The 56531-nt window shown below is 70.8% G+C and carries 49 protein-coding genes, 2 tRNA genes and 1 pseudogene (2 of these 52 running past the window's edge); 28 read left to right on the top strand and 24 right to left on the bottom strand.

Features of this window, described 5'->3' with window-relative positions; genetic code table 11:
* A protein-coding gene (locus tag ABZ192_RS10320; protein ID WP_356924082.1) for a valine--tRNA ligase crosses the window boundary here: on the bottom strand, window positions 1-593 show its start. The gene continues 2032 nt to the left of window position 1, outside the view; 593 of the gene's 2625 nt are visible here — the first part of the coding sequence; it begins with the start codon at window positions 591-593; its stop codon lies beyond the left edge, outside the window.
* Window positions 594-731: 138 nt separating this feature from the next.
* Between ABZ192_RS10320 and ABZ192_RS10315 the strand changes: the two genes are divergently transcribed.
* Window positions 732-1682, top strand: coding sequence for a hypothetical protein (locus tag ABZ192_RS10315; protein WP_356924081.1), 951 nt, complete (start codon window positions 732-734; stop codon window positions 1680-1682).
* Between the two features lie 61 nt (window positions 1683-1743).
* Here ABZ192_RS10315 and clpX read toward each other — a convergent pair whose 3' ends face one another.
* From clpX to ABZ192_RS10290, 5 genes are all read right to left on the bottom strand, one after another.
* The gene (clpX, locus tag ABZ192_RS10310; RefSeq protein ID WP_356924080.1) at window positions 1744-3030 is read right to left on the bottom strand and encodes an ATP-dependent Clp protease ATP-binding subunit ClpX; all 1287 of its coding nucleotides are present in this window, start codon (window positions 3028-3030) and stop codon (window positions 1744-1746) included.
* Window positions 3031-3212: 182 nt separating this feature from the next.
* Window positions 3213-3920, bottom strand: coding sequence for an ATP-dependent Clp protease proteolytic subunit (locus ABZ192_RS10305; RefSeq protein WP_356924079.1), 708 nt, complete (start codon window positions 3918-3920; stop codon window positions 3213-3215).
* Window positions 3921-4029: 109 nt separating this feature from the next.
* Entirely contained in the window at window positions 4030-4635 is a 606-nt protein-coding gene (locus ABZ192_RS10300) for an ATP-dependent Clp protease proteolytic subunit (RefSeq protein WP_030240055.1), read from the bottom strand.
* Between the two features lie 357 nt (window positions 4636-4992).
* Window positions 4993-6381 carry a trigger factor gene (gene tig, locus ABZ192_RS10295; protein ID WP_356924078.1) on the bottom strand — a complete coding sequence of 463 codons (1389 nt, stop codon included), beginning with the start codon at window positions 6379-6381 and terminating at the stop codon, window positions 4993-4995.
* A 193-nt stretch (window positions 6382-6574) separates the two neighbouring features.
* Window positions 6575-6651 (bottom strand) — tRNA-Pro (locus ABZ192_RS10290).
* 165 nt (window positions 6652-6816) lie between these two features.
* Here ABZ192_RS10290 and ABZ192_RS10285 point away from each other — a divergent pair.
* Window positions 6817-6887 (top strand) — tRNA-Gly (locus ABZ192_RS10285).
* Between the two features lie 101 nt (window positions 6888-6988).
* Window positions 6989-7456: an ASCH domain-containing protein gene (locus ABZ192_RS10280; protein ID WP_356924077.1), complete on the top strand. Its 468-nt coding sequence runs from the start codon at window positions 6989-6991 to the stop codon at window positions 7454-7456.
* Here the strand turns inward: ABZ192_RS10280 and ABZ192_RS10275 are convergent.
* From ABZ192_RS10275 to ABZ192_RS10265, 3 genes and pseudogenes are all read right to left on the bottom strand, one after another.
* The gene (locus ABZ192_RS10275) at window positions 7444-7842 is read right to left on the bottom strand and encodes a squamosa promoter-binding protein 15 (RefSeq protein WP_356924076.1); all 399 of its coding nucleotides are present in this window, start codon (window positions 7840-7842) and stop codon (window positions 7444-7446) included. The two genes, ABZ192_RS10280 and ABZ192_RS10275, sit on opposite strands and share 13 nt — an antisense overlap.
* 283 nt (window positions 7843-8125) lie before the next feature.
* Window positions 8126-8589 (bottom strand): annotated as a pseudogene (locus ABZ192_RS10270) (protein kinase); the annotation flags it as partial.
* 21 nt (window positions 8590-8610) lie between these two features.
* Window positions 8611-8805: a hypothetical protein gene (locus ABZ192_RS10265; RefSeq protein WP_003990237.1), complete on the bottom strand. Its 195-nt coding sequence runs from the start codon at window positions 8803-8805 to the stop codon at window positions 8611-8613.
* A 694-nt stretch (window positions 8806-9499) separates the two neighbouring features.
* On the opposite strand from ABZ192_RS10265, the gene ABZ192_RS10260 reads away from it, so the two are divergent.
* Window positions 9500-10612, top strand: a complete 1113-nt coding sequence (locus ABZ192_RS10260) for an acyltransferase family protein (RefSeq protein WP_356924075.1) — start codon at window positions 9500-9502, stop codon at window positions 10610-10612.
* Window positions 10613-10627: 15 nt separating this feature from the next.
* Here the strand turns inward: ABZ192_RS10260 and ABZ192_RS10255 are convergent, their stop codons facing one another.
* Together ABZ192_RS10255 and ABZ192_RS10250 are read right to left on the bottom strand one after the other, a co-directional pair.
* Entirely contained in the window at window positions 10628-11089 is a 462-nt protein-coding gene (locus ABZ192_RS10255; protein ID WP_356924074.1) for an HD domain-containing protein, read from the bottom strand.
* Window positions 11090-11119: 30 nt separating this feature from the next.
* Window positions 11120-12298 (bottom strand): PP2C family protein-serine/threonine phosphatase, encoded by a 1179-nt coding sequence (locus ABZ192_RS10250; RefSeq protein WP_356924073.1) that lies wholly within the window; start codon window positions 12296-12298, stop codon window positions 11120-11122.
* A 161-nt stretch (window positions 12299-12459) separates the two neighbouring features.
* Here ABZ192_RS10250 and ABZ192_RS10245 point away from each other — a divergent pair, with 161 nt between their 5' ends.
* Entirely contained in the window at window positions 12460-13719 is a 1260-nt protein-coding gene (locus ABZ192_RS10245; RefSeq protein WP_356924072.1) for a GNAT family N-acetyltransferase, read from the top strand.
* Between the two features lie 31 nt (window positions 13720-13750).
* Here ABZ192_RS10245 and ABZ192_RS10240 read toward each other — a convergent pair whose 3' ends face one another.
* Together ABZ192_RS10240 and ABZ192_RS10235 are read right to left on the bottom strand one after the other, a co-directional pair.
* Window positions 13751-14566, bottom strand: coding sequence for a DNA-formamidopyrimidine glycosylase family protein (locus ABZ192_RS10240; protein ID WP_356924071.1), 816 nt, complete (start codon window positions 14564-14566; stop codon window positions 13751-13753).
* 700 nt (window positions 14567-15266) lie between these two features.
* The gene (locus ABZ192_RS10235; protein ID WP_356924070.1) at window positions 15267-15752 is read right to left on the bottom strand and encodes a ribose-5-phosphate isomerase; all 486 of its coding nucleotides are present in this window, start codon (window positions 15750-15752) and stop codon (window positions 15267-15269) included.
* Window positions 15753-15968: 216 nt separating this feature from the next.
* Between ABZ192_RS10235 and ABZ192_RS10230 the strand changes: the two genes are divergently transcribed.
* A complete protein-coding gene (locus tag ABZ192_RS10230) occupies window positions 15969-17465 on the top strand; it encodes an amino acid permease (RefSeq protein ID WP_356924069.1) in 1497 nt (498 codons plus the stop codon).
* Between the two features lie 56 nt (window positions 17466-17521).
* Here the strand turns inward: ABZ192_RS10230 and ABZ192_RS10225 are convergent, their stop codons facing one another.
* Complete coding sequence (locus ABZ192_RS10225; protein WP_356924068.1) at window positions 17522-19348, bottom strand: protein kinase; 1827 nt, start codon at window positions 19346-19348, stop codon at window positions 17522-17524.
* A 205-nt stretch (window positions 19349-19553) separates the two neighbouring features.
* Here ABZ192_RS10225 and ABZ192_RS10220 point away from each other — a divergent pair, with 205 nt between their 5' ends.
* The gene (locus ABZ192_RS10220; protein ID WP_356924067.1) at window positions 19554-20297 is read left to right on the top strand and encodes a hypothetical protein; all 744 of its coding nucleotides are present in this window, start codon (window positions 19554-19556) and stop codon (window positions 20295-20297) included.
* A gap of 89 nt (window positions 20298-20386) precedes the next feature.
* Here ABZ192_RS10220 and ABZ192_RS10215 read toward each other — a convergent pair whose 3' ends face one another.
* Complete coding sequence (locus ABZ192_RS10215; RefSeq protein WP_356924066.1) at window positions 20387-20968, bottom strand: biotin transporter BioY; 582 nt, start codon at window positions 20966-20968, stop codon at window positions 20387-20389.
* A 450-nt stretch (window positions 20969-21418) separates the two neighbouring features.
* Between ABZ192_RS10215 and ABZ192_RS10210 the strand changes: the two genes are divergently transcribed.
* The 8 genes from ABZ192_RS10210 (at window position 21419) to ABZ192_RS10175 (ending at window position 30085) form a co-directional block, all read left to right on the top strand.
* Window positions 21419-22618, top strand: coding sequence for an ROK family protein (locus ABZ192_RS10210; protein WP_356924065.1), 1200 nt, complete (start codon window positions 21419-21421; stop codon window positions 22616-22618).
* A 231-nt stretch (window positions 22619-22849) separates the two neighbouring features.
* Window positions 22850-23905, top strand: coding sequence for an ABC transporter substrate-binding protein (locus ABZ192_RS10205; protein ID WP_356924064.1), 1056 nt, complete (start codon window positions 22850-22852; stop codon window positions 23903-23905).
* Window positions 23902-24813: an ABC transporter permease gene (locus tag ABZ192_RS10200; protein WP_356924063.1), complete on the top strand. Its 912-nt coding sequence runs from the start codon at window positions 23902-23904 to the stop codon at window positions 24811-24813. The genes ABZ192_RS10205 and ABZ192_RS10200 overlap by 4 nt, the downstream gene beginning before the upstream one ends.
* Window positions 24789-25523 (top strand): ABC transporter ATP-binding protein, encoded by a 735-nt coding sequence (locus tag ABZ192_RS10195; RefSeq protein WP_356924062.1) that lies wholly within the window; start codon window positions 24789-24791, stop codon window positions 25521-25523. The genes ABZ192_RS10200 and ABZ192_RS10195 overlap by 25 nt, the downstream gene beginning before the upstream one ends.
* On the top strand, window positions 25520-26863 hold the full coding sequence (locus ABZ192_RS10190; protein ID WP_356924061.1) for an LLM class flavin-dependent oxidoreductase: 1344 nt from the start codon (window positions 25520-25522) through the stop codon (window positions 26861-26863). Before ABZ192_RS10195 ends, ABZ192_RS10190 begins: the two co-directional genes overlap by 4 nt.
* 22 nt (window positions 26864-26885) lie before the next feature.
* Window positions 26886-27779, top strand: coding sequence for a TauD/TfdA family dioxygenase (locus ABZ192_RS10185; RefSeq protein ID WP_356924060.1), 894 nt, complete (start codon window positions 26886-26888; stop codon window positions 27777-27779).
* 121 nt (window positions 27780-27900) lie between these two features.
* Window positions 27901-29304 carry an amino acid permease gene (locus ABZ192_RS10180; protein ID WP_356924059.1) on the top strand — a complete coding sequence of 468 codons (1404 nt, stop codon included), beginning with the start codon at window positions 27901-27903 and terminating at the stop codon, window positions 29302-29304.
* A gap of 133 nt (window positions 29305-29437) precedes the next feature.
* Window positions 29438-30085 carry a superoxide dismutase gene (locus tag ABZ192_RS10175; protein WP_356924058.1) on the top strand — a complete coding sequence of 216 codons (648 nt, stop codon included), beginning with the start codon at window positions 29438-29440 and terminating at the stop codon, window positions 30083-30085.
* A 136-nt stretch (window positions 30086-30221) separates the two neighbouring features.
* On the opposite strand, the gene ABZ192_RS10170 is transcribed toward ABZ192_RS10175, so the two are convergent.
* From ABZ192_RS10170 to ABZ192_RS10160, 3 genes are read right to left on the bottom strand one after another with little or no spacing between them, the layout of a single operon-like run.
* Window positions 30222-30998, bottom strand: coding sequence for an SAM-dependent methyltransferase (locus tag ABZ192_RS10170; RefSeq protein ID WP_356924057.1), 777 nt, complete (start codon window positions 30996-30998; stop codon window positions 30222-30224).
* Window positions 30999-31010: 12 nt separating this feature from the next.
* The gene (locus ABZ192_RS10165) at window positions 31011-31634 is read right to left on the bottom strand and encodes a histidine phosphatase family protein (protein WP_356924056.1); all 624 of its coding nucleotides are present in this window, start codon (window positions 31632-31634) and stop codon (window positions 31011-31013) included.
* Window positions 31631-33148: an FGGY family carbohydrate kinase gene (locus ABZ192_RS10160; protein WP_356924055.1), complete on the bottom strand. Its 1518-nt coding sequence runs from the start codon at window positions 33146-33148 to the stop codon at window positions 31631-31633. The genes ABZ192_RS10165 and ABZ192_RS10160 overlap by 4 nt, the downstream gene beginning before the upstream one ends.
* Window positions 33149-33310: 162 nt before the next feature.
* On the opposite strand from ABZ192_RS10160, the gene ABZ192_RS10155 reads away from it, so the two are divergent.
* From ABZ192_RS10155 to ABZ192_RS10110, 10 genes are read left to right on the top strand one after another with little or no spacing between them, the layout of a single operon-like run.
* Window positions 33311-34732 carry a sugar ABC transporter substrate-binding protein gene (locus tag ABZ192_RS10155; RefSeq protein WP_356924054.1) on the top strand — a complete coding sequence of 474 codons (1422 nt, stop codon included), beginning with the start codon at window positions 33311-33313 and terminating at the stop codon, window positions 34730-34732.
* A 2-nt stretch (window positions 34733-34734) separates the two neighbouring features.
* The gene (locus ABZ192_RS10150; RefSeq protein WP_356924053.1) at window positions 34735-35610 is read left to right on the top strand and encodes a sugar ABC transporter permease; all 876 of its coding nucleotides are present in this window, start codon (window positions 34735-34737) and stop codon (window positions 35608-35610) included.
* Entirely contained in the window at window positions 35611-36435 is an 825-nt protein-coding gene (locus tag ABZ192_RS10145) for a carbohydrate ABC transporter permease (RefSeq protein WP_356924052.1), read from the top strand. It begins immediately after the preceding gene.
* Entirely contained in the window at window positions 36432-37520 is a 1089-nt protein-coding gene (locus ABZ192_RS10140; protein WP_356924051.1) for an ABC transporter ATP-binding protein, read from the top strand. Before ABZ192_RS10145 ends, ABZ192_RS10140 begins: the two co-directional genes overlap by 4 nt.
* Window positions 37517-38341, top strand: coding sequence for a DeoR/GlpR family DNA-binding transcription regulator (locus ABZ192_RS10135; protein WP_356924050.1), 825 nt, complete (start codon window positions 37517-37519; stop codon window positions 38339-38341). Before ABZ192_RS10140 ends, ABZ192_RS10135 begins: the two co-directional genes overlap by 4 nt.
* On the top strand, window positions 38319-39398 hold the full coding sequence (locus tag ABZ192_RS10130; protein WP_356924049.1) for an ABC transporter ATP-binding protein: 1080 nt from the start codon (window positions 38319-38321) through the stop codon (window positions 39396-39398). The genes ABZ192_RS10135 and ABZ192_RS10130 overlap by 23 nt, the downstream gene beginning before the upstream one ends.
* Window positions 39395-40426 carry a 2-hydroxyacid dehydrogenase gene (locus ABZ192_RS10125; protein WP_356924048.1) on the top strand — a complete coding sequence of 344 codons (1032 nt, stop codon included), beginning with the start codon at window positions 39395-39397 and terminating at the stop codon, window positions 40424-40426. The genes ABZ192_RS10130 and ABZ192_RS10125 overlap by 4 nt, the downstream gene beginning before the upstream one ends.
* Before the next feature lie 18 nt (window positions 40427-40444).
* Entirely contained in the window at window positions 40445-41869 is a 1425-nt protein-coding gene (locus ABZ192_RS10120; RefSeq protein ID WP_356924047.1) for an FGGY-family carbohydrate kinase, read from the top strand.
* Window positions 41870-41895: 26 nt separating this feature from the next.
* Window positions 41896-42930, top strand: coding sequence for a glycerophosphodiester phosphodiesterase family protein (locus tag ABZ192_RS10115; RefSeq protein ID WP_356924046.1), 1035 nt, complete (start codon window positions 41896-41898; stop codon window positions 42928-42930).
* Window positions 42930-43151: a hypothetical protein gene (locus tag ABZ192_RS10110; RefSeq protein WP_356924045.1), complete on the top strand. Its 222-nt coding sequence runs from the start codon at window positions 42930-42932 to the stop codon at window positions 43149-43151. The genes ABZ192_RS10115 and ABZ192_RS10110 overlap by 1 nt, the downstream gene beginning before the upstream one ends.
* A gap of 3 nt (window positions 43152-43154) precedes the next feature.
* On the opposite strand, the gene ABZ192_RS10105 is transcribed toward ABZ192_RS10110, so the two are convergent.
* Window positions 43155-43793, bottom strand: coding sequence for a DsbA family protein (locus ABZ192_RS10105; protein ID WP_356924044.1), 639 nt, complete (start codon window positions 43791-43793; stop codon window positions 43155-43157).
* A gap of 137 nt (window positions 43794-43930) precedes the next feature.
* Here ABZ192_RS10105 and pepN point away from each other — a divergent pair, with 137 nt between their 5' ends.
* Together pepN and ABZ192_RS10095 are read left to right on the top strand one after the other, a co-directional pair.
* Entirely contained in the window at window positions 43931-46510 is a 2580-nt protein-coding gene (gene pepN / locus ABZ192_RS10100) for an aminopeptidase N (RefSeq protein WP_356924043.1), read from the top strand.
* Between the two features lie 196 nt (window positions 46511-46706).
* Window positions 46707-47747 carry a hypothetical protein gene (locus ABZ192_RS10095; protein WP_356924042.1) on the top strand — a complete coding sequence of 347 codons (1041 nt, stop codon included), beginning with the start codon at window positions 46707-46709 and terminating at the stop codon, window positions 47745-47747.
* Here ABZ192_RS10095 and ABZ192_RS10090 read toward each other — a convergent pair.
* The 4 genes from ABZ192_RS10090 to ABZ192_RS10075 form a co-directional block, all read right to left on the bottom strand.
* Window positions 47655-48179, bottom strand: coding sequence for an acyl carrier protein (locus ABZ192_RS10090; protein ID WP_356924041.1), 525 nt, complete (start codon window positions 48177-48179; stop codon window positions 47655-47657). The two genes, ABZ192_RS10095 and ABZ192_RS10090, sit on opposite strands and share 93 nt — an antisense overlap.
* A 280-nt stretch (window positions 48180-48459) precedes the next feature.
* A complete protein-coding gene (locus tag ABZ192_RS10085) occupies window positions 48460-49602 on the bottom strand; it encodes a serine hydrolase domain-containing protein (protein ID WP_356924040.1) in 1143 nt (380 codons plus the stop codon).
* Window positions 49603-49695: 93 nt separating this feature from the next.
* On the bottom strand, window positions 49696-51453 hold the full coding sequence (locus ABZ192_RS10080; protein ID WP_356924039.1) for a TIGR03767 family metallophosphoesterase: 1758 nt from the start codon (window positions 51451-51453) through the stop codon (window positions 49696-49698).
* 267 nt (window positions 51454-51720) lie between these two features.
* Window positions 51721-52188 carry an NUDIX hydrolase gene (locus tag ABZ192_RS10075; protein WP_356924038.1) on the bottom strand — a complete coding sequence of 156 codons (468 nt, stop codon included), beginning with the start codon at window positions 52186-52188 and terminating at the stop codon, window positions 51721-51723.
* 220 nt (window positions 52189-52408) lie between these two features.
* Here ABZ192_RS10075 and ABZ192_RS10070 point away from each other — a divergent pair, with 220 nt between their 5' ends.
* Window positions 52409-55705, top strand: a complete 3297-nt coding sequence (locus ABZ192_RS10070; protein WP_356924037.1) for a S8 family serine peptidase — start codon at window positions 52409-52411, stop codon at window positions 55703-55705.
* 67 nt (window positions 55706-55772) lie between these two features.
* On the opposite strand, the gene ABZ192_RS10065 is transcribed toward ABZ192_RS10070, so the two are convergent.
* A protein-coding gene (locus tag ABZ192_RS10065) for a hypothetical protein (RefSeq protein ID WP_356924036.1) crosses the window boundary here: on the bottom strand, window positions 55773-56531 show its 3' portion. Its footprint extends 261 nt past the window's final position; the window shows 759 of its 1020 coding nt (coding positions 262-1020); its start codon lies beyond the right edge, outside the window; the stop codon is at window positions 55773-55775.

The raw sequence follows: 56531 nt of genomic DNA, 5'->3' as shown, positions 1-56531 counted from the left end.
GAGATGGCGGTCAGACAGCGCGGACACCAGTTGATGATGCGCTCGGCGCGGTAGATCAGCTCGTCGTCGTAGAGCCGCTTGAAGATGGTCTGGACGGCCTGGGAGAGACCCTCGTCCATGGTGAACCGCTCACGCGACCAGGCGACGCCATCTCCCAGGCGCCGCATCTGTCCGCTGATCTGCCCGCCGGACTCGCCCTTCCACTGCCAGACCCGCTCGACGAAGGCCTCACGGCCCAGGTCGTGCCGGGACTTGTTCTCCTTGGCGAGCTCCCGCTCGACGACGTTCTGCGTGGCGATACCGGCGTGGTCCATGCCGGGCTGCCACAGCGTCTCGTACCCCTGCATCCGCTTACGGCGGGTCAGGGCGTCGATGAGCGTGTGCTCGAAGGCGTGCCCGAGGTGCAGGCTGCCCGTGACGTTCGGTGGCGGGATGACGATCGTGTACGGCGGCTTGTCGCTCTTCTCGTCCGCCTCGAAGTAACCCCGCTCTACCCAGCGCTCGTACAGCGGCCCCTCTACGTCGGCCGGCGCGTACTGGGTCGGCAGGTCGGTGCTGGGCGCTGGTGGCTGCTGCTGAGCGTTCTCGGTCACGGGGGTCAGTTTAGGGGTGTCACCACCCCGTCCCGAAACGCGTTTGCTGTGTAACGGTGGGGGCCCCGATGCCATGCACACGACGGGTCTGCGCCAGGATGTCCGGAACACATAAGCATCTGGAGGGGAACCCAGAACATGAGCTACAACCAGCCGGGCCCGTACGGCGGGCAGCCCCAGCAGCCCGGACCGTACGGCCAGCCCGGTCCGTACGGCCAGCAGCCGCAGGCGCCCCAGCCCGGCTACGGCTACCCCCAGCAGGCCCCTCCGCCCCAGCCCGGTTACGGCTACCCGCAGCAGCCCCCGCAGGGCGTCCCGCCCCAGCCGGGTTACGGCCAGCAGCCCCCGTACGGCCAGCAGCCGCCCTACGGCCAGGCCCCGTACGGCGTCCCCCAGCCCCCGGCCCCGGGCGGCGGCAAGAAGAAGACGGGCATCATCATCGGCGCGGTCGCGGTGGTCGCGGCGATCGCCGTGGGCGCGTACTTCGTGATCGGCGGGGGTGGCGGCGGCCTGGAGGACGACGGGCCGCACAAGCTCACGACGCCGGCGACGGTGCTCAGCGACTACAAGCGCACCACGAAGGACGGGTCGACCATCGGCAACGACTCGACGTCGGAGCTGGAGAAGAGCGGCGTCAAGAACGCCAAGTCCGCGGCGGGCCTCTACAACACGGTCGACCTGAGCGACTTCGACCCCGACGATCCGGCGTCCGCGGCGAAGATGGCGACGGCCAAGACGCTGTCGGTGGCCGGTGCCTACGGTGAGATCTCCGACCCGGAGGCGACTCTGGACCTGTTCTTCGCCAACTTCAAGAAGTCGGCCGCGAAGGAGTCCTCCACCGGGTCCGGCAAGCCCGAACTGATCGGCGAGCCCGAGGCGGCCGACCTCGACGGCGCGGTCATGAAGTGCCAGTCGGTCAAGGGGCAGAACCGGGCGACCCAAAAGGAGCAGACCAACTGGTTCTGCGCATGGGCCGACTACAGCACGATCGCCATCGTGTCGCCGGGTGACGCGGCGCAGGACGTCACCAAGGACGTCGCGATCGACCTCACCACCAAGGTCCGCGGCGAAGTCCGCGTCAAAGCCTGACGCCGGCAACGACGAAGGCGCCCAGCAGAAGTGCTGGGCGCCTTCGCGTGCAGGTGGATGACTAGGCCGTCTTCTGCTCCCCCGGACCGCGTCCGCGCGCATCCCGCGGAATCAGCGTCGGGTTGACGTTCGACTGGACGACGTCCGCCGTGATGACGACCCGGGCCACGTCCTTGCGGGACGGGACCTCGTACATCACGCCCTGGAGGACTTCCTCCATGATGGCGCGCAGGCCTCGCGCGCCGGTCTGGCGGAGGATGGCCTGGTCCGCGATCGCTTCGAGGGCTTCGCGCTCGAAGTCCAGCTCCACGCCGTCGAGTTCGAAGAGGCGCTGGTACTGCTTCACGAGCGCGTTGCGCGGCTCGACGAGGATCTGGAGCAGGGCCTCGCGGTCGAGGTTGTGGACCGAGGTGATGACCGGCAGGCGGCCGATGAACTCGGGGATCATGCCGAACTTGACCAGGTCCTCCGGCATGACCTCCTGGAACTGGTCCTTGGACTCCGTCTCGCGCTTGGAGCGGATCTGCGCGCCGAAGCCGATGCCCTTGGCGCCGGCGCGGGACTCGATGATCTTCTCCAGGCCGGCGAAGGCACCGCCCACGATGAACAGCACGTTCGTCGTGTCGATCTGGATGAACTCCTGGTGCGGGTGCTTGCGGCCGCCCTGCGGCGGGACGGAGGCCGTGGTGCCCTCGAGGATCTTGAGCAGGGCCTGCTGTACGCCTTCCCCGCTCACGTCGCGCGTGATCGAGGGGTTTTCACTCTTCCTCGCGACCTTGTCGATCTCGTCGATGTAGATGATCCCGGTCTCGGCCTTCTTGACGTCGTAGTCGGCGGCCTGGATCAGCTTGAGCAGGATGTTCTCGACGTCCTCGCCGACGTAGCCGGCCTCCGTGAGGGCCGTGGCGTCGGCGATCGCGAAGGGGACGTTCAGCATCCGCGCGAGGGTCTGTGCGAGGAGGGTCTTGCCGGAGCCCGTGGGGCCGAGGAGGAGGATGTTGGACTTCGCCAGCTCGATGGCGTCGTCGCGGCCGCTCCCCCCGCCGTTCTCACCGGCCTGGACCCGCTTGTAGTGGTTGTAGACCGCGACGGAGAGGGCCTTCTTGGCGGCCTCCTGGCCCACCACGTACCCCTCGAGGAACTCGTAGATCTCGCGGGGCTTCGGGAGCTCCTCCCAGCGGACCTCGCTGGTCTCCGCCAGCTCTTCCTCGATGATCTCGTTGCAGAGGTCGATGCACTCGTCGCAGATGTACACACCGGGCCCTGCGATGAGCTTCTTGACCTGCTTCTGGCTCTTGCCGCAGAACGAGCACTTGAGCAGATCGCCGCCGTCACCGATGCGTGCCACGGTGTGCTTCCCCTTCGCCTGGGAGACTCCTGGACGCCTACGTCCAAGCGGACTCCTGGTGCTGCCTTATGTCCGACGGTACCTTGCCGGGCCCCTCGTTCGGGCCCCCCTTGGCGCGGTTCACTTTGACGTGGACCGTCCGAAACCGTGCCAAGGGGCGGCAGACGATACAGCCTCTCGCCTCAGCGCAGGCTCGAGTTGTCCATCTTCCGGGTGGAGATGACCTGATCGATCAGGCCGTAGCTCAGCGCGTCCTCGGCCGTGAGGATCTTGTCGCGCTCGATGTCCTCGCGGATCTTCTCGATGTTCTGGGTCGAGTGCTTGGCCAGCATCTCCTCCAGCTGCGTACGCATCCGGAGGATCTCGTTGGCGGCGATCTCCAGGTCGGACACCTGGCCGCGGCCCGTCTCGCTGTAGGGCTGGTGGATCAGCACGCGCGCGTTCGGCAGGGCCATGCGCTTGCCCGGCGTACCGGCGGCCAGCAGGACGGCGGCGGCGGAGGCCGCCTGGCCCATGCAGACCGTCTGGATGTCCGGCTTCACGTACTGCATCGTGTCGTAGATCGCCGTGAGCGCCGTGAAGGAGCCACCGGGGCTGTTGATGTAGACCGAGATGTCACGGTCGGGGTCCATCGACTCCAGGCACAGCAGCTGTGCCATGACGTCGTTGGCGGAGGCGTCGTCGATCTGGACGCCGAGGAAGATCACGCGCTCCTCGAAGAGCTTCGCGTACGGGTCGTACTCGCGGATGCCCTGGGAGGTGCGCTCGACGAAGCGCGGGATGATGTAGCGGGACTCGGCCTGCGGGCCGGTGTACTCGCCCTGAGCGGCGCGCATGTCCTGCACGGCGTGCATACGGTCGTAGATCCCGCTGCCGGGGAACTGGTTCACGGTGTCTCCTGAAAGGGGCTGAGGCGGTCGGCTGGGGCTGTCTGGGGTCTCGGGGGCCCGGGAGGGCTCCGTGGGCCTCACGGGGCGCCACAGGCCCCGTGGGGACCTCTCAGGCCCCGGTGCCGCCGCCGCCCGGCATACCGGCTGCCGTGGGGATCACGTCGTCGATGAGGCCGTACTCCTTGGCCTCGAAAGCGTCGAACCAGCGGTCGCGGTCCGAGTCGCGGGTGATCTGCTCGACCGTCTGGCCGGTGTGCTGGGCGGTGAGCTCGGCCATGCGCTTCTTGGTGTGCAGCAGCCGCTCGGCGTGGATCTTGATGTCCGAGGCCGAGCCCGCCAGGCCGGCGGAGGGCTGGTGGATGAGGATCTCGGCGTTCGGCAGCGCGAAGCGCTTGCCGGGGGTGCCGGCGCTGAGCAGGAACTGTCCCATCGAGGCCGCGAGGCCCATGGCGATCGTCACCACGTCGTTCTTGATGAACTGCATGGTGTCGTAGATCGCCATGCCGGCCGTGATCGAACCGCCGGGGCTGTTGATGTACAGGTAGATGTCCTTGTCCGGATCGGCGGCAAGGAGCAGCAGCTGTGCGGTGATCTTGTTCGCGATGTCGTCGTCGACCGGCTGGCCGAGGAAGATGATCCGCTCGTTGAGCAGCCGGTTGTAGACCTGGTCACCGAGGCCACCACCGATGGAAGGCTCGCCGGCGGCTGAAGGCATCAGATTCGTCACGTATCCACCTGCTCGTCTTACGACGGCGCCGGGCCGTCTCACGTGTTCCCTGCGGGGCGGGAGCCGTATCGGAGACTCCACTGCCCTGGTATTCATGGACCCTAACGCGCGGGTCCCTTCGGGGAATCCCGGAGATGGGAGTGTTCGCCGGGGGCGTAGCGCGGCGGGCTGGGCCGGTGGGGCCGTGCCGTCTCGCCGGGGGTGGTCCCGCCGTCGCCGGACCGCGGGTGCGTCGTGGTTGCTCGCGCAGTTCCCCGCGCCCCTTGAGGACGCTGCCCGCCGGCAGACCAAGAAGGCCCTGGGGCGTGCCCCAGGGCCTTCTCACGGACTCACGGCAACCGGGGGTCAGCCCTCGGTCTTCTCCTCGGCGGACTCGGCCGGGGTCTCCTCGGCGGCGGCCTCGGCGGACTCGGTCTCGTCCTCTTCGTCGTCGAGGTCGACGATCTCGCCGTTGGTGTCCTTGACCGTGGCCTTCTCGACCACGACGGCCAGGGCCTTGCCGCGGGCGACCTCGCCGACCAGGAGCGGAACCTGGCCGCCCTCGACGACCGCCTGGGCGAACTGGTCGGGGGACATGCCGGAGGAAGCGGCACGCCGCATGAGGTGCTCGGTGAGCTCCTCCTGGTTGACGTTGAGCTTCTCCTGCTTGACGAGCTCGTCGAGGACGAACTGGGTCTTGATGCCCTTGACCGCGGCCTCGCGGGTCTCGGTCTCGAACTCCTCCTCGCTCTTGCCCTGGATCTCCAGGTACTTCGCGAGGTCGAGACCCATCTGGCCGAGCTGGTGGTGCTCGAGGTTGTGCTTGCGCGTGTTGACCTCGTCCTCGAGCAGCTTCTCGGGGACGGGGACCTCGACCAGCTCGAGCAGCTTCTCCAGGACGCGCTCCTGGGCCTGCGTGGCCTGGTCGTACTGCTTCATGTTCTCCAGGCGCTTGCGGCTGTCGGCGCGCAGCTCCTCGATGGTGTCGAACTCGGAGGCGAGCTGCGCGAACTCGTCGTCCAGCTCGGGCAGTTCACGCTTGGCCACCTGGGTGACCTTGACGGTGACCTCGGCCTCCTTGCCGGCGGCGGAACCTCCCTTGAGCTCGGAGGTGAAGGTGGCCTCGCCACCGGCCTCCAGGCCCTTCACGGCGTCGTCGATGCCGTCCAGCAGCTCGCCGGAGCCGATGGTGTAGGAGACGCCGCTCGCGACGCCGTCCTCGAGGACCTCGCCCTCGACCTTGGCCTCCAGGTCGATCGTCACGACGTCGCCGTCCTCGGCGGCACGCTCGACCGGGGCGGTGGTGGCGAAGCGCTCACGGAGCTCCTCGACCGCCTTGTCGACGTCCTCCTCGGTGACCTCGACGGCGTCGACCTCGACCTCGATGCCGGAGTAGTCCGGGATCTCGATCGCGGGGCGGATGTCGACCTCGGCGGTGAAGTTCAGCGTCTCGCCGTCCTTCAGCTCCGTGATGTCGACCTCCGGCTGGCCCAGGGGGCTCAGCTCGGCCTCGTTGACCGCGTCGGTGTAGAACTTCGGCAGCGCGTCGTTGACGGCCTCCTCCAGTACCGCACCGCGGCCGAACCGCTGGTCGATGACCCGGGCCGGGACCTTGCCCTTACGGAAGCCCTTCACCGTGACCTGCTGGTTGATCTTCTTGTACGCCGCGTCGAGGCTGTCCTTGAGCTCCTCGAAGGGCACCTCGACAGTGAGCCGAACCCGAGTCGGGTTCAGGGTCTCCACGGCGCTCTTCACGGTTCGGTCTCCTTGTGGCTGACTTCTTGGGTTCTGCCGGTGCCAGAGCGGCCCGGCGGATTTCGCCGCCCGGAGGACTTCAGACGATGAGACACACGGGCGTGCAGCTTGCATAGTAACGGCAGCGACTACACCGCCCAAAAGGCGATCACGCCAGTGATCGGGAGACGATCACGCGAGGTGACCGGGTGGCTGGTCGGGGTGGCGGGATTTGAACCCACGGCCTTCCGCTCCCAAAGCGGACGCGCTACCAAGCTGCGCCACACCCCGTCTGGTGCGACACGTAGGGTACATGCCGCCAGGCGGTGTGGCCGCCGCATTTCCACAGGGCCCTGTGCCGCGTCGGCCACGGCGGGCATGCGGTGTGCGACGGACGGGGCCGACCCGCTACGATGCCTTCAGTGCCGCGGTCGCCCGACCTGCGGCGCGCGCTGTGCGGGCGTAGCTCAATGGTAGAGCCCTAGTCTTCCAAACTAGCTACGCGGGTTCGATTCCCGTCGCCCGCTCTGTACGGCTCAGGGCCAGGTCAGAGGATCTATCCTCCGCCTGGCCCTGATCGTTTCCCGGCCCTGATCGTTTGCAGGGGGCGTTTCGTTACGGTGATCGCATGACGCCCGACTCCCTCGCGCCCGCGGACATCGCGTCGATGCCCAGGATCAAGTTCGCTTTCCCCGGCCCGCTGCGCGACCGGCTCGTGGCAGCGATCCTCAGCGGTTCGAAGACCTCCACGACCGGACTCGTCGTCGACTACGAGCATGAGGGAGAGCCACTGCCGCAAGTCGGGAACCGTTCGGTGGTCGTCGACTCGGACCAGCGTCCGGTCGCGGTCGTCGAGGTGACCGGCGTGCGTGTCGTCCCGCTGGCGCAGGTGGATCTCGCGCACGTGACAGATGAGGGGGAAGGGCACGCCGGCGTGGCCGAGTGGCGGGAAGGCCACGAGCGGTTCTGGCACAGCGAGGAGATGCGGACGGCCCTGGGGGACCCCGGCTTCACCGTCGACGACACGACGCAGGTGGTGCTGGAGCGCTTCCGCCTGGTCGCCGACCTTCGCCCCTGCGACGATCAGGACAGGTAGAAGCCGGCGTCCTCTTCGGACGGGGTCAGGGGCGCGTACTGCCTCAGTTCGCCGCCCCGGATCATCCACAGGCGGAAGAACGATTCCTCCTGGTCCATCACGAAGAGCTGCACCACGTTCGGCTCCCGCCAGGGCGTCTCGGCGACCCGTTTCCTGAGCGCGTCGAGGTCGCAGTGGTTGAGGGCTCCCGCCCACACCCGGCACTCGGGCCACTTCCAGCCACCCCATCCGGGGTGCTGGTCGGTGAGGAGGTTGAGGTCGCCGACGCCGGAGGCGTCCGGCTGTCCGCGGTGCGGAGCCTCTTCCCTCAGCCAGGCGCTCAGCGCCTCGACGTTTGCCCGATCCGCGTCGTCGGCCGAGATCATCACGTTGGCAACCCAGCTCATGGCGGTCGTTCTATCCCGCCGGCGCTCGACCGGTCGAGCCATTTCGGCCTGATCCGGCGGACGGGGTGCCTTCGACCTCGCCGGTGACGCCGCCGCTGGTGCGGGTGAAGTGGAGGGTTCCGCGGACCAGGTACGCGCCGGACGCGTCGGACTGCTCGGCCGGGACCCGTACGGCGGTGAGCGCGTGGTGGTGACGTCGACCGGGGTGGGGCCGCTGCCCGGCGCGATCGCGTCCGCGAGCACCAGGCGGTCGCCGTCCTGGCCGAGCACGTCCGGGGCGCGCCGGGCCGGCGTCCTGGGGGGACGCGAATTGTTCCGGGGACATGAAGGGCGGTGTCCCCCATGACCCGGCCGGTCTGGGTGAGGACGTCGGAGGCGGCGAACTCGGCGGCGCGGGGGATGCCGAAGCCGATGACGCGGGGGCCGTCGTCGGCGAGCATCACGTTGGCCGGCTTCAGATCGCGGTGGACGCCTCCGGCGCGGTGCATGCCGTGGCGCCTCGGCCAGGTCGGCGGCGAGTTCGCGCAGGCGGGGCAGGGGAAGCGGGCCGTGCTCGCGGACGTGGGTGCCGAGGTCGGCGCGCCCGGGATGCAGAGCGTGACCTCCAGGGGCGCGGCGCGTCCGCGACCGCGTCCGCGACGGGGGCCGTGAAGGCTCCGCCGACCTGGCGGGCGGCGGTCACCTCGCGGTGGAAGCGGGCGCGGACTCGTCGTCGGCGAACTGGCCGTGCACGACCTTGATCGCGAGGGGCGGGCGGCAGCGGCCCGGTCAGAAGCTGATGGAGTTGATGGTCTCCGCTATCGAGTTGAGGAATCTCTGGATGTCGTCGGCCATGCCGGTCGAGGCGAGGAAGAAGCCGAAGAGGACCGCCACGATCGCGGGGCCTGCCTTGATGGAGCCGCCTCTCAGCAACACCACAAGGATGATCGCCAACAGCAGCACCACAGACAGTGAAATGGCCACAACTGATCACACCCTCGGTCGGTCCGCTCTCCCGGCCCGGGACGCGACCACGCGCACCCCGCCAGAACCATCGTGCCACCAACCCGGCCGGGCTATGCGGATCGTGACACATCGACCACCTCACTCGTGTCCGAGCCGGTGCGCGGCGCCTGCGGCCGGGGACCGAACGGCAGGGCCTCGTACGGGAATTCGAGGCACCACCCGCACAGGGAATTCGACCGAATCGTTTCCATGCCCACACAACGCGTTCGCAGCTAATTCGAATTGCCCCCGCAAGTTCCTCAACCACCCTGCGGGCAAGCTCCGGAAGGCACGGAAGGGGACATTCCACCGGAGTCGCCTGCTGGTCTTATGCACTGCTTAGTCCGGAAGTATCACGACAAGCGGGGCGGGGCGTGAGGGGCACCGCCCGTCGCCCGACGATGTGTTGGCCATCACTCCCGCAAGGACGTCAACTACCCGAAATCCGGGGTACCCACAGCGAATAGCCAGGATTCACATCCGGCGTTTTACGAATAGCCGCAGGGAACGCTAGGGTGCCTCAGATGTTCCACGCTGCCTCGTCCCCCGCAAGCGCAGCGAGGTCCCGGATCGTCTCCCCGAGCTCCTGGTGGGAGGGTCTGTGACGAACTCGCTGCGACCGAACGGCGACCGCAGGGCGCCACTTCCCCCGGCACAGTCCTCTGCCGACGGAGTGCCGAGCCCGCGCTCGCCGCAGAGCACCCAGAAGAAGCAGAACGGCAAGCAGCGCGACGCCTTCTTCGACAACGCCAAGTACCTCGCGATCGTGCTGGTCGCCATGGGCCACGCCTGGGAACCGCTCAAGGGCGACAGCCGGATACTCGAGGCCGCGTACCAGGTCGTCTACGCGTTCCACATGCCGGCGTTCATCATCATCTCCGGCTACTTCTCGCGCAGTTTCGACATGCGGCCCGACCGGCTCAAGCGCCTGATCACCGGTGTGGCCGTGCCGTACATCGTCTTCGAGACGGCCTACCCGCTCTTCAAGCGGTTCATCGACAACGATCCGCACCAGGACATCAGCCTCCTCGACCCCTGGTACCTGACCTGGTTCCTGGTCGCGCTGTTCATCTGGCGGCTGACCACGCCCATCTGGAAGATGGCGCGCTGGCCGCTGCCGCTCGCGCTCGGCCTCGCGATGCTCGCGTCCGTCTCCCCGGAGATCGGTGACGACCTCGACCTCCAGCGGGTCCTGCAGTTCCTGCCGTTCTTCGTGCTGGGCCTGGTGATGAAGCCCGAGCACTTCCACATGGTGCGCCGCCGTTCCGTGCGGATCGCCTCGGTGCCCGTCTTCGCCGCCGCGCTGGCCTTCAGCTGGTGGGCCGTGCCGCGCATGAACACCGCCTGGTTCTACCACCGGGACGCCGCGCAGGAGCTGGGCGCGCCGTGGTGGACCGGCCCGGTCATGGTGCTCGCCATGTTCGGCTGCTCCCTGGTGCTGACCGCCTGCTTCTTCGCCTGGGTGCCGCGCCGCCACATGTGGTTCACCGCGCTCGGCGCCGGCACGCTCTACGGCTACCTCCTGCACGGCTTCCTGGTGAAGGCCGGCGACTACCAGGGCTGGTTCGAGTCGGCGTGGATGCACCGGCCGCTCGGTGAGATCGCCGTGACCGTCGCCGCGGCCGCCGTGGTGACGGTGCTGTGCACCAAGCCGGTGCGGCGGGTCTTCCGGTTCGCGATGGAGCCGAAGATGGAGTGGGCCTTCAAGCGGGACGCGGCCGAGGTCGCCCGTGAGCGCCAGAGCGCCGAGCGGCGCGAGCGCGAGCGCGAGAAGGTCAACGCCTGACGCCCCTGCCCCGGTTCATCCGACGAGACCGAGAAGTGCGCGCATCCGCGTGTACTTCTCGGTCAGTCGTGTGCGGGTGGCCTCGTCGAGGACCGCGAGGCGTGCCGGGTCCGCGTTGTGCGCCAGGTCCGACTCCTTCACCAGCAGCGCGCCGGGCGTGGCGAGGATGCGCGCGGCGTACGCCTCGGGCGGCTCCCCGGCCCGCTTGGTGACCGCGAGGACAATGTCCTTGGTACGGCTGCTCAGCGCGGCCTCGCGCAGCCACTCGGGCGAGAGCGCGTCGTCCTCGACGGCGTCGTGCAGCCAGGCCGCCGCGATCTGCTCCTCGTCGCCGCCCCGCGCCCGTACGCCCTCCGCGACGGCCTGGAGATGCTCTGCGTAGGGCCGTCCGGCCTTGTCGGTCTGGCCTGCGTGCGCGGCGCGGGCGGTGGCCTCGACCTCGGCCAGGGTCAGCGGGGTGCGGGGTGTCTCGGTCACGGCTCCAGTGTGCACCCGGAGAAGCGCACGTCAGCGGGGAGCGGCGGCCGTCGGGCCCTCCCGGCAGATCAGCAGCAGCGCCCGGTCGTCGTTGACGTCCTTGGCCACCGCCTCGATGAGGTGCCAGGCGGCGCCGTGGAAGCCGCCCGCCACGTACCGGTCGGCCTCGCCGGTGAGGCGGTCGATGCCCTCGACGATGTCGCGGTCGGAGGTCTCCACCAGGCCGTCCGTGAACAGCATCAGTACGTCACCGGGGCGGAGCGAGCCCTTCACCGGGTCGAACTGGGCGCCGTCGTACACGCCGAGGAGCGGGCCCTCGGCCGTCTTCTCCTCCCAACGGCCGCTGCCGGCGCTGAGCTGGAGGCCCGGCGGGTGGCCGGCGGAGTAGAGCTCGTAGTCGCCGGAGTCCAGGTCGAGGACCAGGTGGATGGAGGTCGCGAAGCCCTCGTCCCAGTCCTGGCGGAGCAGGTAGCCGTTCGCGGCGGGCAGGAAGGCGTGCGGGGGCAGCGAGCCCAGGAGGCCGCCGAACGCGCCGGACAGGAGCAGGGCGCGGGAGCCCGCGTCCATGCCCTTGCCGGAGACGTCGGTGAGGACGACCTCGAGCGTACGGCCGCCGTTGGTGCGGGCCGCCACCACGAAGTCGCCCGAGAAGGACTGGCCGCCCGCCGGGCGCAGCGCCATCTCCCGGTGCCAGCCGTCCGGCAGGCCGGGCAGCTTGCTCTGCACCCGGATGCGTTCGCGCAGGTCGAACAGCATGGTGCCGCCGCGCCGCCAGGGCACACCGACCCGGCTGCGGAACTGCGCCAGCAGCAGCCCGAAGAAACCGCAGGCCGCGACCACCAGCACCACGCCCGGGGTGACCCTGGACGGGCCCTCCGTGTAGGGGCCGAGCCGCACCGATTCCACGATCAGCGCCGTGGCCGCCGCCGCGTACAGACCGAGCAGGCTCGCCGGGCGCAGCACCAGTCCGCCGACGACGACCGGCAGGACCAGCGCGGCCGGCGAGAACCACACCGAGTTCGCGAGCGTCGCCGCCGCGATCAGCGGGACCATCAGGAGCAGGCCGGCCAGGGCGATCCAGTCCGAGCCGTCGCCGCGGAAGTAGTCCACGGCGGCTCGGCGCACGCCGACGCGGGCCCGGTGCCACTGCTTCTTCAACCGGGCCGTGAACGTCTCGGCTTCCGCGCGCCGCTCTCGTCCTGCTGCCATTAGTTCGGGACCCTATCCATCGGACCGGCCACTTGGCACGGGAGGTCCTACTTGTCCCCCGTCCGAGGGCCGACTTCCCAGTGAACTTCACGGTGCGCCGCCTGTCGTCGGCCGGGAGAAATTCCCTCGCCCGTCCCGCAGTGCCCTGGTAGGCATGGGCCATGGTGACTGACACGACCGGCCCTGCGGCGACCCTGCGGGTGCTTCGGCGGGACGACTGGGACAAGTGGTACGACACCCTCATCCGCGCCTTCGGCGGAGTGCCCGAGTCCGCCGAGGAGCGGGAGTTGTGGAACTCGCTGACCGAGTGCGACCGCTCGCTCGGCGTCTGGGACGGGGAGGCCTGTGTGGGGACGGCGGGGGCGTTCTCCTTCCGGCTCACCGTGCCCGGCGGGGCCTCGGTGCCGGCCGCGGGCGTCACGATGGTGAGCGTGGCCGCCACACACCGCCGGCGCGGTGTCCTGACGTCGATGATGCGGCGGCAGTTGGACGACGTCCGTGCGTGGGGTGAGCCGCTGGCCGTGCTCACGGCCTCCGAGCCGGCGATCTACGGCCGGTTCGGATACGGCGCGGCCACCTTCCAGTTGAACGCCGAGATCGACACGAGCCGGGTGCGGCTGGCCTCGCTGCCGGCGGGTACGGACGACGTGCGTCTGCGCTACGCCGATCCCGCCGAGGTCGTCGACGTGTGCGAGGCCGTGTACGCGCAACTGGTGCCGTCGCGGCCGGGGATGCTGGCGCGGCAGCCCGGCTGGGAGCGGCTCGGGGTGCTCGATCCGGAGAGCGGGCGGGGCGGGGCGTCGCCGCTGCAGTGTGTCCTCGCCGAGCGGGACGGGGAGACGGTCGGGTACGCGCGGTACCGCGTCAAGCCGGGCTGGGAGTACACCGGCGCCAACGGCACGGTGACGCTGGAGAACTCGGCCGCGCTGGATCCCGCGGCGGACGCGGCGCTGCTGCGGTTCCTGTTCGGTATCGACCTGACGTCGACGCTGGTGCTGCGGGGGCGGCCGGTCGACGACGCGTGGCAGTACCTGGTGTCCGACATACGGCGGTGTCAGCCGCGGTTGCGGGATTCGCTGTACGTACGGCCGGTGGAGATCGGGGCCGCGCTGGAGGCACGGACGTATCAGACGCCGGTGGACGTGGTGTTCGAGGTGGAGGACGCGTTCTGTCCCTGGAACGCCGGGCGTTGGCGGCTCAGCGGGGATGCGAAGGGGGCGTCCTGCGAGCGTACGGCGGATGCGGCGGATGTCGCGCTGTCCGTGCGGGAGTTGGGGGCGGCGTATCTCGGTGGGGTGAGCCTCGGGGCGTTGGGGGCGGCGGGGCGTGTGCGGGAGGTACGGCCGGGGGCCTTGGCGGAGGCGTCGCTGGCGTTCGGGAGCGGCGGGGTGGCGGCGCCGTGGTTGCCGCACGGGTTCTGAGACCGGGGGGTTTTCAGGGGCGTTGGGTTTTTCAGGGGCGTTGGCAGGTCGGGCACCAGAAGAGGTTGCGGGCGGCGAGATCGGCGGTGCGGATCTCGCCGCCGCAGATGTGGCAGGGCTGGTTGGCCCTGCGGTAGACGTACACCTCGCCGCCGTGGTCGTCCACGCGGGGCGGGCGGCCCATCGCCTCCGGGGTGTGTTCCGGGCGGACCGTGTCGATGCGGTTGTTGCGGACGCCCTCGTGCATGAGCTCGACCAGGTCGGTCCAGATCGCGTGCCACTCCGGCGGGGTGATGTCCTTGCCGGGGCGGTACGGGTCGATGCGGTGCCGGAAGAGGACCTCCGCGCGGTAGACGTTTCCCACGCCGGCGATGACCTTCTGGTCCATGAGCAGGGCGGCGATGGTCGTACGGCTGCGGGAGATACGGCGGTACGCGGTGTCCGGGTCGGCGTCGTCGCGGAGGGGGTCGGGGCCGAGGCGGTCGTGTATCGCCTGCTTCTCCGGGGGCGTGATCAGGGCGCAGGTGGTGGGGCCGCGGAGGTCGACGCAGGTGGTGTCGTTCGCGAGGCGGAGGCGGATCGTGTCGGTGGGTGGGGGTGCGGGGGTGGGGGTGCGGGTGAAGGTGACCTTGCCGAAGAGGCCCAGGTGGATGTGGATCCAGTCGGTGGTGCGGAAGCCGAGGAAGAGGTGTTTGCCGTGGGCTTCCGTGTGGGTGAGTTCCGTGCCGGTGAGGAGGGTGGCGGCGTCGGTGAACTTGCCCTGGGGGCTGGTGATGAGGGGGGTTGTGCCGAGGAAGGCGGTGGCGTAGTCGTGGGCCAGTCGGTGGATGGTGTGGCCTTCTGGCACGGGTGCCTCCTGTGATGGTCGCCTTGCGGGTTTTCCCACCCGCCCGCCCGAAGCGGTTCCTCAAGGGGCTGAGGTCGAAAAGATCCGGGGCGCCGCCCCGGACCCCGGCGGGGAGCTTTCCCACCCGCCCACCCGAAGCAGTTCCTCAAGGGGCTGGAGTCGAAAAGCCCCGGGGCTCCGCCCCGGACCCCGGCGGGGACTGCGTCCCCCGCGCCCCTCGCGGGGCTCCGCCCCTGCACCCCGAGAGGGGGCTGCGCCCCTCGTCCCGTATCGGGCCCCGGATGTGCTGGCCACCCGCATGAGGCCCGAGTGTGCCGGACAGCCGCATCAGGCTCCCCGGGGGGTGGGCACCCGCATCGGCCGGGTCTGCTGGATCCCCGCGTGGGGCCCGCGTGCGTTGGACGCCCGCGTCGACCCGCGTGTGTTGGACGCCCGCAGCAGGACCAGTGCGATCGACCGGCGCGGCTGGCTTGAATGCCCCGGGCCCTCGCAACAGGCTCGAATGCGCTGAGCGGCCGGGGGGCTCGGGCGCTCAATCCCCTCGCTGTGTTCCGTCCGCGGGGAGTTCGGGCCCCGCGTGGGGCCCGGGTCCGGCTCGGAGGTCGGAGGTGGGGGTGGAAGAGCCCCGCCTCGGGTGGGCCGTAGCCGGGCGGGCCGGCCGGGGCCTCCCCCGGGTGGTGCAGCCGGCTGCCCCGGGGGCCTACTGCTGGGGGTGGTGGGGTGGGATGGGCGGGAGGTCGCCGGTTGACTCGTAGTCGTCGAGCATGTCGATTCGTCGGATGTGACGTTCGTCACCGGAGAACGGCGTCCTGAGGAACGTCTCGATGAACGCCGTCGCCTCGTCCTGCGAGTGCATGCGCGCGCCCACGGCGACGACGTTCGCGTTGTTGTGCTGGCGGCCGAGCGCCGCCGTCTCCTCGCTCCAGGCGAGGGCCGCGCGGACGCCCTTGACCTTGTTCGCGGCGATCTGCTCGCCGTTGCCGGAGCCCCCGATGACGATGCCGAGGGCGTCGGGGTCCGCGGCCGTCCGCTCCGCGGCGCGGAGGCAGAAGGGCGGGTAGTCGTCCTGGGCGTCGTAGATGTGCGGGCCGCAGTCGACGGGATCGTGACCCGCCGCCTTCAGCCACTCGACGAGGTGGTTCTTGAGTTCGTAGCCCGCATGGTCCGAGCCGAGGTACACGCGCATGGGACGAGTGTGACACGGGTGTTTCGGGGCAGGCGCGCGGGGTGGCGCTCATGAAAACTTGACGTGAGTGTGAGCCGGGTAACTGAAGCTCAGGAAAACCTCAAGTAACAATCTGGATTCAAAGGTTCTCCTCTTCGTTCACCTCCGATTCACTGGACCGGCTCGTACACCGCTCGTACGAGCAAACAGCTCCCCGGCGCAAAGGAAATCCGTTCCATGACCTCGCAGCCGACTCTCAAAACGACAGGAAACGAACCCGGTGACGGCTCCGGGCTCCAGGCCGGGCTGAAGAGCCGGCATCTGTCGATGATCGCCATCGGTGGCGTCATCGGGGCGGGCCTGTTCGTCGGGTCCAGCTCCGGCATCGCCACCGCCGGGCCCGGCATCCTGCTGTCGTACGCCCTCGTCGGCACGCTCGTCGTGCTGGTGATGCGGATGCTCGGTGAGATGTCGGCCGCCAACCCGACGTCGGGTTCCTTCTCCGCGCACGCCGACCGCGCCCTCGGGTCCTGGGCCGGTTTCTCCATCGGCTGGCTGTACTGGTTCTTCTGGGTGGTCGTGCTGGCGGTCGAGGCCACCGCCGGTGCGGTGATCCTGGAGGGCTGGATACCGGCCGTGCCGCAGTGGGCCTGGGCCCTGATCGTGATGCTGGTGCTCACCGCCACCAACCTCGTCTCCGTCGGTTCGTACGGAGAGTTCGAGTTCTGGTTCGCCGGGATCAAGGTGGTCGCGATCGCCGCGTTCATCGTCATCGGCGGGCTGGCCGTGTTCGGGCTGCTGCCGGGTGTGGACAGTGAGCAGGCCGGGCTGAGCAACCTCACCGAGCACGGGGGCTTCCTGCCCCACGGTCCCGGGGCGATCCTCACGGGTGTGCTGCTCGTCGTCTTCTCCTTCATGGGCAGCGAGATCGCCACCCTGGCCGCCGGTGAGTCCGAGAATCCGCAGCAGGCCGTCACCAAGGCCACCAACAGCATCATCTGGCGTGTCGCCGTGTTCTACCTCGGCTCGATCTTCGTCGTGGTGTCTCTGCTGCCCTGGGACAGCAAGTCCATCACCAAGGACGGCTCGTACGTCGCGGCGCTCGACTCCCTCGGCATCCCGCACGCCGGTCAGATCATGAACTTCATCGTGCTGACGTCGGTGCTGTCCTGTCTCAACTCCGGGCTCTACACCGCCTCCCGCATGGCCTTCTCGCTCGGCCAGCGCGGTGACGCGCCGAAGGGCTTCGCCCGGACGACCGCCAACGGCGTGCCGCGCACGGCGATCCTCGCGTCCGTCGCGTTCGGATTCGTCGCCGTGTTCTTCAACTACAAGTTCCCGGACTCCGTCTTCCTCTTCCTCGTGAACTCCAGTGGCGCTGTCGCCCTCTTCGTGTGGCTGGTGATCTGCTTCTCCCAGCTGCGGATGCGGAGGATCATCCAGGCCGAGGCGCCCGAGAAGCTCGTCGTGAAGATGTGGCTGTACCCGTACCTGACCTGGGCGACGGCCGCGCTGATCGTGTTCATCCTCGGTTACATGCTCACCGACACCGAGCACGACGGGCGCGAGACCATGCTGCTGTCGCTGCTCGTCGCGGCGCTCGTCCTCGTCGTCGCCTTCGTGAAGGAGCAGGTCCTCGGGGGGCGGCGGGCCGCCGCTGCAGCCGCGCAGGCGCAGGGACAGGAACAAGGACAGGCGCAGGACGACAGGCGGGACGAGGTTTCGGCCGGCTGACCGACCGTTCCCGGTGCCCCCCGTTCGTGGTGAACGGGGGGCTTTTCCGTTGCCGCCTACAGCACCGTGAAGCTGTCCTTGACCTTCTCGTACGTACGGAGGGCTTCCGGTTCGATGCCGGAGTCGTACCAGGTGTTGATCTGGTACGACTTGCCGCCCGAGTTGAAGCCGAGCAGGCGGGCGTGCCAGTGGACGCCCTTCAGCGTGAACGTGTACTCCCACACCACCGCCGGATGGCCGCGGAACGTCGTCTCCTCCAGGCGGACCTTCTGGTAGTCCTCACCCTGTTGGGCGTTGCGCTCCGAGGTCTGCCAGGTCTCCAGCAGGTCGCCGCGGGCCAGGGACGACTTGCCGACGAGTTCCTGCGTGCCGTCCGGGGAGGTGTAGTGCACCTCCGCGCCCGTCTTCACGTCCCGCCGCCAGCCGTCGGGTGTCGCCCAGGCGAATCCGCCGGCCTCCCGGTGCGCGCCCGGCGGCAGGCTCTGCGGCCTGGAGGTGCCTTCGACGGTGGGTGAGGGGGTGGAGTCGGGGGTGGACTCGGTGGTGGGTGCTGCGGAGGCCGAGGAGCCTGCGCGGGGGGCGCCGTCGCCCGGTGAGCCGGATGTCGTCGCCAGCACGATTCCTACGACGGCGCCGACCGTCGCGACCGTGGCTGCGGCGGCGGCGAGCATCGTACGGCGGTGTCCGGCGCGGAGGCGGGCCGCGGCCGGTGTGGCGGGGCCGGGGAGTTCGCCCGGCGGCATCGCGGTGGGTGCCGGGTGGGGGCGGCACTCCGTCGCCGCCTGTGCCCGGCTGAGGGAGACGGGGCTGGGGCGGGGGGTGGTCGTGGTGGCGTGCGGTGGAGTGGTGGGTGGCCGGTCGGGTTGCGGGACGGGGGCGGGCACGGGCTCGGGCACGGGCTCGGGCTGTCGGTCCGGCCTTGCGGCGGCGGGGTGCTGAGCGGGGGCCACAGGCGACACCGGCTCCCCGTCCGACGGCTCCGGCCCCGGCAACCCCTCAGTCCGCTCCAGCCGTTCCCGTATCGCCACCACCGGCACCGTAGGCGTCGGTGCCGGGAACGCGACCGGCTCCAAGGCCGCTTCCAGTTCCTCCAGGCCCGGGCGGACCGACGGTTCCTTTTCCAGCAGGGACGTCAGGATGTCGCGCAGCGGTCCCGACGTGGCGGGGAGTTCGGGTTCCTCGTACAGGACCGCGTGCAGGGTCGCGAGCGTGGTGTCGCGGGCGAAGGGGGAACGGCCGCCCAGGGCCGCGCAGAGCGTCGCGCCGAGGGACCAGACGTCGGACGGTGGGCCCTGCGGGCGGCCGGAGATGCGCTCGGGAGCCATGTAGTCGGGCGAGCCGACCAGCATGCCGACCATGGTGAGCGCCTTGGCGTCCTGGATCGCGGCGATGCCGAAGTCCGTGAGGACGACCCGCCCGGAGGCGGTGCCGCGTCCCGGCCCGGCCGATCCGCTCCAGGTCTCCACCAGCACGTTGCCCGGCTTGATGTCCCGGTGCAGTACGCCCCGCGCATGGACCTGCCGCAGCGCCGCGACCAGGCCGAGTCCGATCCGGGCCGTGTCGCGGGGGCTCAGTGGGCCGTCCTCCGCGAGGATCTGCTCGAGGGAGCGGCCCGCGACCAACTCCATGACGATCCACAGGCGTTCGCCTTCGTCGACCACGTCGTAGACCCGTACGACGTTGGCGTGGTCGATCCGGGCCGTGGCCCTGGCCTCGCGCAGGGTGCGTTCGCGGCGGGTCCTGCTGTCCTCCGCGTCGAGGCCGTCGATCCGCATTTCCTTGACGGCGACCTGCCGGTCGAGTATTTCGTCGGCGGCTCGCCACACCCGCCCCATTCCCCCCTGACCGATACTTTCGACCAGCCGATAGCGCCCCGTCACCAATATCCCTGGAACACCGCCGATGTTCGCATTCCCCGGCAATCCGCTGCACCCCCTCCGCGACGCCGCGACCGACTCCAGTGAAACACAACGGTCACACTTCGTCCCGTACCAGGATAGTGCCGGGAAATCTTGTGGTAGCTCTTTCAGTACTGGCGAATTCTGGTGCAGGCCAGGGCAGTCCAGGGGGACGCAAAGGGGGGCGAACATGAGTTCTCGTCGCACGGCGGCGGTCGCGGGATCGCTGGTGGCAGCATCTTTCTCGGCCGTGGTGATCCTTTCCGGAACGGCCGGAGCGGAAGACGAAGGGCCCGCGAGCAGCAAGGGGGGAAAGGTCGTTAACGAGGCGCCGGCGGGGGTGAAGCTGACCACGCTGCTGCCCGAGAAGATCTCGGTCGACAACGGCTCCGAAAAGACGGCGCTCACCGCCACGGTGAAGAACGAGGGGAACAAGGACAGCGGGAAGATCCAGCTTTTGGTCGTCGGTTTCGACGGGCTCATCGTCAAGAACGTCCAGGGGTGTTCCCCGATAGCCGAGAACAATCTTCCGGAGGGTTCGAACAGCGGTTTCAGCTGCCCTCTCGACAATCTCGCGGCCGGTGAGTCGAAGTCGTACGCCGTCGACGCGACGTACGACCTGGGCAAGACCGGGAAGATCTGTCTGCCCGTGCAGAGCGGCGACGGGAACAAGACGTTCTGGCAGCAGGGCCCGGTGCCGTTCGGCACGACGAATCCGTCGCCGGACGCACCGGCGACGCCGCTGCTGCTCGGCACCGACAACGAGCCGGTCTCCCCCGGCAAGCCGGATTCCCCGGGCGGCAAGGAGCTGCCGAAGACCGGTCCGGCGCGCGATCTGCTGCCGCTGGGGGCGGCCGGTGCGTCGCTGCTCGCGGCGGGCGTGGCGGGGATGTGGTGGTCCCAGCGGCGGCGGCCAGGGGTTCAGGAGGGCTGATTCAGCCTCTGCCGACCGCACTTGCGCCAAAGGGCCCGCCGGGGGGCGTGACGCCCCCCCGGCGGGCCCTTTGGGCAACGCCTACGGGTTCAGCGCTTGTTCGCGAACTTCCATGCCGTCGGCAGCGCCCCCATCGCCAGCGCCGCCTTCAGCGCGTCGCCGATCAGGAACGGCGTGAGGCCGGCGGCGATCGCTGCGGTGGCGGACATGCCGGTGGCGAGGGCCAGGTAGGGCACGCCGACGGCGTAGATGATCGCCTCGCCCACCAGCATCGTGCCCGCCATGCGCAGCATCGAGCGGTCGGCGCCGCGGCGGGCCAGGGCGCCCACCACCGTGGCGGCGAGGATCATGCCGAGGATGTAGCCGAAGGAGGGGGCGACGCCGGAGGTGCCGCTCGCGAACCACGGCACACCGGCGAGGCCCGCCACGGCGTAGAGCGCCAGCGCGAGGAAGCCGCGGCCGGCGCCGAGGGAGGTGCCGACGAGCAGTGCGGCGAAGGTCTGGCCGGTCACCGGCACCGGGGAACCGGGCACGGGCACCGAGAGCTGCGCGGCGAGGCCGGTGAGCACGGCTCCGCCGAGCACGAGGGCCGCGTCCCGGACACGGGACGCGGGCAGCAGGTCGGCGAGGACCTGCCCGGTGCGGGCGGGTGTGGCGGCAGCGGTGCTCATGGGGACTCCGCGGGAGTGAGGGCCGTTCGGGACACCGTGACGCTATCCCAGCGCACTCACCCGGATCACCGTCAGCGCTCGACAAAGGCGTGGACCGGCAGTTGGTCGGCTTCGAACAAAGGGGGCGGGTTACAGCCACCATGGCGTGATGCCAGTCACGGTGATGGGGTGCCCTGTGACACGAGAGCGGGAAACCGGGCGTCTGTAGGTTTCCCCCAACGGTGCCGAGTCCGCCGTCTCGTCCGTCGGTCACCGTCTGGGCAGTCCCGGGCCGTTTTGCTAGCGTCGCGGACATGGTTGCCCAGGCCCGGTACTTCTCGTCGCGTCGCTACGTCGACCTGCGACGCCAGGGCACGGCCACCTGTCGCCGCCCGGTGTGAGGCGGGGCGGAGCGGATCCGGCTCGCCGATCGAGACGGCGCAGTGTCGGACCGGCCCCAGGAAGATTCCCATGCCCCGTACCGCGGCTCCCCTTCTTTCGTCCCCCATTCCCCGTGCCGCCGACAGCGACCGGCGCCGCACCAGCGCCAGTGTCGTCCTGCGGTCCGTGCTGGAGCACGGACCGGTCGCGCGCAGCACCATCGCCCGGCTGACCGGCCTGTCGCCGGCGTCGGTGACCGACTACTGTGCCCGGTTCGCCGAGTGGGGGCTCATCCGCGAGTCCGCCGTGCTCCGGCGCTCCGGGGGCGTGGGGCGACCGCATCTGCCGGTCGACCTGGACGACTCCCGGTTCGTGGTCGGCTCCGTGCACGTGGCGGTGCCGCACACCACGGTCGCGCTGCTGGATCTGCGCGGGCGGGTCGTGGCCCGTCGCGAGGTGAAGCACGAACGCACCGAGCCCGCACAGGTGCTGGCCCGGGCCGCCGACGGGCTGGCGGCGCTGCTCGCCGGGACTCCCGGCCGCAGGTCGCTGAGCGTCGGTTTCGCGGCGGGCGGCTGGGTGGACCGGGACTCGGGCACCGTCGTCGAGCATCCGCTGCTGGGCTGGCGCGAGGTGCCGGTGCGGGAGGTGCTCGGCGCGCACACCGGGCTGCCGGTCCATGTGGACGGGCACGCGCGGGCGCTGGTCAACGCGGAGCGCCTGTTCGGCGGGGCGCGGGGCAGCCGCAGCGTGTTGCACCTGTTCGCGGGCAACGTGGTCGACGCGGCGTTCACCACCCACGACGAGGTGCACCACGGGCCGCGCTCCCAGGCCGGGACCATCGCCCATCTGCCCGTGCCGGGCGGCACGGAGAACTGTGACTGCGGTCGTGTCGGCTGCCTCCAGGAAGAGTTGAGCGAGCGGACGCTGTGCCGGCGGGCCCGCGAGGCGGGGATCGTCGACGGGGTGAACCCGATGCACGTGGTCGGCGCCGCCGCGGCCGGTGACCCGGTGGCCGTACGGCTGCTGGTGGAGCGGTCGCGGAGGGCCGGGCGTGCGGTGCGACTGCTGCTCGATGTGCTCAACCCGGAGCGGGTGGTCGTGACGGAGATCGGAATCCTGCACCGGGAGGACTGCCTGACCGCGTTGCGGGAAGAGGTCGGAGCCGGCCGTGCCGCGACCGTGTCACCGATCAGTTTCCCGGATTCCGTCCTGGCCGTGGCGGGTGGTTCGGTGGCACTCGACGTGCTCTACCGGGATCCGCTGGGCGCGTCACCTGACGTCATTTAATTCAGAAACTCGGAATGTTGACAGGAGTTGCGCAGGGCCGGGAACATCCTGTTCATGAGCCCGCTCACGAGGTGTCGCACTCTCTGTTGCTGACCCGTTGACGCGCCCCCGGCGCCCGTTCACGGAGCGCCTTCTCCTTCCCGTGTGAAATTCACGTGAATTCCCGGTCCGTCCTTTTTCCTGCCGGAATTCCACGTGCCGTGCCGTCTTCCATTCCCAGGGAGTCCTCCCATGCCCTCGCCCCCCGTCCCCGGTGTCGACCGGCGACTGTTCCTGACCTCACTGCTCGGCGTGACGGCCGCGGCGGCCGGACTGAGCGGCTGCGCGGACGACAGCGCCGCGGCCGAGGCGGCATCCGACGCCCCTCTGGCCACCAGGGTTCCCGCGGGTACGAGCCTGCAGATCGCCTCGTACCAGAACGCGCAGCAACTCCAGTTCAAGCTGGCCGGGTTCCGCGATCTGCCGTTCAAGGTGTCCGACTGGCTGAACATCGGCGCGGGTCCCGACGTCATCAACGCTTTCCGCGCGAAGTCGCTGGAGGTCGCCAACAACGCGGGTATTCCTCCGATCCAGGCGCACTACCAGGGTTTTGACGCGAGGATCGTCGCGATCAACGTCACCCGCAAGCCCAATTACCTGTTCGCCACCAAGCCCGGCAGTGACCTTCGCGAGGTCGCCGACTTCAAGGGCAGGCGGCTGGCCTTCTCCCAGGGGCAGGCGCAGGGTGTCGTGCTGCTGCGGGCGCTGAAGAAGGCCGGGCTGGCGTACGACGACGTGGAGCTGGTGCCGCTGACCAGCAACCAGTTCCTCACCGCCCTGCAGTCCGGGCAGGTGGACATCGCCCCGCTCGCCAACACGCAGGCGCCCGCGTACCTGGCGCAGTACAAGTCCGCCCGGACCATCACCACGGACGTGGTGGACCTGCTCAACCTGCTGTGGGCGCCGGTCTCGGTGCTGAACGACTCCGCGAAGGCCGCCGCGATCGCCGCGTACATCCCGTACTGGGCGAAGGGCCAGGTGTGGACGTACGAGCACCCCGCCGAGTGGAACGAGCAGTTCTACGTCGGGACGCAGAACCTGACCCCGGCCCAGGCGAAGGCGGTCACCGCGCTGGCCAACAAGCCGCTGTTCCCGCCCCGCTGGGACGAGGCGATCGCGTGGGAGCAGGAGACCGCCGATCTGCTCGCGGAGGGCGGCTTCGTGAAGAAGTTCGACGTCTCCGAGCTCTTCGACCACCGCTTCGAGTCCATCGCGGCGCAGGCCGTGCCCGCGGAGTACCGGAGGTGACCGCCGTGACCACGACCACGCACACGACCACGCACACGACCGCGTCCGCGTCCGCGACCGCGACCGCGAACGCGACCGCCGCCGCACCGCTCGCCGCCGCCGCCGCCGAGGAGACGCGCCAGGTGCGCAGGCGCCGGCGGCTGGCCCCCGGCAGGCGGTTGCCCGCCACGCGGCTCATCGGGCCCGCCGTCGTCCTCGCCCTGTGGGTCGTCGCCTCCGCGGCCGGACTGCTCGACGCGGGGGCGGTCCCGGCGCCCTGGACGGTGCTGGAGACGGGCAGCCGCCTGTGGAGCGCGGGCACGCTGCCGGACGACATCCTGACCTCGCTGCAGCGCGCGGCCGCCGGCTTCGCCATCGGCCTGACCGTGGGAATCCTGCTCGCACTGGCGTCCGGGCTCACCCGGACCGGCGAGGCACTGATCGACGGCACGGTCAACCTCAACCGGGCGATCCCCACCCTGGGTCTGATCCCGCTGTTCATCCTCTGGCTGGGCATCGGCGAGACCTTCAAGATCGCCATCATCGCGATCGTCGTCTACGTCCCGGTCTACCTCAACACGCATGCCGCGCTGTCCGGCATCGACAGCCGATTCGTCGAGCTGGCCGAGGTCCAGGGGCTGTCGAAGTACCGGTTCATCCGGCAGGTCGTCATCCCGGGTGCGCTGCCCGGCTTCTTCGTCGGACTGCGGCTCGGCGTGACCGGCTCCTGGCTGGGCCTGGTGGTGCTGGAGCAGATCAACGCCACCAGCGGCCTCGGCTACATGATGTTCCAGGCGCAGAACTACGGCCAGACGGACGTCATCCTCGTCGGCCTGGTCGTCTACGGCATCTTCGGCCTCATCTCCGACAGCGCGGTCCGCAACGTCGAACGGAGGGTGCTGTCATGGCGCCGCACACTGAGCAGCTGACCCGGCCCGCCGTCCGGTTGCGGGGCCTGACCCGGTCGTTCGACGGGCGCACGGTCCTCGACGGCATCGACCTCGATCTGCCGGACGGACAGTTCACCGCCCTGCTCGGGCACAGCGGCTCCGGCAAGAGCACGCTGCTGCGGGCGATCGCCGGACTCGACCACGGCGTCACGGGCAGCGGTCGGCTGACCGCGCCGGAACGGGTGTCGGTGGTCTTCCAGGACTCCCGGCTGCTGCCCTGGCGGCGGGTGCTCGCCAACGTCCTGCTCGGACTGGAGGGCAAGGACGCCGAGCGGCGCGGCCGTGAGGCGCTGGACGAGGTGGGGCTGAAGGGCCGCGAGCGGGCCTGGCCGGGCGAGCTGTCCGGCGGGGAGGCGCAGCGTGCCGCCCTGGCCCGGTCCCTCGTCCGCGAGCCGGAACTGCTGCTGGCCGACGAGCCGTTCGGGGCGCTGGACGCGCTCACCCGGATCCGGATGCACGGCCTGCTCAGGGAGCTGTGGGAGCGCCACCGCCCCTCGGTGCTGCTGGTCACCCACGACGTGGACGAGGCGATCGTGCTCGCCGACCGGGTGCTCGTCCTCGACCAGGGCCGGATCGGCCTCGACCTGACCATCGACCGCGTGCACCCGCGGTCGTACCGCGACCCCCTGCTCGGCGAGTACCGGGAGCGGCTGCTGGCCGCGCTCGGTGTCACGGAGGACCATCGATGACCCGCAGACAGCTGCACCTCAACGCGTTCCTGATGACCACCGGCCACCACGAGGCGTCGTGGCGGCTGCCGGAGAGCGACCCGTACGCGCATGTGGACCTGGCGCACTACGTGCGGCTCGCCCGGATCGCCGAGCGCGGCACCTTCGACTCGCTGTTCCTCGCCGACGGCCCGCACCTGTGGAGCAGTGTGGCGCAGCGGCCCGCCGGGGCGCTGGAGCCGATCACCCTGCTCACCGCCCTGGCCACGGCCACCGAGCACATCGGCCTGATCGCCACGGCCTCCACCTCGTACAACTCGCCGTACAACCTGGCCCGCAGGTTCGCCACCCTGGACCACATCAGCGGCGGCCGGGCGGGCTGGAACATCGTCACCACCGCCGGTGCCGAGGCCGCCCGCAACTTCGGTCTCGACGCCGAGCCGACGCACGCCGAGCGGTATGCGCGGGCCGCCGAGTTCCTCGACGTGGCGCTGAAGCTGTGGGACAGCTGGGAGGACGACGCGATCGTCGCCGACAAGGCGGCGGGCGTGTGGGGCGACGACGCGAAGATCCATCCGCCCCGGCACCAGGGCCGCTACTTCAGCGTCGAGGGGGCGCTCAACGTGCCCCGCACGCCTCAGGGTTACCCCCTGCTCGTACAGGCCGGCTCCTCCGAGGACGGCAAGCGGTTCGCCGCGCGGTACGCGGAGGCGGTGTTCACCGCCCAGCAGACCGTCGAGGACGCGCGGGCCTTCTACGCCGACCTCAAGTCCCGGACGGCCGCGGCCGGCCGCGACGCCGACCACATCAAGGTGCTGCCGGGCATCGTCCCGGTGATCGGCTCGACGGAGGCGGAGGCGCGGGCGCACGAGCGGCTCTTGGAGGAGCACATCGTGCACACGCACGGAGTGGACCGCCTGGAGCGGCTGCTGCACCTGGCCCCGGGGACCCTGGATCTGGACGGCCCGCTCCCCTCCGACCTGCCGCCGGAGAGCGCCATCGAGGGCGCCAGGAGCCGCTACACGCTCGTCGTCGAGCTGGCCCGGCGCGAGCGGCTCACCGTGCGGCAGCTGATCGGGCGGCTCGGCGGCGGGCGCGGGCACCTCACCTTCGCCGGGACGCCCGAGCAGGTCGCCGACACGATCGCGCTGTGGTTCGGCTCGGGCGCCGCCGACGGCTTCAACATCATGCCCGCGGTCCTGCCGTCCGGCCTGGAGGCCTTCGTCGAGCACGTCGTCCCGATCCTGCGCGCCCGGGGCCTGCTCCGCACCGGGTACGGCGGCCCCCGCCGAACCCTGCGGGAGCGGTACGGCCTCCCGCGCCCCGCCAACCAGCACGTCCTCGCACCGGCACTCGTCTGACCACCCTGAAGGGAACTTCACCATGAGCATCGAGATCCACAAGGTCACCGCGAACATCGGCGCCCGCGTCGAAGGCGTCGACATCACCCGGCCCCTCGACGGGGAGACGTACACCGCCCTGCGTGAGGCGCTCAACGCCCACAAGGCCCTCGTCTTCGACGCGGAGGGGCTGGACGACGCGGGCCAGCAGGCCTTCGCCGGTCACTTCGGTGACATCACCGCCGCCCATCCGACGGTGTCCTCCGTCGACGGCGCCCCGAACGTCCTGCCCGTCGACAGCGAGGGCGGCCGGGCCGCCAACCACTGGCACACCGACGTCACCTTCGTCCTCAACCCGCCGCAGGCCACCAGCCTGCGCAGCATCACGGTCCCCCCGTACGGCGGCGAGACGCTGATCGCCAGCTCGGCGGCCGCCTACCGGAACCTGCCCGAGTCGCTGCGGAACCTCGCCGACACGCTGTGGGCCGAGCACACCAACGACTACGACTACGCCGTCCCCGACGAGGACGTCGACGAGGTGCAGGCCGCCCGGCGCGCCCAGTTCACCTCGATCAGGTACCGCACGGCCCACCCGGTGGTCCGCGTCCACCCCCTGACCGGCGAGCGCGGGCTGTTCATCGGCGGCTTCGCGCAGCGGATCGTGGGCCTGTCGCCGGGCGAGTCCCGCAAGATCCTCGACCTGCTCCAGGCGTACGTCGTGCGGCCGGAGAACGTCCTGCGGCACCGCTGGTCGCCGAACCAGCTCGTCGTGTTCGACAACCGCATCACCCAGCACTACGCCGTCGACAACTACGACGGTCTGCCGCGCCGCCTGCACCGGGTCACGGTCGCGGGAGACATCCCCGTCGGAATCGACGGTAAGGAGAGCTACGTCATCGAGGGCGACGCCTCGCACTACACGTCGGTCGCCGCGTAGCCACGGAGAGCGACGCGGCTGTCCATATGCTGGGATGCCTCTCCGCTCGGGCGGAGAGGCATCCCAGACTGTCGGCGTTTTTGCCCTCGCACTCCTCTCACGCATTGGACGAGCCGCGCCCATGCCCAGCAGCACCACCACGGAGACGCAGCCCAGTACGGACGACGTCTCCCTCTCCCACGGCCTGAAACAGCGCCATCTGTCGATGATCGCCCTCGGCGGGGTGATCGGCGCCGGACTGTTCGTCGGTTCCGGCGCGGGCATCGCCGCCGCCGGTCCGTCGATCGTGGTCGCCTACGCCCTCTCCGGCCTCCTCGTGATGCTGGTGATGCGGATGCTCGGCGAGATGTCGGCCGCGTATCCGTCGTCGGGTTCGTTCTCGGCGCACGCGGAGCGGGCGATCGGCCCCTGGGCCGGATTCACGGCCGGGTGGGCGTTCTGGGTGCTGCTGTGCACGGCCGTCGGCCTGGAGGGCATCGGTGCCGCGAAGATCGTCAGCGGCTGGCTGCCGGGCACGCCGGAGTGGGCGTGGGTGGCGCTGTTCATGGTCGTGTTCTGCGGCACGAACCTCGCGGCCGTGAAGAACTTCGGCGAGTTCGAGTTCTGGTTCGCGGCCCTGAAGGTCGGCGCGATCACGCTGTTCCTGGCGCTCGGCGTCCTGGCGATCCTCGGGATCCTGCCGGGCACGGACTCCCCCGGTGCCTCGCACCTCACCGACTTCCTCCCCAACGGCGGTGAGGGCCTGGTCATCGGCCTGCTCGCCTCGGTCTTCGCCTACGGCGGGCTGGAGACGGTCACCATCGCTGCGGCCGAGTCGGAGAACCCCGTCAAGGGCGTGGCGAGCGCGGTCCGTACGGCGATGTGGCGGATCGCGCTGTTCTACGTCGGCTCGATGGCGGTCATCGTCACGCTGGTGCCGTGGGACTCGAAGGAGGTCGTCGAGAAGGGCCCGTACGTGGCCGCCCTCGACGAGCTCGGCATCCCGGGCGCCGGCCAGCTGATGAACGTCGTCGTGCTGGTGGCGCTGCTGTCCGCCATGAACGCCAACATCTACGGTGCTTCGCGCATCGCCTACTCGCTGGTGGAGCGCGGCCAGGGCCCGAAGGTGCTGGGCCGGGTCTCGGGCGGGGTGCCGCGGATCGCCGTGCTGGCCTCCTCCGTCTTCGGGTTCCTGTGCGTGCTGCTGAGCTACTGGCGGCCGAACGACGTCTTCTCCTGGCTGCTGAACATGATCGGCGCGGTGATCCTGGTCGTCTGGATCTTCATCGCCGTCTCGCAACTGCGGCTGCGGAGGCGCCTGGAACGGGAGACACCTCAGAAGCTGGTCGTGCGGATGTGGGCGTTCCCGTGGCTGACCTGGGTCGCGCTGGTCGGCATGGCCGCCGTCTTCGTCCTGATGGCCCGCCAGCCCGACACGCGGGTGCAGCTGTACTCGACGGGCGGGATGACGCTGGTCCTGGCGGCCGTCGGCTACGCGTGGCAGAAGGCGCGCGCCCGGCAGCAGGAGCCCCCTGGCGTCTCTTGACGTCCCCTGACGGAAGGCCCCCGCGAGACACGCGGGGGCCTTTTTGCGTGCCCTGGGCATCGGCACCACCCTCTTGCTGCTAGCGTGCAGTTGCAAGCTTGTTGCAATAAGAGGTTCGGAGGGGATCCCGCCCATGCCCGTCTACACGTTGCCCGACCTGCCCTACGACTACTCCACGCTCGCCCCCGTGATCAGCCCGGAGATCATCGAGCTGCACCACGACAAGCACCACGCCGCCTATGTGAAGGGCGCCAACGACACGCTGGAGCAGCTTGCGGAGGCGCGGGACAAGGGGACGTGGGGGGCGGTCAACGGGCTGGAGAAGAACCTGGCCTTCCACCTGTCCGGGCACATCCTGCACAGCATCTACTGGCAGAACATGACCGGCCCCAAGGACGGCGGCGGTGAGCCGCTGGCGCAGGACGGTGTGGGTGACCTCGCGGACGCGATCACCGAGTCGTTCGGGTCGTTCGCGAACTTCAAGGCGCAGTTGTCCAAGGCGTCGGCGACCACGCAGGGCTCGGGCTGGGGCGTGCTCGCCTACGAGCCGCTGAGCGGGCGGCTGATCGTGGAGCAGGTCTACGACCACCAGGGCAACGTCGGCCAGGGCTCGACCCCGATCCTCGTCTTCGACGCCTGGGAGCACGCCTTCTACCTCCAGTACCGCAACCAGAAGGTCGACTTCATCGAGGCCATGTGGCAGGTCGTCAACTGGCAGGACGTGGCGCGGCGGTACGAGGCCGCCAGGTCCCGCGCGGACGTGCTGCTGCTGGCGCCCTGACGGCTGCGTGCCGCCGAGTCGTCCTGCCTCGTGATCGTCTTCTCACCCTTCACGACCGGCAGGCGGTAGAAGGAAGCCCCCGCGAGGACGTGACTCGCGGGGGCTTTCCGTGCGTGCGCTACAGCTCGCGCGTGCGCTACGGCTTGCGGCCCAGGCCGCCGTGCTGGCCGATCGGCTCCGTGGGGGCGCCCGGCTCGGGGTGCCACCGCGGTACCGAGACCACGCCCGGTTCCACCAGCTCCAGGCCCTCGAAGAAGGCCTCGATCTGCTCGACCGGCCGCAGGTGGTACGGGACCGCGCCGGTCTCGTTGTAGGCGTCCTGTGCCTGCTCGTAGACCGGGTCGGTGCCGCGGGACCCCTCGTTGAGGGAGAGGTAGCTGCCGGAGGGCAGACCGGTCAGGAGGCGGCGGACGAGGTCGCGGGCCTCGTCGTAGTCGGCCACGTGGCCCAGGATGCCGCTGAGGATCAGGGCCGTGGGGCGGGTGAGGTCGAGCGTCTTGCCTGCGGCCTCGATGATGCGCTCCGGCTCGAAGAGGCTGATGGGCTCGTACGACGTCGCGCCCTCGGGCGTGGAGGTGAGCAGGGCGCGGGCGTGGGCGAGGACCAGCGGGTCGTTGTCGACGTAGACGATCCGCGACTCGGGGGCGAGCCTCTGGGCCACCTCGTGGGTGTTGTCGACGGTCGGCAGGCCGGTCCCGACGTCGAGGAACTGACGTACGCCGGCCTCCTGGACGAGGTGGCGGATGCTGCGGCCGAGGAAGGCGCGGCTGCTGCGGGCGATGGTGACGATTCCGGGGAACACGGCGGTGTAGGCGTCACCGGCCGCCTCGTCCACCGGGTAGTTGTCCTTGCCGCCCAGCCAGTAGTTCCAGATCCGGGCCGAGTGCGGCACCGAGGTGTCGATCTGCGTCATGGGCTCATAGTGCTACGGCACGTCCGCCTCGCACGGCACATTGAGTGAGAGGAGTGCGGCGGAACCGTCGGGGTTCATGCGCAGTTCGCTGATCGCCGCGTTCCGCAGGCGCGGGAACACCCTGCGGTACTCCCCGGGTGGGATGGACAGCAGTGTGCACAGAACCAGGCGCAGCAGGGTGTTGTGGGCGACGACGAGGACGCGTCCGCCGGGGTGGGCGGCGGTGATGCGCCGCAGGGTCGCTGCCCCGCGGGCCGCTGCCGCCGTCGGGTCCTCGGCGCCGGGGAAGGGGTGGGCGACGGGGTCGGCGCGGAAGGCCGCGGCCCGGTCGGGGTTCTCGGCCTCGAACTCGGCGAGCGTACGGCCCTCCACCACTCCGAAGTCGCATTCGGCCAGGCCGGGGTCGCGCCGCGGGACGAGACCCAGGGCCCGGCAGGCGGGTTCGGCGGTGGCGACGGCCCGGGAGAGCGGGGACGTCCAGATCGCGTCGACGGGGTGTGCGGCGGCCCAGCGGCCGAGGGCTTCGGCCTGGGCGCGGCCGGTGTCGGTGAGGCCGATGTCGCTGACGCCGGCGTACCGGTTCTCGGCGTGCCAGACGGTCTGTCCATGGCGGGCCAGCAGGAGCGTGGTGGTCATGACTCCCCAGTGTCCGGGTGCAGACGGGTCAGGGCGTGTTCCGCTACGGGGTCGGGCAGCCAGCCGCGTTCCCGCAGGGCGTGGACGAGGCGGGCGTACGGCTCGGCGAAGGCCGCCGTGCGGTCGGGGCGGGGTTCCAGGACGGTGCGGACGCGGACCATGCGCTCGGCGACGTCCGCGAGCGCGCCCGCCCCCGACGCCCCGTACGCGGCCAGCGCGGCCATGCCCAGGGCCGGTTCGGTCTGCTCGGGGACGCGGGCCGGGCGGGCCAGGATGTCGGCGCGCAGCTGGTTCCAGTAGCGGCTGCGCGCGCCGCCGCCGGTGAAGGTGAGCGGGCCGTCGAGCGGGACGCCGAGGTGGTGCAGGTAGTCCAGGCAGAGGCGTTCGGCGAAGCCGACGCCCTGGAGCAGCGCGGCCCACAGGCCGGCGTCGCCCTCGGGTTCGCCCAGGACCAGGGCGGTCGCGTCCGGCGCGCGGAACGGGAACCGCTCCCCCGGCGAGACCAGCGGGTAGGCGACCGCACGGGACGGCTCGAACGCCGCCGCCCGCTCGTCCATCGCGGCGGGGTCGGCGTCCGGGAAGTGTGCCGTGAGCGCCCCGGCGCCGACGCTCGACGCCCCGCCGGGCAGCCAGGTGCCGTCGGGGGCGCGGTGGTTGTAGACCACTCCGGTGGGGTCCCGGACCGGGTCCCGGGTCGCTCCCTTCAGCACGAGGGTCGTGCCGAGCACCGAGTTCCAGGAGCCGGGGCGCAGCGCGCCCGAGGCGATCTGGGCCGCGCAGCCGTCCGTCATCCCGGCGAGCACCGGGGTGCCGGCGGGGATGCCGGTGGCGTCGGCGGCGTCCTGGCCGACCTCGCCGAGGCGGGTGCCCGGGCGTACGACGTCGGGCAACAGGCGGTCGGGGAAGCCGAGTTGCGCCAGGGCGGCCTCCGGCCAGGCCTCCGCGTGCAGGTCGTAGCCGGTCTTGAGGGCGTGGCTGGAGTCCGCCGGGGGCGGTTCGCCGGTGAGGCGGGTGATGACCAGGTCGGGCTGGTGCGCGAGGCGGAGCCGGGGGGCGGGTGTCCGCGCTCCGGCCCCGGCCGCCCCGCCGCCCCTCGCGCCGCCGCCGTACGCCCCCACCAGCCACAGCGCCTTCGGCAGCGCCCAGGTGTCCTGGACCGCGAGCCCCGCCTCCCGGGCCCGCGCGGCCTGCGCCGCCGCGCGGCCGTCGTCGTACATCAGCGCGGGGCTCACCGGGCTGCCCGAGCCGTCCGTCAGCAGGACCGTGCCGGACGTGCCGCACACCGCGAGGCCGCCGACCGGCACGCCGGGCGCGGAGCCGAGTGCCGCCCGGGACGCCGTGCACAGCGCGGACCACCACTGCTCCGGGTCCTGCTCGTGCCGCGCCCCGTCCCGCCGCCCGGTCAGCGGGGCCGAGCCGCTGCCGAGGACCCTGCCGGCGGCGGTGACGAGCAGCACGCGGACGCTCTGTGTGCCCAGGTCGATGCCCAGCCAGCCCGCACCCTCGTCCGCCATCCGGAACCTCCCACGATGTCGCAGCCGGATCTGTGAACTTCTCACTGTGCCCCGATATTTTCCCGTGCGCGAGGGATTGACGCCCAACTTCAGCCGTTCCACCCTCTGTTAACGAGTCGACTCGACGTGTTAACCAGCCCCAGGCCCCACGTGGAGGTACGGATGGACACGCACGTGCACGACCGGCGGCGCTTCCTCGCGCTCGCCGCCGGGGCTGCCGCGGCCCCGCTGCTCACGGCCTGCGGCGCCGGCTTCGGCGGCGACGACAGCAAGAGCGACGGGTCCGCCGCGGACGACGTCACCGGCTCCTTCGACTGGAAGCGGGAGCAGGGCACCACCGTCAAGGCGCTGTTCAACAAGCACCCGTACACGGACGCGTTGATCGCCGACCTGAAGTCCTTCACCGCGAAGACCGGCATCAAGGTCGAGTACGACGTCTTCCCGGAGGACAACTACTTCGACAAGCTCACGGTGGACCTGTCCAGCGGGCGGGCCTCCTACGACGTGTTCATGCTCGGCGCGTACATGGTGTGGCAGTACGGTCCGCCGAACTGGCTGGAGGACCTCGGGCCCTGGATGCGCAACTCCTCGGCGACGGGCGCCGAGTGGGACCAGGCGGACTTCTTCCCGAACCTCCTCCAGGCCGACCAGTGGTCGCTGAAGGCGGGCGCGCCGCTGGGCCAGGGCGGGCAGTACGCGCTGCCGTGGGGCTGGGAGACGAACGTCGTCGCCTACAACACGGAGGTGTTCGGGAAGCTGGGCCTGAAGCCGGCCGAGACCTTCGAGGAGCTGACCGAACTCGCCGGCGCCATCAAGCAGCGGGCGCCGGGCGCGGGCTTCGACGGGATGTACGGGATCGCCGTACGCGGGTCCAGGAGCTGGGCCACCATCCACCCCGGCTTCATGACGATGTACGCCCGCAACGGGCTGAAGGACTTCACGGTCGACGGCGGGAAGCTCACCCCGGCCATGAACAGCCCCGAGGCCGTCGCCTTCACCGAGGACTGGGCCGGCATGGTCAAGCGGGGCGGGCCGCCGTCCTGGACGTCGTACACCTGGTACCAGTGCTCCAGCGACCTGGGCGCGAAGAAGGCCGGGATGCTGTTCGACGCCGACACGGCCGCCTACTTCCAGGCCGTGAAGGGGGCCAGCCCGGCCTCCGGGAAGATCGCCTTCCACCCCGGCCCGAAGGGGCCCGGCGGCTCCCTGGCCACCAACATGTGGATCTGGTCGCTCGGTATGAACGCCAAGAGCAAGAAGAAGAGCGCCAGTTGGCTGTTCCTGCAGTGGGCGACCGGCAAGGAGCACCTGCGCAAGAGCGCGATCACGCACAACCACATCGACCCGGTGCGCAAGTCGGTCGCCGACGACGCCGCGTACAGGGACAAGATGCGGCATCTGCCGGGCTTCCTGGAGACCTTCGAGACGGTCGTCGACCAGACGAGGATCCAGTTCACCCCGCAGGCCCAGTTCTTCGACGCGACGACCAGCTGGGCCGCCGCCCTCCAGGAGATCTACGGCGGCGAGGACGCGAAGTCCGTCCTGGACGGGCTGGCGGACGACCTCGCCGACAAGGTGCGTTAGTTATGCGGCCGGCGCTGCGTCCGTACTTCCTGATCGTGCCCGCGCTGCTGCTGACCTGCGGGATCCTCTACCCGTTCGGGCTCGGCCTATACTACACGCTGTTCGACTTCTCGGCGAGCAAACCGCAGCCGGACATGGTGGGGTTCGAGAACTACAGAGCCGTCTTCACGCAGGAGGCGTTCTGGAACTCGGCGTGGGTGACGGTGCTGTACGCGGTCGGGGCGGCCCTCGCCGAGACCGTGCTCGGAGTGGCCGTCGCCCTGCTGCTGCACCGCTCGACGCCGGTGGGCCGTGTGCTGGAGAAGATCCTGATCCTGCCGCTGATGGTCGCCCCGGTGATCGCGGCGATCATCTGGAAGCTGATGCTCCAGCCCTCGGTGGGAGTGGTCAACTACTTGCTGAGGCCCTTCGGTCTGGGCGGGGTGCAGTGGACCGACACCCCGACGGGCGCCCTGCTGTCGTCGATCGCCGTGGACGTGTGGGTGTACACGCCGTTCGTGGCGATCCTCGCCCTCGCCGGTCTGCGGTCGCTGCCCACCTCCCCGTTCGAGGCGGCGGCCGTGGACGGCGCGGGGTGGTGGTACACCTTCCGCCGGCTGACGCTGCCGATGCTGTGGCCGTACGTGCTGGTGGCGGTGATCTTCCGGTTCATGGACTCGCTGAAGGTGTTCGACATCATCTACGCCCTGACGGAGGGCGGGCCCGGTGACTCGACCGTCGTCCTCCAGATCCGCGCGTATCTGGAAGCCATCCGCTTCCAGCGCTACTCCTTCGGGATCAGCTACACGATCGTGCTGTGGGCCGTGGTGTACCTGGCCGCGATGGTGCTGGTGAAGCACCTGGGGAAGATCCAGCGCCGGGCCGCGGAGGTGACCTGAGTGAAGAAGCGTGTCTTGGGCCGGCTCGCGGACGCCGCCCTCGTCCTCTACTTCGTCTTCGCGCTGTTCCCGATCGCCTGGATGGTGATCCTGTCGCTGAAGCCGGCGGACCAGCTCTTCTCCACCTACTTCTCCTTCTCCCCCACCCTCGACGGCTACCGGACCGTCCTCGGCGACAGCGAGGGCATCCCGTTCGTGCGGTTCTTCGTCAACAGCCTGGTGGTGTCGGTCGGCGCGGTGGTGCTGTCGCTGGTGGTCGGGCTGCCGGCCGCGTACGCCTCGGCGCGGTGGCGGTTCAAGGGTTCCGAGAACCTGATGTTCACGCTGCTGTCGTTCCGTTTCGCGCCCGAACTGACCGTCATCATCCCGCTGTTCGTGCTGTACCAGAAGCTCGGGCTGTTCGACACGTACGTCGGCATGGTGTGGGTGCTGCAACTGGTCACGCTGCCGCTGATCGTGTGGATCATGCGGTCGTACTTCGCCGACCTCACGCCCGAGCTGGAACAGGCGGCCCTGCTCGACGGCTACACCCGCAAGCAGGCCTTCTTCAAGGTCGCCCTTCCCCTGGTCAAGCCCGGTATCGCGGCCGTGTCGCTGCTGGCCTTCATCTTCGCCTGGAACAACTTCGTCTTCCCGCTGATCCTCACCTCCAACGAGGCCCAGACGGTGACCGTGGGCGCCCTGTCCTTCCTCGGCGGGGACCGGCCCAAGTACAACCTGACGGCCGCCGCCGCGCTGGTGTCCGTCGTACCGCCGCTGCTGCTGGCGCTGACGATCCAGCGGTATCTGGTGCGCGGTCTGTCGTTCGGGGCGGTGAAATCGTGATCAGGCTGAGCGGGATACGGAAGGCGTACGGGAAGACCGTCGCGCTCGACGGGCTGGAACTGGACGTGGGGGAGGGCGAGTTCTTCTGCCTGCTGGGACCCTCCGGCGCGGGCAAGACCACGACGCTGAAGACCATCGCCGGGCTCGAACAGCCCGACTCCGGCACGGTCGTGCTCGACTGCGAGGACATGCGGGGTGTGGAGCCGTACGACCGGGGTGTGGCGATGTGCTTCGAGAGCTACGCCCTCTACCCGCACCGCTCGGCCTACGACAACCTGGCCTCCCCCCTGCGTTCGCCCCGGCACCGGCTGCCCGCCGCCGAGGCCCGGCAGCGGATCGGCGCGATCGCCGAACTGCTGGGGATCTCGGGGCTGCTGGACCGGCCGGTCGGCCAGTTGTCCAACGGGCAGCGGCAGCGCGTCGCCCTCGGCCGGGTGCTGGTCCGGCCCGCCCGGGCCTTCCTCCTCGACGAGCCGCTCTCCCACCTCGACGCCAAACTCCGCCAGCAGATGCGCGCCGAGCTGAAGGCGATCGGTGCCGTGCAGCACACCACCACCCTGTACGTCACCCACGACTCGGTCGAGGCACTGGCGCTCGGCGACCGGATCGGGGTGATCCGGCAGGGACGGATCGTGCAGACGGGCACGCGGGAGGAGGTCTGGTACCGGCCGTACGACACGGAGGTCGCCCGGGCCTTCGGGCGGCCCCGGATCAATCTGCTGCCGGGGGTGCTGACGGAGAGCGGGGTGCGGTCGGACGGCGGGGTCGAACTGCCGGTCCGGGCGCAGGCCACTCCCGGCACCGAGGTCCTCGTCGGCATCCGCCCCCGGGACATCGCCCTGCACGGCGAGGGCCACGAGCTGACCGGGACCGTGTACATCACCGAGGTGCTCGGCCGGTCCGTCGAGGTCACCGTCCGGCTCGGGACCGGGGAGCAGCGGGTGTCGCTGGTGGCGCCCCGGGCCGACGCGGCGCGCCTTCGTCCGGACGATCCGGTACGGCTCGCGGTCCGGCCTGAGAACCTGCTGCTGTTCGAGGCCGACCGGCCGGAGCGACCGGGACGACGGATAGAGACACGACCATGAGCAGCAGCAGTGGTGGACAGCAGGGGCCCGCGGCGCGGCAGGCCGCCATGGCCGAGCAGGTGCTGGCCGACGGATCGGCGACGGCGGCGGAGCTCGCCGAACGGTTCGGGGTGAGCCTGATGACCATCCACCGGGACCTCGACGAGCTCGAACGGCAGGGCATCGTACGCAAGTTCCGGGGCGGGGTGACCGCGCAACCGTCGGGCGTCTTCGAGTCGAACGTGCAGTACCGGCTGAAGACCATGCGGGCCGAGAAGGCGGCCGTGGCCGAGCACGCGCTGCGGATGGTCGAGCCCGGCATGGCGATCCTGCTGGACGACTCCACCTCCACCCTGGAGATAGCCCGGCGGCTGCGCACGGGCGAGGTCACGCCGCTGACGGTCGTCACCAACTTCCTGGAGGCGATCAACCTGCTCGCCGACCAGCGCGGCATCCACCTGATGGCGCTCGGCGGCGACTACGACCCGCTGCACTCCTCGTTCCTCGGGGTGTCCTGCGTGGAGGCGGTCGAGCAGCTGCGGGTGGACGTGTGCTTCGCGTCGACGTCGGCGGTGCACCGGGGTTACGCCTACCACCAGGAGCAGCACATCGTGTCCGTGAAGCGGGCGATGCTCGACGCGGCGGCACGGAACGTCCTGCTGATCGACCACACCAAGCTCGGCCGGGTCGCCCTGCACCGGGTCGTCCCGCTGTCCCGTTTCGACCTGCTCCTGGTGGACGACGGGGCGTCGGCGGAGGCGCTGCGGGATCTGGACGAGCACAAGGTCCGTTACGAGGTCTGTGCGACGAAGGGCAGCGATGACCGAGCTGGAGCTACGTGATCTGCGCAAGACCTACCGGGCCCGGGGCCGACCGGGCGTGGACGCGGTGCGCGGCCTCGACCTCGCGCTGCGTTCCGGGGAGCTGCTCGGGCTGCTCGGCCCCTCCGGCTGCGGCAAATCGACGACCCTCCGCATGATCGCCGGGTTGGAGTCGGTGACCGGCGGGGACATCCTGGTCGGCGGGGCGTCGGTGGTCGAACGGCCCGCGCAGCAGCGCAACATCGGGGTCGCGTTCGAGAACTACGCGCTGTATCCGCCGCTGTCCGTCGCGGAGAACCTGGCGTTCGGCCTGAAGGCCCGGGGCCGTAAGGCTCGTGGGGACGTCGACCACAAGGTGAAGGAGATCGCCGAGCGGGTCGGTCTGACCGACCTCCTCGACGCCCGCCCGGCCGGCCTGTCCAGCGGCCAGAAGCAGCGCGTGTCGCTGGCCCGGGCACTGATCCGCGAACCGGACGTGCTGCTGCTCGACGAGCCGCTGTCCCATCTGGACGCGGCCCAGCGGGACACCACCCGGCGCGAACTCAAGCGCATCCAGAAGGACCTGGGCCACACCACGATCCTGGTCACCCACGACCAGGAGGAGGCCCTCTCCCTCGCCGACCGGATCGCCGTGATGAAGGACGGCGTCATCCAGCAGCTCGGCACCCCCTACGAGGTCTACGACAGCCCGGCCAACGTGTTCGTCGCGGACTTCGTCGGCGAGCCCGCGATCACCCTGCTGCCCGGTATCGCCGATGGCGACGGCCACGCCCGCCTCTCCGACTCGGTGCGGATCGCGCTGCCCGTGCCGGTGGAGGAAGGCCGTGAAGTGGTGGTCGGGATCCGCCCGGAGGACGTCCGGCTCACCGCCGAAGAAGGCCTGCCCGCCCGGGTCGTCGCCCACGAACCCCTGCTGGAGTCGGGCCTGGCGACCCTCGCCCTCGACGGGGTCGAACGGCACCTGGTCGTCCTCACCGACCCGGAGGTGCGGCTCGCCCACGACGAGCGGGTCCGGGTCGCCGCCGACCTCCGGCACACCCATGCCTTCGACGCCGAGACAGGAGAAGCCCTGCGATGACTGCCGGAAACAGCGTGCGTGTGGTGGCCGCCGGTGACCACTTCGTCCTGCCGTCGCTGATCACACGGGCGGTGGAGCACGAGGTGGAGCGGGCCCTGGTGACGGAACTGAGGCTCGGCTGGCCGCTGGAGCCGTTCGGGCCGGTCGCCGAGGTGCAGGAGGCCAGTGACGCCGAGGACGAGATGATCGAGGCGCTGGCGGGCGCACAGGTGCTGGTCACGCAGATGGGGCCGGTCACCGAGAAGGTGCTCGCCGCCTGCCCGGAGCTGCGGCTGGTCGTGGTCTGCCGGGGCGGCCCGGTCAACGTCAACCTGGACGCGGCGAAGCGGCGTGACGTGCGGGTGTGCTTCGCGCCGGGCCGCAACGCCGCCGCCACCGCCGAGTTCACCGTCGGCATGATGCTGGCCGCGCTGCGCCGCATCCCCCAGGCCCACGACCCGCTGGCCCGGCAGGGCAGTTGGGAAGGTGCGACGTACTACACGTACGAGCAGAGCGGTCTGGAGCTGGAGGACCTGCCCGTCGGGCTCGTCGGGTACGGCGCCGTCGGCAGCCGGGTGGCCCGCGTGCTGTGCGCGTTCGGGGCACGGGTGATGGTGTACGACCCGTATGTGCACGGCGAGATCCACGGACTGCGCGTGACCTCGCTGGACGAACTCCTGCGCCGCTCCCAGGTGATCACCCTGCACGCCCGGCTCACCCCCGAGACCCGGGGGCTGATCGGCGCCCGGGAGCTGGGGCTGCTGCCGTCCGGCGCGGTGGTGGTGAACGTGGCCCGGGGACCGCTGCTGGACGAGGGCGCGCTGTGCGACGCGCTGCAGAGCGGGCAGGTGTCGGCGGCGGCGCTCGACACGTACGAGCGGGAGCCGCTGCCGGCGGAGTCGCGGTTGCTGGGACTCTCCGAACGCGTGGTGCTCACCCCCCACTTGGGCGGCGCTTCGCGCGCCGTCGCGGAGAAGGCCGCGCGGATCGCCGCCGAGGAAGTGGGCCGCTGGGTCCGTGGAGAGCCACTCGCCCACTGTCTGACCTGAGACCTGGAGGAGAGCCGCATGTACGTCGGTATCGATGTGGGCACGTCCATGGTCAAGGCGGCGGCCTTCGACGACACGGGCCGGGAACTGGCCGTGTCGTCCCGCCCGGTGGGCCTGAGACTGCACGGCGGGTTCGTCGAGCAGGACATGGACGAGGTGTACGGGGCGGTCGTCGCCGTGCTCGACGAGCTCACCGGGCGGGTCCCGGGGCCGGTGGAGCTGGCCGGGCTCACCGGGCAGGGCGACGGGGTGTGGCTGGTCGACGGGGAGGGGCGGCCCGTGCGGGCGGCGGCCTCCTGGATGGACGGGCGGGCCCACGAACTGGTCGACCGGTGGCTGGCCGACGGTACGTTCGAGACGGTGTTCCGGCGGACGGGCAGCGCGATGTTCCCGGGCTGTCCGGGGCCACTGCTGGCCTGGCTGGACAGCAACGAGCCGAAGGCGCTGGATGCCGCGAAGGCCGCCCTGTACTGCAAGGACATGGTGTTCCAGCGGCTGACGGGGGCGGGCCCGGCGACGGATGTGTCGGACGCGTCGATGCCCTTCCTGGACCCGCGCACCCGGGCGTACGACAACCGGGTCGTGGAGCTGCTGGGGCTCACGCACCGGCGCCGGCTGCTGGCCCCCGTCAGCGACCCGGTCGCCACGGCCGAGGCGCGGGGCGAGGGCCTGCCGTCCGGCACCCGGATCGCGAACGGCCCGTACGATCTGCCGGCCTGTGCGCTGGGCGCCGGGGTGACGGCCCCCGGGGACGGTCTGCTGATCGTCGGGACGTGTCTGGCCAGTCTGGTCGCCACGACGGAGCTGGACCTGACGGGCGAACCGGCGGGCCTGTACATCTCCACCGACCGGCCCGGGTACTGGCTGCGCGCCATGCCCGCGATGGTCGGCACGGCGGCCCTGGACTGGGTGCTGTCGACGACGGGCGTGCGGCACGACGAGGTGGACGGCCTGCTGGCCGAGACCCCGCCGGGCGCGAACGGCGTCCGCGTGCTGCCGTACTTCGCGCCCTCCGGGGAGCGGGCCCCCTTCGTCGAGCCCCGGCTGCGTGCCGAACTCACCGGTGTCTGCCTGGAGTCGACCCGGGGCGACCTGGTCCGCGCCACCTGCGAGGGCATCGGCTACGCGGCCCGGCACTGCCTGGAGGCGGCGGGCCTCGACGGGAACCTGGCCGTGTGCGGCGGCGGCACCCGCAGCCCCGCCTGGATGCGGCTGCTCGCCGATGTGCTCGGCCGGCCGCTGCGGGTCGTCGAGGGCGAGGTGGGCGCGCGGGGCGCGGTCCTCGCGGCGGCCGAGCGGTACGGGGTGCCGCTGGACGCGCGGGTGTGGACCCGGCCGACGGAGGTCGTCGAGCCGGACCCGGCGCGGGCCGCGTCCTACAGCAAGGGCTACGAGGAGCACCTGGTCCGGCTCGCGCAGGCGCGGGCCCGGGCACGCACATGAATCCGCCTACCGGGAAAGGGAGTCGTATGCGGCTCGGACGGAGATCTCTGCTGCTCGCGGCGGCCGCGGGAACAGCCACGGCCGCCACGGCCACCCCGTTGGCGGCCGCACCTCGTGGGAGCGGCCCGGTGGTCATCGGCCACCGCGGCGCGGCCGGCTGGCGCCCCGAGCACACGGCCGCCTCGTACACGTACGCCGTGCAGACGGGCGCCGACTGGATCGAACCGGACCTGGTGCCGACGAAGGACCATGTGCTGGTGGTCCGGCACGAGAACGAGATCTCCCAGACCACCGACGTGGCCCGTCGGCCGGAGTTCGCCGGCCGCCGCACGACGAAGACGGTCGACGGCCGGTCGGTGACCGGTTGGTTCACGGAGGACTTCACCCTCGCCGAGCTGAAGACGCTGCGGGCGGTGGAGCGGCTGCCGCAGGTCCGCAACCGCAACACGGTCTTCGACGGGCGCGAGGAGGTCATGACCTTCCAGGAGGTCGTCGCTCTGGCGCGGAAGCTGTCGAGGGCGCACGGCCGGACGATCGCCGTCTTCCCGGAGACCAAGCACCCCACGTACTTCCGGTCCCTCGGCCTGCCGCTGGAGCCGAAGCTGGCGTCCGCGATCCGCCGCAACCGGCTGGGCCGGCGCGAGTGCGTCGTGCAGTCCTTCGAGCCGACGAGCCTGCAGCGTATGACAGGCCTGGGCGTTCCGCTGTGGCAGGCGCTGGGGACGACGGGCGGGCCGTACGACCTGCCCACGACGGCCTACCGGGACATGATGACCCCGGGCGGGCTGGCGGACATCGCGCGGTACGCGGACTGGATCGGCCCGGACAAGTCGTCGCTCGTCGGCACGTCGCTCCTCGCGGACGCGCACGCGGCGGGCCTGCGCGTGGGGCCGTACACCTTCCGGGCGGAGAACCAGTTCCTGCCGGCGGAGTTCCGGCGCGGCAGCGGAAGCAGCGATTTCGGGGACGCGTTCGCGGAATACGCGCTGTACTACCGCATGGGGGTCGATGCGGTCGTAACCGACTTCCCGGACTTGGCGGTGATGGCGAGGAGGGGCTGATGTTCTTCAGGGACAAGCACTGCCCGACCTGTGGCGGCAGCGGAACGCAGGTGTTCGCGCCGCTCAAGCCCGAGGAGACAAAGGCGCTCGGGACGCACCGCACCGACCTGTGGCGCTGCACCGCCCCGGGCTGCCGGTGGTACCAGCCCTGGGGCCATCAGGCCGGCGGAGGCCGGCTCCCGGAGGAACTGCAGAACCCGGGAGCCGACGCCTCGGTGTGATGCCTAGAGGTTGGAGAAGTCCGGGCCCTTGGTGCGCGTGCGCTTGATCTCGTAGAAGCCCGGCACCGAGGCCACGGCGAGGGTGCCGTCCCAGAGGCGGGCGGCCTCCTCGCCCTTGGGGGCCGGGGTGACGACCGGGCCGAAGAAGGCGAGCTGCTCGCCGTCCGCGCCGGGCACGGCGATGACCGGGGTGCCGACCTCCTGGCCGACCTTGTCGATGCCCTCCTTGTGGGAGGCGCGCAGCTCGGGCTCGTACCGGGTGCCGTCCCAGTGCTCCATGAGGGACTCGGGCAGGCCGACGTCCTTCAGGGCGGCGGCGACCGTCTCCTTGCCGGGGCCCCCGCCCTGGTTGTGGATGCGGGTGCCGAGCGCGGTGTAGAGGTCGCCCAGCACCTCGGCGCCGTGCTCCTGCTGTGCCGCTATGACGATCCGGACGGGACCCCACGCCTTGGTCTCGAGCAGCTCGCGGTACTCGTCGGACAGCTCGTCGAGCTTGTCCTCGTTGAGCACGGCGAGGCTCATGACATGCCAGCGGACCTCGATGTCCCTGACCTTCTCCACCTCCAGCACCCAGCGGGAGGTCATCCACGCCCAGGGGCACAGCGGGTCGAACCAGAAGTCGACGGGAGTCTTGTCCGACATGTCTCTCCTCATGAGGAAACCGTTTCTCCGGGAACGTCAAGGCTCGCTCCGGTCATTCCCGGCTGCCTCGCCCGAGGGGTACGTGGCAGGATCGTCGCTGTTCAGCCGTGACCGACGACGCTTGAGGAGTTCCGCCCGTGCCCGGTGAGAATCTGTCCCGCGACGAGGCCCGTGAGCGGGCCGCCCTGATCGGCGTCGACGGGTACGAGGTGTCCCTCGACCTGCGGTCCGCGGTCGGCGCGGACGACACCGGCGGGCCCCGCACGTTCCGGTCCGTGACGACCGTCCGGTTCCGGTGCAACGAGCCCGGCGCGAGCAGCTTCGCCGATCTGATCGCCCCGAGTGTGACGGCCGTCTCACTCAACGGCCGGGATCTGGACCCCGGCGAGGTCTTCGACGGCTCGCGGATCACGCTGGAGGACCTGGCCGCCGACAACGAGCTGGTGGTCGACGCGCAGTGCGCCTACTCCCGCACCGGCGAGGGCCTGCACCGCTTCGTCGACCCCGAGGACGGCGAGGTGTACCTGTACACGCAGTACGAGCCGGCCGACTCCCGCCGGGTCTTCGCGAACTTCGAGCAGCCCGACCTCAAGGCCCCGTTCCGCTTCGAGGTGCGGGCGCCGGAGGGCTGGACGGTGTGGAGCAACGGCGTGGGCGAACAGGCCGAAGGGGTGTGGCGGTTCGCCGAGACCAAGCCGATCTCGACGTACATCACGTGTGTGGTGGCGGGCCCCTACCACTACGTGACGGACAGCTACTCCCGTACGTTCGCCGACGGCACGACGCTGGAGATCCCCCTCGGCGCCCTGTGCCGCAAGGGTCTCGCGCCCCACTTCGACGCCGAGGACGTCTTCCTGGTCACCAAGCAGGGCCTGGACTTCTTCCACGACCACTTCGACTACCCGTACCCGTTCGGGAAGTACGACCAGGCGTTCGTGCCCGAGTACAACCTGGGCGCGATGGAGAACCCGGGGCTGGTGACGTTCCGGGAGGAGTTCATCTTCCGGGGCAAGGTGACGCAGGCGTCCTACGAGGGCCGGGCCAACGTCATCCTGCACGAGATGGCGCACATGTGGTTCGGCGACCTGGTCACCATGGAGTGGTGGGACGACCTGTGGCTGAAGGAGTCGTTCGCGGACTTCATGGGCGAGTTCTCGCTGGTCGGCGCGACCCGCTTCGTCAACGGCTGGGTCACCTTCGCCAACCGCCGCAAGTCGTGGGCCTACCGGGCCGACCAGCTGCCCTCCACGCACCCGATCACGGCCGACATCCGAGACCTGCAGGACGCCAAGCTGAACTTCGACGGCATCACGTACGCCAAGGGCGCGTCGGTGCTGAAGCAGCTCGTGGCGTACGTCGGCCAGGACGCGTTCCTGGAGGGCGCCCGGCGCTACTTCAAGCGGCACGCGTACGGCAACACGCGCCTCGGTGACCTGCTGTCGGTGCTGGAGGAGACCAGCGGCCGGGACATGAGCGCCTGGGCGCGGTCCTGGCTCCAGACGGCCGGGGTGAACGCGCTGACCCCGCAGCTGCTGCTCAACCCGCAGGGCCGCGTGGAGGAGCTCGCGGTGGTGCAGGAAGCGGCCGAGTCGCATCCGGAACTGCGCCCGCACCGGGTGGCGGTGGGCCTGTACCGGGCGACGGACGGTGGGGCGGTCGAGCGGTACGCGCGCGCCGAGGTGGACGTCGACGGCCCGCGCACGGTCGTGGCGGAACTGTCCGGCGCCGAGGCGCCCGACCTGGTCCTGGTCAACGACGACGACCTGACGTACTGCAAGATCCGCTTCGACGAGACCTCGCTGGCGACGCTGCGCGAGCACCTGGGGTCGGTGACCGACCCGCTGGCGCGTGCCCTGTGCTGGTCGGCGCTGTGGAACATGACGCGGGACGCGCTGCTCCCGGCGAGGGACTTCGTGGACCTGGTGCTGCGGTTCGCGGGAGGCGAGTCCGAGATCGGCGTGGTGCAGATGCTGCACGCCTGGGCCGAGTCGGCGGTCACGCACTACGCGGCGCCCGCCCGGCGGGAGACGACCGCCCGCCTCCTCGCCGAGGGTGCCCGGCGCGAGCTGTACGCGGCCGAGGCCGGCAGCGAGCACCAGCTGGCGTGGGCGCGTTTCTTCGCCCGGACGGCCACCTCCGAGGCGGACTTCGAGCTGCTGGGCGACCTGCTGGCGGGCACGGCGTCGGTCGAGGGCCTCGACCTGGACCAGGAGCTGCGGTGGGTGTTCCTGGAGCCGCTGGCCGCGCACGGGGCGGTGGACGAGAAGGCGCTGGCCGAGGAGCTGGCCCGGGACGACACGGCCTCCGGCAAGCGCCACCAGGTGCGCTGTCTGGCGGCCCGTCCGTCGGCTGCGGTCAAGGCGCAGGCGTGGGCGCAGGTCGTGGAGTCGGACGCGCTGTCCAACGCCATGGTCGAGGCGACCATCGCCGGCTTCTCCCAGGCCTCGCAGCGGGAGTTGCTCGCCCCGTACGCGCAGAAGTACTTCACGGCGATCGAGCGGGTGTGGACCGAGCGGTCCATCCAGATCGGGATGCACGTGGTGCAGGGCATGTTCCCCTCGCTCCAGCAGTCCCCGGAGACCCTCGCCGCCACGGACGCGTGGCTTCAGGCCCACCGCGAGGCGGCCCCGGCCCTGCGCCGGCTGGTGCTGGAGGCCCGGGACGACCTGGCGCGGGCGCTGCGGGGGCAGGACTGCGACGCGGCCTCCGACCAGTAGCTTTGGCCTAAGATCCGGGCGTTCCGCCATCGTTACGAGATGCGTGCCCCGCAAGCCGTAACCCCTGGTCCGCACCCGAACGGACCAGGGGCTTTCGGCATCCGAACACCCGTCCTTTAGGGCTGGGTTGTCCGTATTTGTCGACGGACCTGTAACAGCGGTTAAAAGGCGGTCGGAGCACGGGAAATTGCGGGTCATGACCCACAACACCCCGCTCTCACCGCGCCCCCTGCACGAGCTGTCCGGCCGCGGCCGGCTCCGTGTGATGACGGTCGCGCAGCTCCGCTCGCACGGCGTGACGACGTCCGCGACGAACGAGCAGTGCCGCCCCGGCGGACCCTGGCAGCAGCTCCTCCCGGGCGTCGTCCTGCTCCACCCGGGCCCGCCGACCAGCGAGGAGCGGCTGCACGCGGTGCTGATGTACGCGGCGCGGGAGCGCGGCACGGGCATCCCCGCCCAGCCCGGCGCGGGCCAGGGGCACGCCCCCGCCTACCCGGAGGCGATGATCACCGGCCTGGCCGCCCTGACGCTGCACGGCTTCTCCTCCACTCCCCCGCTGCCGTCCCTGGACGCGATCGACGTACTGGTCCCGCGGCTGCGCCGACTGCGCTCGACGGGCTGTGCGCGCCTTGTCCGCGGCGCCGCGCTGCCCGCCCCCGAGCAGGTCGCGGGTCTGCCGGTGGCCCCGGTCGCCCGCGCGCTGGCCGACGCGGTGGCCGACCTCCGGGACGCCGGCACCGTGCGCCGGCTGATGACGGAGGCGGTGCGCGGCGCCCACTGCGAGCCGGCGGCGGTGGTGCGGGAGCTGAACCAGGCGCGGCTGCTGAGCCGTCCGCACGTGGTGGACGCGGTGGACTCCCTGCTGGCCGAGGGCCGGGTGATCGCGGAGGACCGTCTGTACCGGATGGTGCGCGAGTACGGCCTGCCCGACCCGGTCTGGAACGTGGACCTGCGCCTGCCCGGCGGCCCCTACCTCGGGGGCCTGGACGCGTACTGGCCCGACCAGGCGGTGGCGCTGGAGCTGGACACGCGGGCGCCCCGGCAGGACGACGACGCCCTGTGGTCCGAGTACGCCCGCAAGCGCGAGCACCTGGAGCGCCTCGGCATCACGGTCGTCCACATCACGCCCAGGAAGCTCCGCGACTCACTGGAACAGCAGGCGACGGTGGTCCGCACGGCCCTGATGGCCTCGGCCGACCGCGATCCGGCCGCGTATGTCGTGGTACTGCCCCGGTAGTGACGGGCCGGGCAGGGCCAGCGCGGCGCCGAACACCACGCTCCGCAGGTAGGCGTCGAACAGGTGCGTATAAGCGGAGATCCATTCGTAGCCCTGGGCGAAGACGGCGGCGACGAGGAAGGCGTAGCCGAGGAAGGCCAGGAGCTGGAGCGCCCCGCAGAGCACGCGGTGGGGGCGGCCCGTCGGCGGCGCCGGTGCCGGGGCGTCGGCCTGTCCCCTGGGCAGCGTCGGCGGGCCGGGCAGCTCCGATTCGGGTGACGGCGGGGTGCTGTCGAGCAGTGCCACCGCGAGGCCGCGGGCGGTCGGATGCCGGGAGACGTCGCGCATCGACACCGGCGGCAGGTCCGGCTGGTTCCTCACCCGCGCGCAGACGTGCGCCCTCACCAACGAGTCGGCGCCGAGATCATCGAAGAAGTTGCTGTCGAGCGGCACCTCGTCCAGATGGGCGACATCCGCCGGCAGCGCGGCGAGCCGCTCGCCGCAGGGGATACCGCGGGTTGTGGCGGCGCTTCGCGGGGCCGGGCTCCCTCCATGACGCCCCTGGCCGCCTCCTGCAGTTGCTGTCGCTTCATGAGGAGGACCCCTTCGGCTGCGACTGTCGCATGCCCTTCCTCGCTAGGGATTCGGAGCCAGGCAGCCGAGGGAGGTAAGGCCTGCCTGTTCTTCTCGCATGATGAGCGGACCTCTCACCACGCGGACACGGGGCACCCTCCTACGTGCCGCAGAACTCCGCCTCGATGACCGCGTCGGTACTGCCCGACCAGTCGCCGTTGAAGTTGACGGCCAGGGAGTGCCGGCCGTCCTCCGTCGTCACGGCGTCCGAGTTCGAACCGAAGATGCCGCCGTCGTGGCCCCAGACGTGGACGCCGCAGCTGAGCTCGCGGTCGACGAGCCCCAGGCCGTAGCGGCTGGTCTCCCGGCTGGAGGGGACCGTGGTCTTCATCTCCTTCAGCTGCTCGGGAGGGAGCAGCCTGCCGCGGAGCAGCGCCGAGTAGAAGCGGTTCAGGTCGGCCGAGCTGGAGACCATCTGGCCCGAACCGTAGGCCAGGCGTGCGTTCAGCTCCGTGACGTCGTACGTCGGGCCGGTGTCCGTCCGGGCCAGCTTGGAATAGGCGCGGCTGCTGGGCCGGGGCAGGGTGACGCGGGTGGTGGGGACGGACGTGGAGGTCAGGTGCAGCGGGGCGATGATGCGCCGGTCGATCTCGTCGCCGTAGTCGTCGTTGCCCGTGGCCTTCTCGATCACCCGCGCGGCCAGGAGGTAGTTCGTGTTGGAGTACTCGAACGACGTGCCCGGCGCGAAGTACGGCTCGTTCGCCAGGGCGAAGGCGAGCAGTTCCTCCGGGTCCGCCTCGTCGAACCGGTGCTTCATGAAGCCGTCCGCGGTCATGTACGTCCGCTGGAAACCGGGGTCCGCCAGGTAGTCGAAGATGCCGCTGGTGTGGTTCAGGAGCTGGCGGAGGGTGATCTCGCGGCCGTCGTGTCCATGGCCCCGGACCTGCCCCGGCAGCCACTTGTCCACCGTGTCGTCCAGCGACAGCCGCCCCTCCGCCTCCAGTTGCAGGACGACGGTGGCGACGAACGTCTTGGAGATGCTGGCGACGCGGTAGTGGTCACGCGCCGAACGCGGCTTGCCCGTCTTGAGGTCGCCGGCTCCGGCCGTGGCCGCCCAGGTGCCGTGCCCTCGCTGCACTCTCACGGTCACGCCCGGGACGCCGTCGGCGACCGCGGCCCGCATCGCCTGCCGGGTCGCGTCGTGGCCGGCTGCGGGCGGGGCCGCGACCGCGGGGCCCGCCAGGGCCGCCGACAGTGCCACGGCCGTCGCCGCCGTCAGGATCGTGCGTGCGCGTCTGTTCATGTCCCGTACCCCCGTCAGGTCGAGCCGGTGTCGGGGGGTGGGACCGCGAGTCGCCGGGCCGGAGTTGACCGGCCCGGGCGGGTTGGGCGGGAATCAGCCCTTCTTCAGCACCAACTCGGTGTTGCGGTCCGCCGGGTCGCCGCCGAGGGTCGTGCTCGCGCCGGGGGCGTTGAGGGACAGCTCGCGGTAGAGGGCCGCGAGGCCGGTCTGGGAGAGGTCGGAGAAGTCCGTGCGGTGCGGGGCCGAGGACTCCACCAGTGTGGTGAACAGGGACACCGTGCCGTCCTTGTTGTCGGTCAGCTCGATGATGCGGGCGAGCTGGGGGTAGTCGACGTGGGAGGCCGTGGAGATCTCCCAGAAGGAACCGCCGGAGGACATCGCGTGCGGGGTGATGACGTTCTTGTGGATGTGACCGTTCACCCAGGCGAGCACGTTGCGGTGACCGCCGAGGAGGGCGAGCACCTCCTGGCCGTTGTGGCGGCGCTCCTGGGGGCGGGCCGGGTCGATGCGGGTGTTCGTCATCGTCTTGCTGGTGTGATGGCTGAAGATCACCGCGTGGGAGTCCTTGTTCTCCCGCAGGGTCCGGTCGAGCCACTTCAGCTGGGCCGTGCCGAGTGAGCCCTCGTAGTGGCCGCCCGCGTCGGTGGTGTCCAGGCTGATGCCGATGACGTCGTCGGAGATGCGGAATGCGTAGTACTGGGTGCCCGCGTCGAGGTTGGCGGAGGAGTAGCCGTGTCCGGCCGGGCCGAGGCCGCGGTAGGCCGGGTCCAGGTGTGCCTGGAGGTACTCGGCGGGGGTGAAGGGGGCGCGGCTCTCGTCGGGGGTGACCGAACGCATGGCGCGGGCGTGGGACTTCAGGAAGTCCTCGTAGCGGACGCCTTCGGGGTCCCGGGCCTTCTTGATGAGGGTCTGCAGCCGCTGTGCCTCGGCCGCGGAGACGTCCATCAGTTTCTTGCCGCCGACGGCGAGTTCGGTGAGGTAGGAGTCGCCGTGCGAGGCGTAGCAGCCCATCGGCAGGGAGTCGTGGTTGCCGACGGTGGAGTACCAGGGCAGGTTGAGGCCGGGGCTGCGGACCTCGCGGATGGCGGCCTTCAGGAAGCCGTCGAGGTGCGGGAAGCCGGCCTGCTTGTCGCTGTCGCGGACCGCCGCGTCGGGCTGCCAGTACTGCTTGAGGCCGCTGTTCTGGACGCCCTCGTACCGGCGCGGGTCCCCGGAGTTGGGGGTGATGCGCCCGCCGCTCATGATCTTCAGGAACCACTCCAGCTCGGACTTGGCGTTGTTGTCCGTGTTGTCGCCGGTGGTCATGGCGAAGTGCAGTGGGGTGCCGGTGACGGGGGCGCCGCGGAGCGCGTTGATCCGTTCCACGAGCGCGATCGCGCCCTGGACGGTCAGCGCCTCGTGCGGCCGCCAGGCGTGGATGTCGGCCGAGCGCAGGTACTCCAGGCGCAGCGGGTGCTGGGCGTCGATGATGTGCAGGTCGGTGAGCTGCACGAACGCCGCGAGCGCGGTACGGCGCCCGGCACGGCCGGACTTGGGCGCGGCCAGGTCGGAGCGCACGACCCGCTGCCAGCCGGGCCCGTCGCCGAGGCGCCGGTAGCCGGAGCCGCGCGGGGTGGACACGGACCCCACGGTCGTGCCCTTGGTGTACGGGGCCAGCGGCGCGGCCGGTGCCCGGCGGGAGGAGGCGGCGACGGCCTCGGTGGTTTCCTTGGTGCCCGTGGCGGCCTGGCTGTCGCTGGGCCGCAGGGCGTAGCCGACGCCCGCGGAGACGGCGACCGCTCCGGTGGCGGCGAGGACGGAACGACGGTGGATGCCCTGGCCGGAGCCGGCGACTGAGCGTGTGCGCGACATGCGCTTCTCTCCCCGAGTGCGAACGCGTCGGCAGTGGTCGCGGGAAGCTCGGCACGCGAACTTCCCGCTCGTACTGGATCGTTGGCACCGGGAATGACCTGCGCGTAAACGGGGCGGCAACGCGCAGCGCCGATCACCGTACGTGGATCTTCGACCACCTTGCGCGTCGTCGGCCGCTCCGGGAACGGCCGGGAGCCGGTCACGCCGTGTTCATCTTCCTGGGTACTGCACCTAGGGCACAGGCCCCGTTCAGCTGGAGGACAGGCCCTATTCGGCGTCCTCCAGGACGTCGGCGAGCCGTCCGGTGGGCGGCCGTTCCCGCCACAGGCGCAGTGCGATGTCGACCATGCCCACCCGGACGAGGCCGGGCACCGCGTCCAGCGCATGCCAGGCGGCGAAGTCGGTGGAGCCGCCCACCTCGTAGCGCAGTTCGCCGCCGGTGATCCGGCCCTCGTAGACGAAGCGGACGGCGTGGTGGTCGACGGCGCGTCCGAGGCCTTCGCGGAAGACGCGGTGGGAGGAGTCCACGCCGAGCAGTCCGGTGACCTCGATGCGGTACCCGGTCTCCTCCTCGACTTCCCTGCGCACGGTGTCGTAGGGGTCCTCGCCGTGCTCCATGCCGCCGCCGGGCACGACCCACTCGGGGGTGCCGTCGGGGGCCGGGGAGCGGGCGAGCAGGATCTGTCCGTCACGGACGCATATGGCGTAGGCCGCCACCCTCAACTTCTGTCGCACTCCGGGACGTTAACCGATTTCGCCGCCTTCGGGACTCATGCCCGCAAAACGCATCGCGGGTTTTCCCCATACATCCATTTCGTTTCGGTCAACCCTCCCCAAAGAACGTCCCCTTGCGTAAAGCTGTGCGATCGTCCGGGCCTGCGATCCGGACGGTCGCGACCAGGGCCGATCGGTTCCCGGTCGCTCCCGCTCGTTCCTTTACCTACAAGGGATGCCGATGACCAACACCCCCGAGCGTGACCCGATATCGTCCCGGAGACGTGTGGCGCGCGTCGCCGTGGCCGCCGGCCTCGTCGCCGCGCTCTGTGCGGCCGGGCCGGTCCCCCTGGCCTTCGCCGCCGACGAACCGGGCGCGTCCGTCCCCGCCGACACCGACGTCAAGTCGGCGCACGACAAGCTCGGTTCGTCAGACGCGGACCTGCTCGCCGAGGCGAAGGCGGACAGCGACAAGACCGTCACGATGATGGTCGCCACCGCGCCCGGGCAGACCGAGCAGGTCGCCGGGCAGCTGGACGCGGTCAAGGGCGGCTCGGTCGGCCGGGCCGACGACAAGCTGGGCTACGTCCGGGCCACCGTCCCGACGTCCCGGGCGGACTCGGCCATCGCCGCCGCCGTCAAGCTCTCCTCCGTGCACGGCATCGACCTGCGCGAGGAGATCCCGCTGGACGACCCGACGCCGGCCGCGGACGCCGCCAAGGGCGCCAAGGCCGCGGCGGGGACGTACCCGGCGCCGGGGAAGAAGACCCCCGCGGAGAACCCGTACAACCCGTCCTTCGAGACGGGCGCGGTCGACTTCGTCGAGGACCACCCGAAGGCGGACGGCCGCGGCATCACCATCGGCATCCTGGACTCCGGCGTCGACCTGGGCCACCCGGCGCTGCAGAAGACCACCACCGGCGAGCGGAAGATCGTCGACTGGGTGACGGCGACGGACCCGGTCGTCGACAACGACAACACCTGGCGCCGGATGGACACCTCCGTCGCGGGCCCCACGTTCACGCACGACGGCAGGACCTGGAAGGCGCCTTCCGGCTCGTACCGGGTGAGCACCTTCAAGGAGTCGTACACCACCGGCGGTGACGCCGCGGGTGACGCCAACCGCGACGGCGACACCACGGACTCCTGGGGCGTGCTGTACGACCCGGCCGCCGGTACGGTCCGCGTCGACCTGAACAACAACTTCGACTTCGCCGACGACACCGCGATGAAGCCGTACAAGGACGGCTTCCAGATCGGGTACTTCGGCACCGACGACCCGAAGACCGACATCGCCGAGCGGCAGCCGTTCGTCGTCGAGATCCGCAAGGACGTCGTCTACAACGGCGCCGGCGCGAAGGCCGACTTCGTCAACATCGGCGTCATCGAGTCCGAGCACGGCACGCACGTCGCGGGCATCACCGCCGCGAACGGCCTGTTCGGCGGCAAGATGGACGGCGCCGCCCCGGGGGCCAAGCTGGTCTCCTCGCGCGCCTGCACCTGGTCCGGCGGCTGCACCAACGTCGCGCTCACCGAGGGCATGATCGACCTCGTCACCAAGCGCGGCGTCGACATCGTCAACATGTCGATCGGCGGCCTGCCCGCGCTGAACGACGGCAACAACGCGCGCGCCGAGCTGTACACGCGCCTCATCGACACCTACGGCGTCCAGCTGGTGATCTCCGCGGGCAACTCCGGCCCCGGCACCAACACCATCGGTGACCCGGCCCTGGCCGACAAGGTGATCTCGGTCGGCGCCTCCGTCTCCAAGGAGACCTGGGCCGCCAACTACGGCTCGGTCGTGGAGAAGAAGTACGCGCTGATGCCGTTCTCCTCGCGCGGCCCGCGTGAGGACGGCGGTTTCACCCCGACCCTGGTCGCCCCGGGTGCCGCGATCAACACGATCCAGACGTGGATGCCGGGTGCCCCGGTCGCCGAGGCGGGCTACTCCCTGCCGGCCGGCTACGGCATGCTCCAGGGCACCTCGATGGCCTCCCCGCAGGCCGCCGGCGCCGCCGCGCTGCTGCTGTCGGCCGCGAAGCAGAAGAAGATCGAGCTCACGCCGGCGACGCTGCGCACGGCCCTCACCTCGACCGCCGACCACATCAAGGGTGTGCAGGCGTACGAGGAGGGCGCGGGCCTGATGAACATCGAGGACGCCTGGGACTCGATCCGCGACGGCGCGACCTCCCACGCGTACACGGTGAAGGCGCCGGTCGACACCGCGATGGACGACAAGCTCAAGACGCCCGGCTACGGCACGGGTCTGTACGACCGTGAGGGCGGCCTGAAGGCCGGCAAGAAGAAGACGTACGAGATCACCGTCACGCGTACGTCCGGTGCCGCCAAGGCGGTCCGGCACGAGCTGCGCTTCGAGAACAACGCGGGCGGCACCTTCCGGATCGTCGGCTCCGACGAGGTGAAGCTGCCGCTGAACAAGCCGGTCACCGTCAAGGTCCAGGCCGCGCCGAAGTCCGCGGGCATCAAGAGCGCCATCCTGGAGGTCGACGACCCGAAGACCGAGGGCATCGACCGGCAGGTCCTGACCACGGTCGTGGTCGCGGCGCCGCTGAAGTACACGTTCTCCGCGTCCGGTTCGGTGCAGCGCAACAGCTCGAAGCACTACTACGTCACCGTGCCCGAGGGCGCGAAGACGCTGGAGGTCGCGCTGGGCGGGCTGAAGGACAAGAGCCAGACCCGGTTCATCGCCATCCACCCGTACGGTGTCCCGTCCGACCCGACGTCGACGGTCAACTGCTACCCGAACTACTCGAACCCGGCCAACACCTGCCGCCCGGACCTGCGTTCCTACGCGAACCCGCAGCCCGGCGTGTGGGAGATCGAGGTCGAGTCGCGCCGTACGTCGCCGCTGCTCGACAACCCGTACAAGCTGGACGTCGCCGTGCTCGGCGCGGCCTTCGAGCCGGAGACCGTGACCGTGCCCGAGGTGAAGGTCGGCACCCCGGCCGCCGCCTCCTGGAAGGTGACGAACGGCTTCGCTCCGATCGACGGCAAGCTGGTGGGCGGTTCGCTCGGCTCGTCGAAGACGACCCGGCCGTCGATCAAGCAGGGCGAGACGCAGAGCACCACGGTCGAGGTGCCCGCGGGCGCGAAGACGCTGGACGTCGCCATCGGCGGTGTCTCGGACGCGGCCGCGGACCTGGACCTCGCGGTCTACGACGCCGCCGGCAAGCTGGTCGGCAGCTCCGCGGACGGCGACTCGGTGGAGTCGGTCTCCGTCCCCTCCCCCGCCGCCGGTAAGTACACCGTCCAGGTCGTCGGCTACTCGGTGCCGGCCGGCACGACCGAGTACGACTACCAGGACGTGTTCTTCGCTCCCTCCCTCGGCAGCGTCACCGTCGACGGCTCGGCGCCGGTGAAGCTCGGCACGGGCGACTCGGCGACGGTCTCGGGCAGCGTCACCGCCGCCGCGGCCGCGCCCGAGGGGCGTGTGTTCTTCGGCGAGGTCCAGCTGGTCAACGCGCGCGGGACGGCCGCGGGCGTGGGCAGCGTGAAGATCGAGAAGGTCCTGCCGTAGCGGTTCGACGGCATCAAGAGGGCGGGCGTCCGTAGGGGCGCCCGCCCTCGGCGTTTCCGCCCCGTGCTCACTCGCAGGGACGGGTCCCCGACTCGGCCGGGGCGGCGGTGATCCAGGCCCTTTCCGAGGCGATCGCCTTCTCCCCGACGCTCCACAGGTCAGGCTGGGCCTGCCCGCGCGTGATCCCGACGAGCACGCGGTCGCCCGGGCGCGGCTGGGGTTCGGCGTCCTCGTCCATGGGGAAAACGATCCGGTCCCGGCCCTTGGCGGGCTTGTAGTAGCGGTCCACGTCCAGGGTGACGCGGTCCTGGCCGGTGCCGGGGACGGGTTCGACCTCGGCGACGGTGCCCTCGGCCACGAGCCGGGCGCAGGCGAGATAACCGGCGTGACCGAGCTCGGCGCTCGCCTCGCTCCGCGCCGGACCGGCCGCGGAGTCGGCGGCCGAGCTGCCCGCCGCGTCGTCCGCCGACCCGTGATCGCCCTGCACGACGAGCCAGCCCATGCCCACCACGACGCCGGCGGCCACGGCCGCGGCGAGTCCGCGCAGGGCCACGACGAGGGGCCGCGGACGCCCGCGCCGCCCGGCCAGCGAGATCACACCGGCTCCGGCTCTCCCCTCCTGCCCGGCAGCCTCCGGCTCGAGGCCACTCGCCGCCGGGCCGGCGGCCGCTCCCGGCCCGGCAGCGCGCGTGGCCGCCGCCGACCCTGTGGCGGGCGCCCGACCCGCCGGATCCCCGGCTCCCCCCTTGATCCGCGGCCCGGCCTCCGGCTCGGCACCGGCCACCGCCCCCACTGCCGCCGCCCGCCCCACCGCGCCCCCGGCCTC

The sequence above is a fragment of the Streptomyces sp. NPDC006235 genome, assembly GCF_040613735.1.
Classification (GTDB): domain Bacteria; phylum Actinomycetota; class Actinomycetes; order Streptomycetales; family Streptomycetaceae; genus Streptomyces.
The sequence above is the reverse complement of the archived record's forward strand: the minus strand, read 5'-3'. Positions and strand labels throughout refer to the sequence as shown.

What these genes read in the sequence shown, in the direction of transcription:
- ABZ192_RS10120 (WP_356924047.1), top strand. Translation starts at nt 40,445, where the DNA reads ATGTACGTCGGTATCGATGTGGGCACGTCCATGGTCAAGGCGGCGGCC.
- ABZ192_RS10105 (WP_356924044.1), bottom strand. Translation starts at nt 43,793, where the DNA reads ATGTCGGACAAGACTCCCGTCGACTTCTGGTTCGACCCGCTGTGCCCC.
- ABZ192_RS10070 (WP_356924037.1), top strand. Translation starts at nt 52,409, where the DNA reads ATGACCAACACCCCCGAGCGTGACCCGATATCGTCCCGGAGACGTGTG.
- ABZ192_RS10300 (WP_030240055.1), bottom strand. Translation starts at nt 4,635, where the DNA reads ATGCCTTCAGCCGCCGGCGAGCCTTCCATCGGTGGTGGCCTCGGTGAC.
- ABZ192_RS10195 (WP_356924062.1), top strand. Translation starts at nt 24,789, where the DNA reads ATGGCGCCGCACACTGAGCAGCTGACCCGGCCCGCCGTCCGGTTGCGG.
- ABZ192_RS10185 (WP_356924060.1), top strand. Translation starts at nt 26,886, where the DNA reads ATGAGCATCGAGATCCACAAGGTCACCGCGAACATCGGCGCCCGCGTC.
- ABZ192_RS10125 (WP_356924048.1), top strand. Translation starts at nt 39,395, where the DNA reads ATGACTGCCGGAAACAGCGTGCGTGTGGTGGCCGCCGGTGACCACTTC.
- ABZ192_RS10180 (WP_356924059.1), top strand. Translation starts at nt 27,901, where the DNA reads ATGCCCAGCAGCACCACCACGGAGACGCAGCCCAGTACGGACGACGTC.
- ABZ192_RS10210 (WP_356924065.1), top strand. Translation starts at nt 21,419, where the DNA reads ATGCCCCGTACCGCGGCTCCCCTTCTTTCGTCCCCCATTCCCCGTGCC.
- ABZ192_RS10155 (WP_356924054.1), top strand. Translation starts at nt 33,311, where the DNA reads ATGGACACGCACGTGCACGACCGGCGGCGCTTCCTCGCGCTCGCCGCC.
- ABZ192_RS10095 (WP_356924042.1), top strand. Translation starts at nt 46,707, where the DNA reads ATGACCCACAACACCCCGCTCTCACCGCGCCCCCTGCACGAGCTGTCC.
- ABZ192_RS10115 (WP_356924046.1), top strand. Translation starts at nt 41,896, where the DNA reads ATGCGGCTCGGACGGAGATCTCTGCTGCTCGCGGCGGCCGCGGGAACA.
- ABZ192_RS10160 (WP_356924055.1), bottom strand. Translation starts at nt 33,148, where the DNA reads ATGGCGGACGAGGGTGCGGGCTGGCTGGGCATCGACCTGGGCACACAG.
- ABZ192_RS10135 (WP_356924050.1), top strand. Translation starts at nt 37,517, where the DNA reads ATGAGCAGCAGCAGTGGTGGACAGCAGGGGCCCGCGGCGCGGCAGGCC.
- ABZ192_RS10110 (WP_356924045.1), top strand. Translation starts at nt 42,930, where the DNA reads ATGTTCTTCAGGGACAAGCACTGCCCGACCTGTGGCGGCAGCGGAACG.
- ABZ192_RS10130 (WP_356924049.1), top strand. Translation starts at nt 38,319, where the DNA reads ATGACCGAGCTGGAGCTACGTGATCTGCGCAAGACCTACCGGGCCCGG.
- ABZ192_RS10205 (WP_356924064.1), top strand. Translation starts at nt 22,850, where the DNA reads ATGCCCTCGCCCCCCGTCCCCGGTGTCGACCGGCGACTGTTCCTGACC.
- ABZ192_RS10275 (WP_356924076.1), bottom strand. Translation starts at nt 7,842, where the DNA reads ATGAGCTGGGTTGCCAACGTGATGATCTCGGCCGACGACGCGGATCGG.
- ABZ192_RS10085 (WP_356924040.1), bottom strand. Translation starts at nt 49,602, where the DNA reads ATGAACAGACGCGCACGCACGATCCTGACGGCGGCGACGGCCGTGGCA.
- ABZ192_RS10150 (WP_356924053.1), top strand. Translation starts at nt 34,735, where the DNA reads ATGCGGCCGGCGCTGCGTCCGTACTTCCTGATCGTGCCCGCGCTGCTG.
- ABZ192_RS10315 (WP_356924081.1), top strand. Translation starts at nt 732, where the DNA reads ATGAGCTACAACCAGCCGGGCCCGTACGGCGGGCAGCCCCAGCAGCCC.
- ABZ192_RS10245 (WP_356924072.1), top strand. Translation starts at nt 12,460, where the DNA reads ATGGTGACTGACACGACCGGCCCTGCGGCGACCCTGCGGGTGCTTCGG.
- ABZ192_RS10235 (WP_356924070.1), bottom strand. Translation starts at nt 15,752, where the DNA reads ATGCGCGTGTACCTCGGCTCGGACCATGCGGGCTACGAACTCAAGAAC.
- ABZ192_RS10170 (WP_356924057.1), bottom strand. Translation starts at nt 30,998, where the DNA reads ATGACGCAGATCGACACCTCGGTGCCGCACTCGGCCCGGATCTGGAAC.
- ABZ192_RS10190 (WP_356924061.1), top strand. Translation starts at nt 25,520, where the DNA reads ATGACCCGCAGACAGCTGCACCTCAACGCGTTCCTGATGACCACCGGC.
- ABZ192_RS10250 (WP_356924073.1), bottom strand. Translation starts at nt 12,298, where the DNA reads ATGGCAGCAGGACGAGAGCGGCGCGCGGAAGCCGAGACGTTCACGGCC.
- ABZ192_RS10230 (WP_356924069.1), top strand. Translation starts at nt 15,969, where the DNA reads ATGACCTCGCAGCCGACTCTCAAAACGACAGGAAACGAACCCGGTGAC.
- ABZ192_RS10165 (WP_356924056.1), bottom strand. Translation starts at nt 31,634, where the DNA reads ATGACCACCACGCTCCTGCTGGCCCGCCATGGACAGACCGTCTGGCAC.
- ABZ192_RS10080 (WP_356924039.1), bottom strand. Translation starts at nt 51,453, where the DNA reads ATGTCGCGCACACGCTCAGTCGCCGGCTCCGGCCAGGGCATCCACCGT.
- ABZ192_RS10175 (WP_356924058.1), top strand. Translation starts at nt 29,438, where the DNA reads ATGCCCGTCTACACGTTGCCCGACCTGCCCTACGACTACTCCACGCTC.
- ABZ192_RS10280 (WP_356924077.1), top strand. Translation starts at nt 6,989, where the DNA reads ATGACGCCCGACTCCCTCGCGCCCGCGGACATCGCGTCGATGCCCAGG.
- ABZ192_RS10220 (WP_356924067.1), top strand. Translation starts at nt 19,554, where the DNA reads ATGAGTTCTCGTCGCACGGCGGCGGTCGCGGGATCGCTGGTGGCAGCA.
- ABZ192_RS10215 (WP_356924066.1), bottom strand. Translation starts at nt 20,968, where the DNA reads ATGAGCACCGCTGCCGCCACACCCGCCCGCACCGGGCAGGTCCTCGCC.